Source organism: Paraburkholderia largidicola, assembly GCF_013426895.1.
Lineage (GTDB): Bacteria > Pseudomonadota > Gammaproteobacteria > Burkholderiales > Burkholderiaceae > Paraburkholderia > Paraburkholderia largidicola.
The window spans coordinates 399,806-456,473 of the sequence record NZ_AP023175.1 but is presented as its reverse complement, the minus strand read 5'-3'; the positions used below and the strand labels follow the sequence as shown (position 1 = coordinate 456,473).

Below are 56,668 nucleotides of genomic sequence, written 5' to 3'. Positions count from 1 at the left end.
GGAAGTGAATGCGCAGCATCGTCTGGATGGGAAACGGCGGGCGCCCAGTCTTGCCTTTGGGATAGTGTGGCTCGATCAGAGCAATCAGTTTCTGCCACGGCACCACGCGAGTCATCTCGTCGAGAAAATCGCGTTTGCGGGTACGCTTCGTTGACAGATCCAGACCAAGACCAAGCTGTGTCATCACGCCACTCCCTTAACTATCCTGCTTCCAGGATAGTCAACCCTCACGGCAATGCCAGGACCTTTTGCAGAGATTCCTAGGCAAAAGAAAGCGGCTCACACCGCCAGTGCTTGTGTTTGCCTGAGGGCCCCCACAGGGTCTTACGCTTCAAACGGTAGCGCGCCAGTCCGCGCTCGTTGCCAACGTCCTCTCCGTGCGCCTCACCCGCTTCATCTGCACGCGTTGCAGCACATCGTGTCACATATTCCACGGCCGCCCAGGTGGCAAACTGTGTGTAGGCCCAGGTGTTCCACACGCCTCACTTCGGACCGGTAGCGCACGCGTCCCACCCGGTAAGAGCGCTACCCTTTGTGGCGCGACAACCTGCACACAGTTTGCCACCTTGGCGGCACAACCCAGTCGCTGCCGCTGGCCGGAGTACGGGTATTCGAAGCGGGTGAGGCATTCATTCGAAGCGTTGGCAACGGGCACCAGCAGGGACGTTGCCGTGTGAAGCATAAGACCCGTTGGGGTCCCTCAGGCGAATACACGGGCTGGCGGTGTGAGCCGCTTTCTTTTGCCTACTTTTCTTTGCGGCGGCAAAGAAAAGTAGGTGCCGCCCCGCACAGGGGCAACGCATGCCAACCAATCACATCACGCGGATGCCCGCGCAAAGCATAAGCAAACCACCCAGCGTCGCAGACAACCAAGACCAAGTGCCGCCCCCCACAGGGGCAACGCTTGCGAACCAATAACATCACCCGGATGCCAACGAAAAACACAGCGGACCCCACCAGCGTCGCAGACAAAAAACACCCACTACCCGGCATACTTCCCAGCAATCAGTTAACATCAACATTGCCCGAAGAATTCCAGCCCGCGCGCGCAGCGCGCAAAAAAATCCTCAGGAACACAGCAATGGTCACATCCAGCAGCTACACCGATACCCGTCTGTTGATCAACAACGAGTGGTGCGATGCCGCCAGCGGCAAGACCCTCGACGTCGTCAATCCCGCAACGGGCAAGCCGATCGGCAAGGTCGCGCACGCGGGCAAGGCCGATCTGGACCGCGCGCTGGAAGCCGCACAGAAGGGCTTCGAAGCGTGGCGCAAGGTGCCCGCCAACGAACGCGCCACGACAATGCGCAAGGCCGCAAGCTTCGTGCGCGAGCGCGCCGACAGCATCGCGCGCCTGATGACCCAGGAGCAGGGCAAGCCGTTCGCCGAAGCGCGTGTCGAAGTGCTGTCGGCCGCCGACATCATCGAATGGTTCGCGGACGAAGGCCGTCGCGTGTACGGCCGCGTCGTGCCGTCGCGTAACCTGAACGCGCAATCGCTCGTCCTCAAGGAGCCGATCGGCCCCGTCGCCGCGTTCACGCCGTGGAACTTCCCGGTCAACCAGGTCGTCCGCAAGCTGAGCGCCGCGCTCGCAAGCGGCTGCTCGTTCCTCGTCAAGGCGCCTGAAGAGACGCCCGCATCGCCCGCACAACTGCTGCAGGCCTTCGTCGATGCTGGCGTGCCCGCCGGCACGGTGGGCCTCGTGTTCGGCGATCCCGCCGAGATTTCGAGCTACCTGATTCCGCATCCCGTCATCCGCAAGGTCACCTTCACGGGCTCGACGCCCGTCGGCAAGCAACTCGCCGCGCTCGCTGGCCAGCACATGAAGCGCGCGACGATGGAACTCGGCGGCCACGCGCCCGTGATCGTCGCGGAAGACGCGGACGTCGCGCTCGCCGTCAAGGCGGCAGGCGGCGCGAAATTCCGTAACGCGGGCCAGGTGTGCATCTCGCCGACGCGTTTCCTCGTGCACAACAGCATTCGCGAAGAGTTTGCTGCGGCGCTCGTCAAGCACGCAGAGAGCCTGAAAGTCGGCGACGGCCTCGCCGAAGGCACGCAGCTCGGGCCGCTCGCGAATGCGCGCCGTCTGACGGCGATGGCGAACATCATCGAGAACGCGCGCTCAACGGGCGCGACGATCGCGACGGGCGGCGAGCGCATCGGCTCGGAAGGCAACTTCTTCGCCCCGACCGTGCTGACGAACGTGACGCTCGAAGCCGACGTGTTCAACAACGAGCCGTTTGGCCCGATCGCCGCCATCCGCGGTTTCGACAAGCTCGAAGACGCCATCGCCGAAGCGAACCGGCTGCCGTTCGGCCTCGCGGGCTATGCGTTCACGAAGTCGTTCCGCAACGTGCATCTGCTGTCGCAGAACCTCGAAGTCGGCATGCTGTGGATCAACCAGCCCGCCACGCCGACGCCGGAAATGCCGTTCGGTGGCGTGAAGGACTCGGGCTACGGTTCGGAAGGCGGACCGGAAGCGATGGAAGCCTATCTCGTGACGAAGGCCGTCACGGTAATGGCCGTCTAAAGTCTGCTGAGAACGTAGGAATGCCGCCCGCCGCAATGGCGGGCGGTTTGTCGACGAGGCGTGTTGCGAACACCGCGTCGAACCGGTTCGTCGGACGAATCGAAAGCTGTTGGTAAAACTCCCGATTGGTGTCATCGCATTGCGCTTCTAGCATGGCGTTCGATGCCGCACGCCCACGCATCCAATTGCTCATACCGATGCTTCGTTTTCAAACGTGGCAGATCGCATCCGTTCTACTACTCACTGCATTGCCGCTGCATGCTGGACGTATGCAGCAGTTCGCTGCTTTGCCGATGCCGCGCGCGTGACAAGAAAAACGAAAACGCACGACGCGCAGGCCCCGACGTGAGGCGCCATTGCGCCTGAGCGTCGTCCGTCACGTCACGAGTCACTGGAGAGTTTCGATGATCTTTCATGCGTCTATTCCCACGCAACATCCTGAGCGCGTCGCGCGCACGCTCGCCGAAGTGTGGGGCGGTTTCGCCGCGCCGTTTTCACCATTCGAAGGCGCGTGGATGGCCGTAGCAGGCGACGACCGCGGCACGATCATCGAGACCTATCCGAGCAACCTCACGCTCACGCCCGGCGACACGCAGGAGCCGCTCGCGTCGATGACCGGCACGCGCGCGCAATACAGCGGCTTTCATATGGCCGTTGCGTCGCCGCTGTCGGCAGAGCAGGTGATCGCGATCGGCCAGCGCGAAGGATGGCGTGCCGTGCGCTGCACGCGCGGCAACAACTTCTTCGACGTGATCGAACTGTGGATCGAAAACAGCACGCTGATCGAAGTGTTGACGCCCGAGATGCAGGCGCAGTATCTCGGCTTCGCGACGCCCGAGAATTTCCGCGCGCTCGCCGAGCAAGCTTCTGCTTCTGTTGTTGCACCGCAATGACTACACTGCGGTGATGTCCCATCACCGGAGTCCACGATGACGGTTGCAGCGAAATGTCCTGCGTCGGTTGCGACGTTCAGGAGCGAGCACGGCTTTTCGATCACGGTCGCGCGGCTGCGCGGCCTGCTCGCCGATAAAGGCATGACGATCTTCGTCGATATCGATCAGGCCGACGCCGCCGCACAAGTCGGGATGACGCTGCGCCCGACGCGTCTGATCGTGTTCGGCAACCCGAAGGGCGGCACACCCGTGATGCAGGCGAATCCCGCGTCGGGACTGCTGTTGCCGCTCAAGGCGCTCGTGTGGGAAGACGAAGCGCGCGTCACCTGGCTCGCCATCGAAGACATAACCAGTGCGCTCGTGGACGGCTATGGGCTCGACGCGTCCGTCGTCGAGCCGCTTGCGAAGGCGAGGGCGCTGATCCAGATGGCGGCTGCGCGCGATCCTGCATGAACGCACACGTTGCGTCCACCGTTAATGGGTGACGCGCCGATATGCGTTCGATCAATCAGTGTCACAAAGGCTTGCATACGCGAGGCGTAGAGTCGGGTTCGCGTCTACCATGACGCGTTGCCGCGCACGGCGCGAGCGTTCATGACACGACAGTTATGCATCGAATGCGGATACCGGGGTTTGCGTTTGCCTTATCGATTCTCACGGGACTTTCAGCGTGCACGGCAGGTTCCGCCGTCGCGCCGCCACACGCCGACAGCGCCCGGACATTGCCGGCGCTGATCGCCCATCGCGGCGGAACGGCTGACTATCCCGAGAACACACTGGCCGCCATCCAAGGCGCGCTCGCGAATCATGCCGACGTCATCTGGCTCACGGTGCAGTTGAGCCGCGACGGCGTGCCTGTGCTGTATCGTCCGAAAGATCTGTCGGCGTTGACGGATGCAAGCGGCCCGGTGGCGACGCGTACGGCAGCGGAACTGGCGCGCATCAACGCGGGCTGGCAGTTCGACGCGCAGGATGCGCCAGGGACCAGGCCGTATCGGTCGAAACCCGTCGGTATCCCGACGCTCGAAGATGCGCTGCGGATCATTCCGCGCAACGTGCCTGTCGTGCTCGACATGAAGGCGTTGCCCGCCGCGCCGCAGGCGGCGGCTGTCGCGCGCGTGCTCGACGCGCTGAACGCGTGGCCGCGCGTGACGATCTATTCGACGGAAGCGGATTACCAAGGCGCGTTCGCGCAATATCCTCAGGCCCGTATGTTCGAGTCGCGCGATGCGACGCGCCAGCGGCTCTTCGGCGTCGCGCTGACGGGTCAATGCGATGCGCCGCAAGCCGGTACGCGCGCAGGCTTCGAGCTGGGCCGCAAGGTCGAACTGATCGAGCGCTTCACGCTCGGCGAAGGACGCTCGACTTTCGCTGCGCGCACATGGACACCCGCATCGGTGCAGTGCTTTCGCCGTGCCGCCGATACATGGCTGGTCGCGTTCTCCGTCAACGACGAGGCGGCGTATCGCGAAGCCGCCTGTCTGCATATGGACGCCGTGCTCGTCGATTCGCCGCGAACGCTTTCGCGCGTGCGGAGCGCACTACAGGCAGCCCACGATCCGCTCGATTGCAGCGTGGGCAACGGCAACGCGTCGCGCTAGTCCGCACGGCTTCTCAGTGATCGCCAGGCGTTGCTGCGATCGCCGCGGCCAGCAACGCTTCGAGCTTCTCGGGACTCGCGAGCCCCGTAATCGTGCCGACCTTGTGCCCGTTGCCGTCATAGACGACGGTGAACGGCACCGCGCCGCGCGTATCGCCCTCGCGCAGCATGATCGCGATACCGCCCATGCCGGCGAGATAGAGCGGGTAGTTGATCCCATAGTCGTGCGCGAATGCGCGCACGGCAGCCGCTTCGTCGAGCGCGACGCCGACGAATTGCGCCTTGCCACGATACGCGTCCTGCATCGCTACGAACTCTGGCACTTCGGTGCGGCACGGCCCGCACCACGGCGCCCAGAAGTTGACGACGAGCGCGTGTCCACGATAACGGTCGAGCGATTCGAGCTTGCCGTCGAGCGGCTGTAACTGCGTCTGATAAATGGCAGCGGGCGCGGCGGGCGCAGCCGCGAGCGCAACGCTGCAGGCAAGCGCCGCAGCGAGGGCCGCCGCGTGCCTGCCGAACGTCGATAAGACGAAATTCATGTCTGACGAAATCTCCATGGCTGAAACAGGAGCGCCGAGCATACGGATGGGCGCGCTTGCGGCACATGCTTGCGCGGCTCACATTCCTGCCCGATCGGCTCATCGAACGCGGCGAGCGTGATTCCTGAAGGGCATTGATCCGATCGAGCATGTTGTCGAGACGGCCCGGCATTCGCGCGCCCATACGCCGCCTTTACAGTGCCTTCCATCGGCGCATCGCAGTAGTTCGGTCGCGACGCGCAACGGACAGGAGAGTGACATGCAAGCGAAGACAAACGATACGGTGATGCCCGCTTCCTTCTTCGGTATTGCCGTCGGTCCACTGGCGCTCGCGAACGCCTGGCGCGTCGCGGCGCGTATCTGGCCCATGCCGGCGGGCATCGTCGATACGCTGACATTCGTGGCGCTGGCGGTGTGGGTCATCGTGCTCGCGGCGTATGCGCGAAAGTGGTTCGTGCAACGTTCGCAAGCCAGGGCGGAGTGGGAGCATCCGGTGCAATCGTCGTTCGTCGCGTTGGGGCCGACGGCGAGCCTGCTGGCGTCGATGGCGCTCGGCAACTATTCGCACACGGCCGGGCTGGCGGTGTTTGCGGTCGCCGCCGTCACGCAACTCGTGGTGGGTGTGCATCTGCAAGGCCGCATCTGGCAGGGCGGACGCAACCCGGAACTGACGACGCCGGCCATCTATCTGCCCGCCGTGGCGCCGAGCTTTGTTGCGGCGACGGCCTCGGCGACGTTCGGCTTTCAACAGATGGGGATGTTGTTCTTCGGGGCTGGGTTGTTGTCGTGGCTCGCGATCGAGTCGCTGATTTTGCATCGCGCTGCCGTGCATACGCCGCTGCCTGAAGCGCAACGTCCGTTGCTTGGGATTCAGATTGCGCCGCCTGTGGTGGGGGGTGTTGCGTATATGAGCATTACGCATGGTGCGCCGGATCTGTTTGCGTTTGCGCTGCTCGGGTATGGCCTGTACCAGGCGTTGTTGATGTTGCGGCTGCTGCCGTGGATTCGCCGTCAGCCGTTCGTGCCTTCGTACTGGGCGTTCACGTTTGGTGCTGCTGCGCTGCCGACCCTTGCTATGAGGATTGTTGAACGCGGTGCGACGGGGGAGGTTGAGTGGCTCGCTGGTGCGCTGTTTATTGCATCGAATGCGGTGATTGGGGTGATTGCGTGGAAGACGGTGGGCGCATGGGTGGCGCGTCGGCTGTTGCCGAGGGTTGAGTTGCCGCAGCGCGTGGAGGGAGTGAAGGGGCAAACGCCGCGCGGGGGGATTGCTGGTTGAATTTGGGTCGGTTTTTTGTCTGCGACGCTTGGGGTGGTTTGCTTGTTTTTGCGCTGGCACCCGCGTGATGTGATTGGTGCCTCAAGCGTTGCCCCTGTGCGGGGCGGCACCTACTTTTCTTTGCCGCCGTGTACAGACTGGAGACATCGCTGACAGGTGTACAGGGACATGACTGACACTTTCGGGTAATCAAACGCCCGGATTCCAACCATGCCCTGGGATGTAAAAGACACCATGAATCGTCGCGAAGACTTCGTCTGCGAGGCCGCCACACAGGCGCTCCCGTTCAGCGAGCTATGCCGTAAATTCAAGATCACCCGCCAGACCGGCTACAAGTGGCTCGCCCGCCACAAGTCTGAGGGTAGCAAGGGGCTGGCCGACCGCTCCCGGCGCCCGCATCACAGCCCCACACGCTCACCGGAGCACATCGAGGCACTGGTGCTGGACCTGCGCCGCGAGCATGGCTGGGGCGGACGCAAGATCGCACGGCGCCTGCGCGATCTGGGCCAGATTGAGGTTCCCGCGCCCGCCACCATCACCGAGATCCTGCGACGCCACGGGCTCATTGACGAGCAGGCGTCCCGCCAGCGCCAGCACTGGCAACGCTTCGAGCACGAGCATCCGAACTCGTTGTGGCAGATGGACTTCAAGGGCGACTTCCCGACGCTGGAGAGCGGGCGCTGCGCGCCGCTGACGGTCATCGATGACCACTCGCGCTACAACATCGTGCTGAGCGCCTGCGCGCGCACCACCACCGGGATCGTGCAGGCAGAGCTTGAGCGGGCGTTTCGCTGCTACGGGCTGCCATCGCGCATCAACACCGACAACGGCGCGCCGTGGGGCTCGCCCAGTGCGCCGGGGCAGCTCACCGAGCTCGCGGTCTGGCTGATCCGGCTGGGCATCCAGGTGAGCTATAGCCGCCCGTATCACCCGCAGACCAATGGCAAGGATGAACGGTTTCACCGCTCGCTGAAGGCTGAAGTGCTGGAGCGGCACACGTTCACCACGCACGCGCACGTGCAGCAGGCACTGGATCGCTGGCGGCAGGTGTACAACACCGAGCGTCCGCATGAGGCACTGGACATGGCGGTGCCGGTCACCCGCTACGCGTGCAGCCTGCGCAGGATGCCGGAGCGGCTGCCCGAGCCCGAATACGGTTGCGGCGATGAAGTGCTACAGGTCAATGCAAGCGGCGTGGTGCGCGTGCGAGGCGAGAAAGTGAAGCTCTCGATTGCGCTCAAGGGGCTGCAGGTGGCAGCCCGCCCGAGCGAAAACGAAGACGGAGTGATCGAGCTCTGGTTTGCCCATCAGCGAGTCGCAAAACTTGACCTGAAGACAGTAAAACCCTGACCATCATGTGTCAGCGATGTCCCTGTACATGTGTCAACCATGTCTCCAGTCTGTACACCGCCGCAAAGAAAAGTAGGCAAAAGAAAGCGGCTCACACCGCCAGCCCGTGTATTCGCCTGAGGGACCCCAACGGGTCTTATGCTTCACACGGCAACGTCCCTGCTGGTGCCCGTTGCCAACGCTTCGAATGAATGCCTCACCCGCTTCGAATACCCGTACTCCGGCCAGCGGCAGCGACTGGGTTGTGCCGCCAAGGTGGCAAACTGTGTGCAGGTTGTCGCGCCACAAAGGGTAGCGCTCTTACCGGGTGGGACGCGTGCGCTACCGGTCCGAAGTGAGGCGTGTGGAACACCTGGGCCTACACACAGTTTGCCACCTGGGCGGCCGTGGAATATGTGACACGATGTGCTGCAACGCGTGCAGATGAAGCGGGTGAGGCGCACGGAGAGGACGTTGGCAACGAGCGCGGACTGGCGCGCTACCGTTTGAAGCGTAAGACCCTGTGGGGGCCCTCAGGCAAACACAAGCACTGGCGGTGTGAGCCGCTTTCTTTTGCCTACTTTTCTTTGCGGCGGCAAAGAAAAGTAGGTGCCGCCCCGCACAGGGGCAACGCTAGCAAACCAGAAGCAAACCGCGGATGCCAGCGCAAAGGCCGCAAACCCCAAAACCCAAAACCCAAAATCCACACGGTACCTCACCGCCCGCCACTTTGCGTCTTCCGATCCCAGGTCTTCAAACACACCCCAAGAAACTGCGCAAACCCATCCGCCGACGGCGACAACGACCGATCCACCGGCCGATATACACACACTTCCCGAATCGTCTCCGGCGCGACGACGCGCCGCATCACCAGCCCAAACGTCTGCGCCAGCGGCTTCACATACAGCGGCGCAAGCGTCACCGCAAGCCCCTGCGCAACAAGACCAAACGCAGTGGTCACATTATCGACAACCTCAACAGGCGCAATCCGCGCATCCGACGGCTGATCGGCCAGCATCTGCGCGACGCTCGCTTCGTGATCGCGGCCCGTCGCGATGATCGGCGTCCCCCTCAGATCCTGCCAGCGCAGGCGCCTTTTCCTCGCCAGTGGATGCTGCTCCGCGCACCACAACACCCACGGACTCGGAAAGATCGGCTCCCGCTGCACGCGGTCGCCCGTCGCACGATCGGGACCGACGGCAAGATCGACGTCCCCGCTCGCGACGCGCTCCACCAGTTGCTCGACATCCGTGTCGACGACCCGCACCACGACCTTCGGCTTCTCCGTCGCATAGCCCGCTATGGCAAACGGAATCGCTGTGCTCGCCAGCACCAGCGGCGCGCCCACGCGCACGATGCCCGCCGCGCGGTTGCGGATGTCGCTCGCGGTCTGCTCGGCGGCACGCAAATGCCGCAGCACCGATTCCGCCGACGAGAGAAAATCGCGGCCTGCCGTCGACAGACTCACGCGCCGCGTCGTGCGGTCGAACAGACGAAAGCCGAGTTCGCGCTCCAGCTCCGCCAGCAACTGGCTCACGGCCGACGAGGTCAGCCCCAGCCGTTGCGCCGCAGCGGCAATGCCGTTCTGATCGACAATCGCGAGGAACGCCTCGAACTGGCGTATGGTGATGCGTGTGAGGGCCATCCGCCGATTCTAAAGCGTAACTTACGAATCGTGCAGAATCGATTGATTGTGACAAGCGGCGCTTTTCGACACACTGTTTCGCACGCGTCGGTGCATGCCTTCGCAACCTCTCGCAGAGTTCAGCAACGTCCAGCACACATAGACAGAGACACAACCATGTTCGAACACATTCCCGCGTATCCCGGCGATCCGATCCTGAGCCTCAACGAGGACTTCCAGCGCGACCCGCGCACCAACAAGGTCAATCTGAGCATCGGCATCTACTTCGACGAAAACGGCACGCTGCCCGTGATGTCGTCGGTGCGCGAAGCCGAGGCGGCCATCGTCGCGCAGGGCACGCCGCGCTCCTATCTGCCGATGTCGGGCCTGCCGCAATACCGCGACGCCGCGCAAACGCTCGTGTTCGGTACCGACAGCGCCGCGCGCGCCGCCGGCCGTATCGCGACGGTGCAGACGGTGGGCGGTTCGGGCGCGCTGAAGGTCGGCGCGGACTTCCTGAAGCGTCACTTCGCCGGCTCGCAGGTGTGGCTGAGCGATCCGAGCTGGGAAAACCATCGCGTCGTGTTCGAAGCGGCGGGCCACACGGTCAACACCTATCCGTACTACGACGACGCGACGGGCGGCCTGCGCTTCGACGCCATGCGCGACACGATCGACTCGCTGCCCGAACGCAGCATCGTGCTGCTGCACGCATGCTGCCACAACCCGACGGGCGTCGATCTGACGGCCGAGCAGTGGCGCGAGCTCGTGCCCGTGCTGCAGCATCGCAAGCTGATCGCCTTCGTCGACATGGCGTATCAGGGCTTCGGCGACGGCCTCGAAGAAGATGCCGCCTGCGTGCGCATGCTGGCGGACGCTGACGTGCCGATGATCGTCGCGAACTCGTTCTCGAAGAACTTCTCGTTGTACGGCGAGCGATGCGGCGCGCTGAGCGTCCTCTGTAAGGACGCGGGCGAAGCGCAGCGCGTGCTCGGCCAGCTGACCTTCACGATTCGCGCGAACTACAGCAATCCGCCGATGCACGGCGCGCGGCTCGTGGCAGGCGTGCTCGGCGACGCAAAGCTGCGCGCGTCGTGGGACGACGAGTTGCGCGTGATGCGCGAGCGCATCCATGAGATGCGCCATGCGATTCACGAAGGTCTGGCGGGCCGCGTCGATGAAGTGATGCGCGCACGTTACACCGCGCAGGTCGGCATGTTCACCTACACAGGTCTGTCCGCCGAACAGGTCGAAACGCTGCGCCTGGAACACGGCATCTATCTGCTGCGTTCGGGGCGCATGTGCGTCGCGGGCCTGAACCGCAACAACGTCGCGTACGTGGCGTCCGCGATTGCGGCCGTCGCCGCGCCCGGCGCGCGCCAGTAAGGAGCACGACATGGAGATCATGGAGCGGGACGAACATGCGTCCGCAGCAATGCATCCCGACGAATGGCAGGCGCGCGTTCAATTGGCCGCCTGTTACCGCGTCTTCGATATGCTGGGCTGGACCGAGCTGATCTACAACCACATCACGGTGCGCCTGCCCGAAAGCGTGACGGGTGGAGCGAAGCAATTCCTGATCAATCCATTCGGCCTGCATTACAGTGAAGTCACGGCGCGCAATCTGGTGAAGATCGATGCGCAAGGGCGCATTCTCGACGGCTCGACGTATCCGGTGAATCCCGCGGGTTTCACCGTGCACGCAGCGCTGCACGAAGGCATCCCCGATGCGCATTGCGTGATGCATACTCATACCACGGCGGGCGTGGCCGTCGCGTGCTCGGAAGGCGGCTTGCAGCAGACCAACTTCTACAGCGCGCAGTTGCATGAACGCATCGCGTATCACGACTTCGAAGGCATCACGATTCACGCCGAAGAAGGGCCGCGCCTCGTCGAACATATCGGTGACCGGCAGGCGGTGATTCTGCGCAATCACGGGTTGCTGTCGTGGGGCACGACCTTGCCGCAAGCGTTCGCGATTCTGTGGACGCTGAACCGCGCCTGCGAGATTCAGGTCGCGACGTTCGCGATGGGCCGCGCGCGGCCCGTGCCCGAAGCGGTCGCCGAGCAATCCTCGCGCGATGCGCTGCAATTCGACCCGCGCTACGGCGCGGGGCAGGACGTGTTCGATGCGCTGGTGCGCAAGGTCGATAGAATCGACGCCAGCTATAAGGATTGAGGAAGAACGACGATGAAGGTCTGCATTTACGGCGCCGGCGCGATCGGCGGATGGATGGGTGTGAAGCTCGCGCAGGCGGGCTGCGACGTGAGCGTGGTCGCGCGCGGCGCGACGCTCGACGCGTTGCGTGAACACGGCCTGCGTCTGAAGGAAAACGGCGAGACGCATGCGGTCCGCGTGCAGGCGAGCGACAAACCGGAAGCGCTCGGTGTGCAGGATCTCGTGATCGTCGCGGTCAAGGCGCCCGGCATGGCCGCCGTCGCGCAGCATATCGCGCCGCTGCTCGGCGCGAATACGCTCGTGCTGACGGCAATGAACGGCGTGCCGTGGTGGTTCTGCGCGGGCTTGCATGGCGAATTCGCGGGCGCGCGCCTCGCTTCCGTCGATCCCGACGGCTCGATTGCCGCTGCGATTCCCGCTGAGCGCACGCTCGGATGCGTCGTGCATGCAAGCTGCCGCGTCGATGCGCCCGGCGTCGTCGCGCACCATCAGGGGCGTGGCCTGATCGTCGGCGAAGCGACGGGGCGCGCGAGCGAGCGCGTGGTGTCGCTCGTCGAACTGCTGCGCAAGGCCGGCTTCGATGCGAGCGCGACGGATCAGATCCAGCGCGACGTCTGGTACAAGCTGTGGGGCAACATGACGATGAACCCCATCAGCGCCATCACGGGTGCGACCACCGACAAGATCCTGAGCGACCCGCTCGCGCGCGATTTCGTCACGCGCGTGATGCTCGAAGCGAAAGCCATCGGCGCGCGCTTCGGCATCCCCATCGAGCAGGCGCCCGAAGATCGCCACGCCGTTACGCTGAAACTCGGCGCGATGCGCACGTCGATGCTGCAGGACGTGGAAGCGGGCAAGGCAGTCGAACTCGATGCGCTGGTCGGCGCGGTGTGCGAACTGGGCCAGCTGACGGGCGTCGACGCGCCTTATGCGAATGCGCTGTTTGGGCTGGCTCGTCTGCACGCTCGGGTGCGTGGGCTGTATCCTCTCGACTGACGCTGCACCTTCAATAACTTGAGCCCCACGCATCAAAGCATGAAATTCACCGATCTGTCATCGCCTGCCTATTTCGACAATCCTTATCCGTTCTATGAAGGCATCCGCAGCGCGGGCGCCTTCGTGCCGCTCGCGCCCAGCATCATGCTGACGGGACGTCACGCCGTCATTGACGCGCTGCTGCCCGACCGACGCATGGGCAAGACGTACATGCCGAGCGTGGTCGCGCGCTACGGCGAGAGCGCGCGTGAGCAGCCGGTGTTTCAGGCGCTCGAACGCACGTTCCTGATGATGAACCCGCCCACGCACACGCGCCTGCGCGCGCTGCTGATGAAGGCGTTCAATGCACGGCAGATCGAAACGCTGCGCACCATCGCGGAAGAAACGACGGACAGTCTGATCGACGCGATGCAAGGCAAAAGCGAAGTGGATCTCGTCAGCGAGTTCGCGATGCCGCTGCCGTTGCAGATCATCTGCAGGCTGCTGGATGTACCTGTCGAGGATGGCGCGCGCTTCGGCGACGCGGCGAGCCTGCTGGTGTCCGCATTCGATCTCGCACCGCTGTCGGCCGAGGCGCTCGCGCACGCGAATCAGGCGGCGCTCGATCTCGAGCAGTATTTCCGCGCGGTGGTCGCGCAACGGCGCGCCGCGCCCGGCCATGACATCGTGTCGTCGCTGATTCAGGCGGAAGAGGGCGGCGAGCGGTTGTCGGAAGACGAGATCATCTCGAACGTGATCTTGCTGTTCGTCGCGGGACACGAGACCACGTCGAACATGCTCGGCAACGCGCTGATCGCGCTGCATCGGCATCCGGCGCAACTGGAAAAGCTGCATCGCGCCCCGTCGCTGGTGTCGAAGGCCGTGGCCGAATGCGCGCGCTACGACACGGCCGTGCAGATGGTGGTGCGCACCGCGTTCGACGATATCGACGTCGACGGACAGACGCTGCCGCGCGGCTCGATCGTCTTCATGCTGCTTGGTTCGGCCAATCGCGACCCGGAACGTTTCGACGCACCGGATACGCTCGATATCGGCCGCGAGCCGTCAGGCCATCTATTGACTTTCGGCGCGGGCATTCACTATTGCCTTGGCGCGCGCCTCGCGATGATGGAACTCGAAATCGCGCTGCACAAGCTGCTGACGCGGCTGCCGCAACTGCGTCTTACGAATCTCGATGCCTTGCAGTGGCGCAGGCGGAACAATCTGCGCGGAGTCGAGACGCTGATCGCCGCGCTGTAATCGGCTGCTAGTCAGAAAGGCGTGACGTCGCGACGACGCTCACGCCATCTCACGATGCCAGCGCTCCAGTTGCTCGATGGTCGTGGCCGCGCCGCCGCACACGATCACGAGCACGCTTTCAAAACGCTGTAACGCTTCCGTCTGCCGATAGACAAGCGCAAGGCTCGCGCCGCACGCGGGCTCGACGAGCACGCGGTGATCGTCGACGAACCGGCGCGACGCATCCACGGCTTCCTTGTCCGACACCACCACGCATTCGACGGGATGCGTCTGCGTGAGCGTGAAGGCCTGCTCGCAGACCTGCTTCGCGCCCAGCGACGTCGCGACGCTGGTGATGCCCGGCAATTCGATCCGCTGACCCGCGCGCACCGATTGCGCAAGCGACGATGCACCTTCCGTTTCGACTGCGATCAGCGGCACATGGCCGAGACCGTTACGCCGCAAGCCCTCGATTGCACCCGCCATCAACCCGCCACCGCCCACCGACAGCACGACGGCGTCGAACTTCGCGCCCGCGCGCACGACCTCGTCGATCATCGACGCATGGCCGTGCCACAAGAGCGGATCGTCGAACGGATGGATGAAGGCATCGTCGGGACCGACCTGTTCGAGCGCGAACGCGTTGGCTTCCTGCCAGGTCGCGCCGTGCACGATCACGTCCGCGCCTTGCAGACGGATCAGATCCTTGGCGCGCTCGCCCGTGCTTTGCGGCACGACGACCGTGACGGGAATCGACAGCACGCGGCCCGCGTATGCGACCGCGATGCCCGCGTTGCCGCCCGACGACGACACGAAGCGGCGCTTGCCGCGCTTTGCATGCTCTTCACACGCGTAGCCGATGCCGCGGATCTTGAACGAGCCGGGCGGCTGCAGCGCGTCCATCTTGAGCAGCACGCGGCGTCCCAGATGTTGGCTGAGCGGTTGGGATTCGAGAAGCGGGGTGTCGATGTGCAGTGTCATGGCGGTCTTGCCCGAAGCGGCTTCGCTGAAGCGTTGAATCGCAAATGATAGCAAGCCGCAGCGTTCAGGGCTTGCCGCATCGGCGCATAGAAAAAAGGGCGGTTCGAAAAATCGAACCGCCCTTGGCCTCGCCGATCGGGCGATGGATTACTTGCCCGCGATCAGGCTCGCGTCGCTGGCAATCCGCGCGCTGCCTTGCGCGGGTCCATCGTCGAGCAGACCCTTGGTCAACTCCAGCGCCTGGCGCTCAAACAGCCGACGATACACGCCGCCGTCGATCCGGATCAGTTGCTCGTGGCTGCCTTCCTCGACTACACGGCCCTTGTCGAGCACCAGCAGCCGGTCGAGCGCGCGGACCGTCGAGAGCCGGTGCGCGACGACGAGCGTCGTGCGTCCGACCATCAGCCGTTCCATCGCCTGCTGGATCAGCACCTCGCTTTCGCTGTCGAGGCTCGACGTGGCTTCGTCGAAGATCAGGATCGGCGCGTCGGCGAGGAACGCCCGCGCGATCGCGACCCGCTGACGCTCGCCGCCCGACAGCTTGACGCCGCGCTCGCCGACCAGCGTGTCGTAGCCATGCGGCAACGCGTCGATGAACTCGTGCGCGCTGGCCAGCTTCGCTGCCTGCACGATGTCATCGAACGATGCGCCGGGCCGCGCGTACGCGATGTTCTCCGCCAGCGAGCGGTGGAACAACACGGGTTCCTGCTGCACGATCGCGATGTGCTGCCGCAGCGAGGCCTGCCGCACGTCGGCGATGTTCTGCCCGTCGATCGTAATGCGGCCTTCGTCGATATCGTACAGGCGCTGGATCAGCTTGATGAACGTCGTCTTGCCCGAGCCCGAATGTCCAACGAGGCCGATCCGCTCGCCCGGCGCGATGCGCAGCGAGAAGTCGTTGTAGAGCGCCGTGCGTTGCGCGCCATAGCGGAACGTGACGTGCTCGAAGCGGATCTCGCCTTGCCGGATATCGATGGCGGGCGCGCCCGCCTTGTCTTCGATGCCAAGCGGCTCGCGTTCGAGCGCAACGAGTTCCTCCATGTCGTTGACCGAGCGTTGCAGATTGCGCACGTGCATTCCGACATCGCGCAGATAGCCTTGCAGCACGAAGAACGTGGTCAGCGCATACGTGATGTCGCCGACGCTCGCTTCGTCGTGCAGCCACAGCAGCAGCGCCGCGCCGAGAATGGCCGCCTGCATCAGCGCCAGCATGCCGCCCTGCACGCCGCCATTGGTGGTGCCGCGCTGCCACGTGCGGCGCGTGCGCTGCCGCCACTTGGCGATCACGCGGTCGAGCCGGCTTTCCTCGCGTTCTTCCGCGCCGAATGCCTTGACCACGGCGTTGCAGCTGACGGCGTCGGCGAGCGCGCCGCCCATGCGCGTGTCCCACAGATTGCCGAGACGCGCGGCGGGCGCGACATAGCCGAGCGACAGCGCGACCGTCACCACGACATACGTGAGCGAGCCGACGCCCACCACGATGCCCATCACGGGCCAGTGAAAGCCGAGCAGCACCGTCGATCCGGCGAGCATCAGCAGCGAAGGCAGCAGCGCGATCAGCAGCGTGTCGTTGAGCAGGTCGAGCGCCCAGATGCCGCGCGTGATCTTGCGCACCGTCGAGCCGGCGAAGCTGTTCGCATGCCAGTCGGTCGAAAAGCGCTGTACGCGGTGAAACGCGTTCGCGCAGATTGCGCTCATCATCGTCAGCGTCATCACGATGATGCTGCGATAGACCAGTTGCCGCAGCAACGTGCCGCCGATGCCGAGCGCGATCAGCACGCCGAACGCGACCAGCGCCGGATGCGACGCGACGTCCTTGCCGAGCGAGCTGCCCGATGCGAGCGCATCGACCAGACGGCCCGCGAAGAGCGGCGTCAGCACGTCCGCCAACGCGGCCGACAGCGCGAACAGCGCAATGCCGACGACGCGCACGGGCTGCTTGCGCCAGTGATGGAAAGTGAAGCCGAGAACGCTTCTGAACGCTTGCGCGCCAAAGTCGAGTTTTTTGCTAGCCATGTATGTCAGCGTGCGGCGCGGGGCGGCGCAGCGCTATCCAGTCGGGAGATTCAGAAGTCGACGACCGATGCCCGCCAACGTGCGGCGGCGACAAAGAAAACCGGTAGTCTGGTAAAGGCGCGGGCGCTTGCGAGCCAGCGCAGACGGCAACCTAGCTTGGAGCGCAGAGGAAGCGTCGCGACATCCCGCGAGAGACTGCGATGTACATTGCGTGCATGAATGCCTCCCTTGGGTGATTGAGTGGATGAAGAACGACTGCGTTGAGGCTTGAATTCTAGCAGGAAAGCTTGCGCAAGGTGATCGCAATCTGCCTGGATGCGACGTGCGGTGTTGGTTTTATGCGTGCTTCACTGGATGACGGCGCGCGGTATCGGCAGGCTGCTTTGCAACCCGTCCCACCCGTGCCGGATACAATGCGGCAGCGCCGAATCACACCAACACCGCGTCCGTGCCCGAATGAAGCACGGACTCAACCTGATCGACCTCAACTCATGTCCAGTTCCACTCGGGCCTTTTTGCTGGGTCCGTTGCTCAAAGGGGTTTCCCGTTCCTTCTATCTGACGCTGCGCATTCTGCCTGCCGGCATGCGCGATCCCATCGGGCTCGCGTATCTGCTCGCGCGCGCCGCGGACACGATCGCCGATACCGCGCTGATTCCGCCCGAGCAGCGGCTCGCGCTGCTGCTTGCGTTGCGTGATCAGGTCAACGGCGCGACCGACGACGGCGAGCTTGCCCGGCGTCTCGCGAACGAAGTGGCGGGGCAGCAGACGCAATCGGATGAAAAGGTGCTGCTCGAATCGATTGCACCCGCGCTCGACGTGCTCCAGCAACTCGACGCGGCCGACCGCGCCGCTGTGCGCGAGATCGTCACGACATTGACGACGGGCATGGAATTCGACCTGCGCACCTTCCCCGACGAACGCTCGGGCCGTATCGTCGCGCTGCGCGAATGGGACGAACTGGATCGCTACACGTATCTGGTCGCGGGTTGCGTCGGCGAGTTCTGGACGAAGATGACCTACATGCATCTGCCCGGCACGCTGAAGACCGGCGAGGCCACGATGCTGGAGCGCGGCGTACGCTTCGGCAAGGCGCTGCAGATGACCAACGTGCTGCGCGATTGCGGCAAGGATTTGCGCATCGGCCGCTGCTACCTGCCGTCCACGATGCTCGATCGCTTCGGCCTGACGCCGCAGATGCTGCTTGAGCCGCAAGCCTCGCAGCGCGCGCAACCGTTGATGCACGAACTGGTGCGCCAGTCGCTCGATCACTTCCGCGCGGCGCTCGACTACACGCTCGCCATTCCGCGCTTCTCGCTGCGTTTGCGCCTCGCGTGCGTGTGGCCGATCGTGATCGGACTCGAAACGATGTTGCTGCTGGTCGATAACGCGCATTGGCTGGAGCCTGCAAAGGTGTCGAAGATCCAGCGCAAGCAGGTGTACGGCATTCTCGCGCGCTCGCTGCCCGTGTCGGTGTCGGATGCGGGGCTGCGCAGCTGGATCGAAGGGCTGATCGGCGCGATCGAATCGCGCATCGGCGTTCGATAGACGTGACCGGCCGCACACCCGCTTTATTCCCGGTTTGTTCATACGGCGATCGAGCGCCTATGATGAACCTCGCACACCCCCAAACGAAGGACGGCCCCGGCCGCAACGGATCATGACGGCAATCGCCAGCTGGCACGCGCATGTGTACTTCGATCAGGCGACGCGCGACGCCGCATGGACGCTGCGCGAGACCATCGAAGCGCAGTTTCACGGCAGATTCGAAATGGGGCGTTTTCACGAGCGTCCCGTCGGCCCGCATCCGATGTGGTCGTATCAGCTTGCGTTCGGCCCCGAGCTTCTCGCGGAGCTGTTCGGATGGCTCGCGCTCAATCACGGCGCGCTCGACGTCTTCATCCACCCGAACACGGGCAACGCGCTGCGCGATCACCGCGATTGCGCGGCGTGGATTGGGCGCTCCTATCCGTTGAATCTCGCCGCGCTCGGCGGTTAGCGCGTCGTCGGCGCGGCGCATCGTTGCGCGCGCAGCGCGCATGGAGGTCGGGTCATGACGGTCACCAATGCGGTGTCGGGCACCAACGTCCATGAAGTCGCGGACGGCATTTACCGGATCAACACGCCTGTGTTCTTCGAGGGCGGGCCGGGCGGGTTCTCTTTCAACCAGTATCTGATCGTCGACGGCGCGCCGCTGCTGTTCCATACCGGCCCGCGCAAGATGTTCGCGCTCGTGCGCGAAGCCGTGGCGTCCGTGTTGCCGCCCGAACGGCTGCGGCACATCGCGTTCTCGCATGTCGAAGCGGACGAGTGCGGCTCGCTCAACGAATGGCTTGCCGCCGCGCCCGAGGCGCAGCCGCTGTGCAGCGGCATCGCCAAGCTGGTGTCCATCGACGATCTCGCCGACCGGCCCGCGCGCGGTCTCGAAGACAGCGAGACCGTCGATCTCGGCCGCCACCGGCTGCGCTGGCTCGCGACGCCGCATCTGCCGCACGCATGGGAATGCGGGATGCTGTTCGACGAGACGACCCAGACGCTGCTGTGCGGCGATCTGTTCACGCAGGGCGGTGCGCAATCGCCCGCCGTGACGGGTGCCGACATTCTCGGTCCAAGCGAGGCGTTCCGGCGCAGCATGGACTACTACTCCCATACGAAACACGGCGACGCGATGCTGGAGCGGCTCGCGGCACTCGAACCGCATACGCTTGCGTGCATGCACGGCAGCGCGTGGCAAGGCGACGGCGCAGCGCTGCTGCGCGCGCTGGCGGTGTCTCTGCACGAGTGAGCGGGGGCGTTGACGCAGGCGGCTCCAGGCGACGCGTGAGGCAACTCACGCCGCAGCGCAGCAAAAGTTTTTTCGCGCGTATTGTCGATTCCCATTGTCGCCGCTCGTCGTTCAGATAAGCGGACATCTCGTCCGCTATCAGACTGCAAGGACGACGACGATGACCTTGACGCTCTACGCCCATCCGTTTTCTTCGTACTGCCAGAAGGCGCTGACCGCGCTCTACGAGAACGGCACGCCGTTCGATTACCGCCGGCTCGACGAACCCGGCGCGATGGATGAACTCGCCGCGCGCTGGCCGATCCGGCGTTTTCCACTGCTCGTCGACGAAGGCCGCACGATTCCCGAGGCGACCGTCATCATCGAGCACCTCGGTCTGCATCATCCCGGCCCCGTCCAACTGCTTCCCGACGATCCGCGCGCGGCGCTCGAAGTACGTTTCATGGATCGTTTCTTCGACAACTACATCGCCACGCCGCAGCAGAAGATCGTCTTCGACAGCCTGCCCGACGAGAGCGAGCGCGACGCACGCGGTGTCGCCGATGCGCGCGCACTGCTCGACGTCGCGTATGCGTGGCTCGACAACACGATGAAAGACCGCGAATGGGCGGCCGGCGAGCGCTTTAGTCTCGCGGATTGCGGCGCCGCGCCGTTTCTTTTCTATGCCGACTGGACGCACCGGATCGATCCGCAGTTCGAATTCGTGATCGGGTATCGCAAGCGGCTGTTGAAACGGCCTTCGTTTGCGCGCGCCGTCGAAGAAGCGCGGCCGTATCGCCATCTGTTTCCGCTCGGCATGCCGGAGCGCGACTGATTGTCTGATTCGTCAATTGAATGGGAGGCCTCGATGTCGTCTGCATCTTCTCTCGTGCCCGCCACTGAGCTGGCGAAGCGCAACGGCCGGCACTATCCGAACGAGAGCGTCGAATACCGGCGCGCCCGCGACGCGCTGCTCGCGGAGGAAATCGAACTGCGCCGTCATATCGAACGCGTCGCCGAGCAGCGCCGCGCGCTGCCGCCGGGCGGCGAGGTGACGGGCGATTACCGCTTTACCGGCGAAACGGGGCCCGTCGATCTCGCCGGGCTGTTCGGCGACAAGGACACGCTCGTGATCTACAGCTATATGTTCGGGCCGCAGCGCGAGCGGCCGTGTCCGATGTGCACGTCGCTGCTGAGCGCGTGGGATGGCGAGGCGCGCGACATGGCGCAGCGCATCGCGCTGGCTGTGGTCGCGCGTTCGCCGATCGAGCGGCTCGTGGCATTCAAAAAGGAGCGCGGCTGGCGCGATCTGAAGCTCTATTCGGACGTGAACGGTGAGTACAGCCGCGACTTCGGCGCGATCTCCGACGACGGTGGCGACGACGCGGCGTTTCAGGTTTTCACGCGCCGCGACGGTACGATCCGGCATTTTTACGCGGCTGAAATGGGCTTCCCGACTGTCGATCCCGGTCAGGACCCGCGCGGCGCGCCGGATCTGATGCCGATGTGGACGATCTTCGACATGACGCCCGAAGGGCGCGATCCGCATTGGTATCCGAAGCTCGATTACGCGCGGTGACGCGAACGCGCGGCGCGTGGTTGGCTGCGAAGCCGCCCGTGCATGAAGACAGGGATGAAGGCGAACATGATCGCGCCGCGAGCACGCGGCGCGCTACCGTTCGCGGGTAAGCGCAGGTATCAGTCGGCGAGGCGCTTGTCGGCGAGCGCGCGTTCGCAGTCGCCAAGCACCGCGACGACGAGGCGCGCCTGGGCGTCGAGTTCGTCGGTGTCGAGAATTTCTTCGACGGCATCGCGCGCCCAGTCGGCTTCGACAAACGATGCATGCCGTTGCGCGATGTCGAGGGCGATGGCCGACAGCCTCGCGATGCACAGCCAGTCGGCTGTGCGCCCGTGCCGGTCGAGCCACTTGTGCGCGGCCTCTACGTGAAAGGACGGTGAGGGCCAGGTCTCGTTCAGATACCAGGCACCCAGGCTTCCGCACGTGAGCCAGCACAGCAGCTCCACGCGGTCGCGTTGGCTTAGAAGATGGCGTACATCACTCATGGCGACGCTCGCGAAGGTAACGGATATGACGTGAGTTCCGCGTAGCAAAGCTCGAACCCGTGTGTGTACGACAATAACACGACGTTGTGCCTTGCACGACAGGGTTTAACCGGATTTGGGTCTCTCGCGTGATGCCGAATGTGGGGTGACCGACAATCAGGAGCGCTTGCTGCGCTGCATTGCACGGGCGTAGTGCAAAGCGGCTCGCGTTTTAGCGCGAGCACGTCGAGTGTGAATCGACCGATGCGTCGAGGCGGATCATCTGGCCGTGATGCAGAACCGTGAATGCGTCGTCGGGCAGGCCGGCTTCATGGGTCGCTTCGGCGAGTTTTTTCGGTGGCTCGTCGAGCGCCTCGTCGGTCAGTTCGAACGTGCCCCAGTGAATTCCGATCGCTTTTTTGGCGTGCACGTCCTGGAAAATCTGCACGGCCTGCTGCGGGTCCACGTGCTGAGGTCCCATGAACCAGTGCGGCTCGTATGCGCCGACGGGAATCAACGCGAGATCGACGCAGCCGAATGCGTCGCCGATCCGCTTGAAGTCGTTCGAGTAGCCGGTGTCGCCCGCGAAGTACACGGAGAACGGATGAGCGGCGCCCGCTGGCGTCTTCACGACCCAGCCGCCCCACAGCGTCTCGTTGCGATCGGTGAGGCTGCGCGCGGACCAGTGCGTCGCCGGGACGAACCAGAAGTCGAGACCGGCAACGCTGGTTTCGTCGCCCCAGTCCAGTTCCTGCGCATTCGTGATGCCTTTTTTCGCGAGCCAGTCCTTGATGCCGAGCGGCACGAGAAAGAGCGGCGGCCCGCCAGGCTGCGCGTTCAAAGCCTCGACGCTCGCGGTATCGAGGTGGTCGTAATGGCTGTGCGAAATCAGCACGACGTCGATATGCGGCAGCTCGTCGAGCGCGAGACCGGGCGGCACGCGCCGCTTCGGCCCGGCGAACGTGAAAGGCGATGCGCGTTCCGAAAACATCGGATCGGTGATCACGTTAACGCCGTTGATCTGCAGCAAGGCCGTCGCGTGGCCGATCCACGTCATCGTGTCGTCGCTGCGGTTCGCCTTGATCCACGCGACATCGGGGTGATCGACGGGAAACGCGTAGCCGTTCGCGGGCGCTGGCGGCAAGCCGTGCGTCCAGCGGTTCCAGCGCCATTTCCACACCGAGCCGCGCGCGAGCGGGCCGTCGTTGTTCTCGTAGCCGTTGTCGGTCCGCGGCGCGTGATGGATGCCGCTCGCGGCGAGCCTGTCGGGCGTTGGGTCGGGCTGTTGCGCGCCGACGGCCCAATTCGCCGACGCGGCGCTCAGAACGATGGCGGCGCAGGCGAGGCGCGAGCGGAACGGAAGTGGCATCGTGTATCGAATGGGCGGCGGCCGTAAAATCGATGGTGCAACAGTGTAGAGCGGACGCCGCGTCCCACGCTTGCGCGGTGGCGGAACGACCGTCGCCTTCGACTGCGTCCTGGCTGCGGAATCGTTCATCCTCACGCCATCTGCCGCGCGCAATCTCGATCAGCGCCCGATTGCCGTCAGTGCCGCGAAGCGGAACAATTGTGCCTGTGCCTAAATTGCAAAATGCAATGAAGTGCCGTTCGTAGCGATGAAAAAGCAGCGAAGCCGCGCAAATCGTGCATTTTTTTGCCTTAAAGCCGATTCGACCGGCACGATTCAAACCGTCAAAATCCAAAATAAGGCAAAATTCGGGGCATTCGCGTCGGCCGTGACGTCGCCGGCGGCATTTCCCAACCTTTCTCGACCAAGAGCAAAGCGATGAGTAACAAGCAACCTACGATCATCTACACCCTGACCGACGAAGCCCCGCTGCTCGCGACGAGTGCGTTTCTGCCGATCATCCGTACGTTTACCGCTCCGGCTGGCATCAATGTCGAGACCAGCGACATTTCCGTGGCCGGCCGTATCCTCGGCGAGTTCGCGGAATTCCTGACGGAAGAACAGCGCGTGCCGGACAATCTGGCCGAGCTGGGCCGCCTCACGCAAGACCCGGACACGAACATCATCAAGCTGCCGAACATCTCGGCGTCGGTGTTCCAGCTGGTCAGCGCGATCAAGGAACTGCAGTCGAAGGGCTTCAAGGTTCCCGATTATCCGGAAGACCCGAAGAACGACGAAGAAAAAGAGATCCAGAAGCGTTACTCGAAGTGCCTCGGCAGCGCGGTGAACCCGGTTCTGCGCGAAGGCAATTCGGACCGACGCGCGCCTGCCGCCGTCAAGAACTACGCAAAGAAGCACCCGCACAGCATGGGCGAGTGGAGCATGGCGTCGCGCACGCACGTCGCGCACATGAAGCATGGCGACTTCTACCACGGCGAAAAGTCGATCACGAACGACAAGGCGCGTGAAGTCCGCATGGAACTCGTCACGAAGCGCGGCGAGACCATCGTGCTGAAGCCGAAGGTCAAGCTGCAGGACGGCGAGATCGTCGACAGCATGTTCATGAGCAAGAAGGCGCTGGTCGAGTTCTACGAAGACCAGATGGAAGATGCGCGCAAGACGGGCGTGATGCTGTCGCTGCACGTCAAGGCGACGATGATGAAGGTTTCGCACCCGATCGTCTTCGGCCACGCCGTCAAGGTGTTCTACAAGGACGCATTCGCGAAGCACGCCAAGCTGTTCGACGAACTGGGCGTGAACGTCAACAACGGCCTCGTCGATCTGTACACGAAGATCGAGTCGCTGCCGGAATCGCAGCGCGATGAAGTGATCCGCGACATGCACGCGTGCCACGAGCACCGCCCGGCACTGGCGATGGTCGATTCGGCCAAGGGCATTTCGAACCTGCACGCGCCGAACGACGTGATCGTCGACGCCTCGATGCCCGCGATGATCCGCGCAGGCGGCAAGATGTGGGGCGCCGATGGCCGTCCCGCCGACACGAAGTGCCTGATCCCGGAAAGCACGTTCGCGCGCATCTACCAGGAAATCATCAACTTCTGCAAGACCAACGGCGCATTCGATCCGAAGACGATGGGCACGGTGCCGAACGTCGGCCTGATGGCGCAGAAGGCGGAAGAATACGGCTCGCACGACAAGACCTTCGAGATCGCCGAAGACGGCGAAGCGCGCATCGTCGACAACGCGACGGGCGAAGTGCTGAGCGGCCTCACGCAGCAGGTCGAGCAGGGCGACATCTGGCGCATGTGCCTCGTGAAGGACGCGCCGATCCGCGACTGGGTCAAGCTCGCCGTCACGCGCGCGCGCAACTCGGGCATGCCGGTGGTGTTCTGGCTCGACCCGTACCGTCCGCACGAAAACGAGCTGATCCACAAGGTGCAGGCATACCTGAAGGATCACGATACGAACGGTCTCGAGATCCACATCATGTCGCAGGTTCGCGCGATGCGTTACTCGCTGGAGCGCGTGATTCGCGGTCTGGACACGATCTCGGCAACGGGCAACATTCTGCGCGACTACCTGACCGACCTGTTCCCGATCATGGAACTGGGCACGTCCGCGAAGATGCTGTCGATCGTTCCGCTGATGGCGGGCGGCGGCATGTACGAAACGGGCGCGGGCGGTTCGGCGCCGAAGCACGTCAAGCAGCTGGTCGAAGAGAACCACCTGCGGTGGGATTCGCTGGGTGAGTTTTTGGCGCTGGCTGTGTCGCTGGAAGAGCTGGGAATCAAGTCGGGGAATGCTCGCGCCAAGGTGCTGGCGAAGACGCTGGATGCTGCTACTGGCAAGCTGCTCGACAACAACAAGAGTCCTTCGCCGAAGACAGGCGAGCTCGATAACCGTGGCAGCCAGTTCTACCTCGCGATGTACTGGGCGCAGGAGCTGGCCGCGCAGAAGGATGACGCGGAACTTGCGGCCAAGTTTGGCCCGCTGGCCAAGGTGCTCACCGATAATGAGAAGACTATCGTCGGTGAATTGACGGACGTGCAGGGTAAGGGCGTTGATATTGGCGGCTATTACCAGCCGGATTTTGCGAAGCTGGAAGCGGTTATGCGGCCGAGCAAGACTCTGAATAACGCGCTCGCGGTTGTTACGGGTTGAGGTTTGGTTTTTTGACTGTAGTGGTTTAGGCGAAGCCCGCGCATGATGTTTGATGTGCGGGCTTTTTGCTGCGCAAGCGGGTTGGTTTGGTTTTTGGTTTTTGGTTTGGTTTTTGGTTTGGTTTGCTGGTGTTTTCGCTGGCATCCGCGATTTGTTCGCTTGCTTCAGGCGTTGCCCCTGTGCGGGGCGGCACCTACTTTTCTTTGCCGCCGCAAAGAAAAGTAGGCAAAAGAAAGCGGCTCACACCGCCAGTTCTTGTGTTTGCCTGAGGGCCCCCGAAGGGTCTTACACTTCACACGGCAACGCCCTGGTTCGCGTTCGTTGCCAACGTTCTCCCTGTACGCTTCACCCGCTTCACGCAGCCGCGTCACGGCACACGGCGCCAGACAGTCCACGGCCGCCCAGGTGGCAAACGGTGTGTAGGCTTTCGCGCCCTACGCGGACCACTCCGGACTGGGTAGCACGATCGGTGTTTCTGGTAAGAGCGCGAACTTGTACCGTACGACAACCTGCACACCGTTTGCCACCTGGGCGGCCGTAACCATTCGCTGCTGCTGGCCGTTGTACGGGTGTTGGAAGTGGGGGAGGCGCTTGTTAGAGCGTTGGCAACGGGCGGGGAACAGCGCGTTATCATCTGGAGTGCGGGACCGGTTGGGGGCCCTCAGGCAAGTACAAGGACTGGCGGTGTGAGCCGCTTTCTTTTGCCTACTTTTCTTTGCGGCGGCAAAGAAAAGTAGGTGCCGCCCCGCACAGGGGCAACGCGTGAGGCAAGCTAACAAAATGCGGATGCCAGCGAAAACACAAGCAAACCAAACCAAAAACCAAACCAAAAACCAAACCAAAAACCAAACCAGACAAAACCCGAACACCGCCCGCGTCGGCACGACGCAAAACCTCAAACCTGCCCCGCGTTCAACGCGAACACCTCAATGCGCCCTCAACATCAGGCGTTCTTCGCTTCACTATTCTTTTCGCGTCTCGCGGACCAGATACTCCTTTTCCTCGTGCCGCTCGTGGTCTTCCAGACGACACAAAAGGCGACATGGTCCGGCATAGCATTCTTCATCGAGGCGTTCCCACGCTATATCGTGTTTCCCGTCTGCGGCGCGCTGTGCGATCGCATGTCGCCCGTGACCGTGCTGCGCGCGAGCCAGCGATTCCGCGCGATGGCGTGCGCGCTGGGCATCGCCGGCTTCGCGGTCGCGGGCGGTATCGGCTGGCTCATTGCGCTGTCCGCCGTATGCGGCACCCTGACCAGCCAGGGCCTCGTCGCTCGCGAAGTGCTGCTACCGCAAGTGTTCACGTCGGAACGCTTCGAGAAGGTGCTGTCGTATGCGCAGATCGCCGACCAGGTCGGCGTCGTGCTCGGCCCGATGCTGGCAGGGTTGCTGCTCGGCTGGTGGCGCTGGGAATACGTGGTCGGCGTCGCAGCCGCACTGTTTTTCGCCGCCGATGGCGCGACGCTCATCTGGCAGCGCGCGAGCGCTTTCGAATGGAAGCCGCACGGACATGCTGGCGGCAACTGGCTCGCGCCCGTGAAGACGGCGCTTGCGCATGTCGTGCAGTTGCCGGGCCTCGCCCGGCTGGTCGCGCTGGCCGCTGCCGAGAATCTCGTGATCGGCGTGACGCTCGCGACTTCCGCTGCGATGGTGACGGGGCTGCATCGCAGGCCGGATGCGTTCTACGCGTTCGTGCAGACGGCCGGCGCGATCGCGACGATCGTGATTTTGCTGCTGATCGCGCGCGTTCGGATACCGCGCAAAGCACTCGGGCTCGTGTCGTTTCTCGCGATCTTCGCAGGCGGCCTGCTGGCAGGTGTGAGTCCTTCCGTGTGGGGATACGTCGCGGGCTTTCTGCTGATCGTCGGCTTCGACAAGATGTTCAGCATCTATATCCGCAGCGTGCGTCAGGCGATCATTCCGGCCAAGGACTACGGCAAGACGCTCGGCGTCGTCATCATGCTCAACAACCTCACGCAGCCGCTGGCGGGTTTGCTGGTCGGCGTGTTTTCGGGGAATGGGCGCATGAGCGCGGTGGTGATCGCGATCTCGCTCGGCATGGGCGCGCTGGGGCTGATCGTCGTGCTGATGGGCCTGAACGCAGGGCGGCGTCGAGCCGGAACACGCGTGCCGCCACTGGCCGAGCGGTCGGCTGATCGTGCCGATTGAATGCTCGCTGTCACAATGAAACCTTAGCCTTTCATCCACGGAGTGCCATCGATATGCAATCGGACGACGAGCTGAAACACTTCGAAGCACACGGCGCCGCGCCGTTGCCCGACGTACAGGAAGAAGGTTTCGTGGACAACGCGGGCGCGCGCATCGCCTGGTCCACGTACGGCGCGGGCAACCCCGTGGTGCTGTTGCACGGCGGCCTCGGGCATCGCGGCAACTGGGGCTATCAGGTGCCCGCGCTGGTTGCGGCGGGCTACCGCGCGATCCTGATCGACAGCCGCGGGCATGGCCGCAGCACGCGCGACGCGCAACCGTACAGCTACGAGCTGATGGCTTCCGATGTCCTCGCGGTACTCGACGCGCTGCAAGTACAGAAAGCGGCATTCATCGGCTGGAGCGACGGCGCGTGCACCGCGCTGATTCTCGGCCGGCGCGCGCCCCAGCGTGTCGCGGGCGTGTTCTTCTTCGCATGCAATATGGACCCCGGCGGTGCGAAGCCGTTCGTGCCGACGCCCGTGATCGACCGCTGCTTCAGCCGGCATCGCGCGGACTACGCGGCGCTGTCGGCAACGCCCGGCGAGTTCGACGCGTTCGTCGCCGCCGTCAGCGAGATGCAGCGCACACAGCCCAACTATTCCGCGGATGACCTCGCGCAGATCCGCGTGCGCGTGTCCGTCGCGATCGGCGAGCACGATGAGTTCATCACGCAGGAACACGCCGTGTATCTGGCGCAAACCATTCCGGGCGCCGAGCTGATCGTGCTACCCAACGTCAGCCATTTCGCGCCGCTGCAACGGCCCGCGCTGTTCAATGGGGTGATCGAGCGGTTTGTCGGAACCGCCTTCGATAGCGACAACTAATCCGCGCTTATTCGCTTTTCGCGCCGCCTTTCTCGGCCGCGCTGCTGTCCTTCTTTTCGTCTTCTTCCCAGCCGCCGCCGAGCGCAAGGAACAGATTCACCTGATCGACCGCGACCTGACCTTCAGCCGCCGACACCTGCGCGGCGACGGTCGTCAGCGTGCGCGTCGCGTCGAGGTCGTCGATGAACGTGTCGCGGCCTGCGGCATACAGCCGATGCGTTTCATCCGCCGACTGCACGGCCGACTTGTACGCGGTCCGCAATGCGTCGGCGCGCGTCGTATCGGATGCATACGTCGACAGGCTCGTCTGCGTTTCACGCAGCGCATTCAGCACGACGCCGTCGAAGTGCGCGAGCGCGCCGCCCGTCGCGGCTTCCGCTTCGTGGACGCGCGCGCGCTGGCCGTTGATCGGGAAGGTCCAGCTGATCAGCGGGCCAAACGCCCAGCGGTTCGTGGTCGGGCCGAACAGATCCTCGACGACGCCGACCGAGCCCGCCGATGCGCCAATGCTCACGGTCGGATAGAGCGCCGCCGTGGCAACGCCGATGCGCGCCGTGGACGCCGCCAGCAGCCGTTCGGCCTGGCGCACGTCCGGGCGCCGCTTGAGCAGCGCTGCGCCATCGCCGACGGGAATCGGCTGCTTCAGATGCGGCAGCCGGCTGCAGGCGAGGGCGGCGGGCGGCAGATCGGACGGCGCGCGTGCGAGCAGCATCGCGAGCCGGTATTGCGCGGCACGGCGGCGCGCGACGAAGCGCGGAATGTCGGCGGCGAGCGTGTCGGCCTGCGTCTGCCCACGTGTCACATCGGGCTGGTTGCCCCGGCCCGCGTCGCGCAGCCGCTGCGTGAGCTTGACCCGTTGCTTCTGCAAGGCCAGCGACTTTTGCGCGATCTCCAGTTCCTCGGCCGCCGAGCACGATTCGACATAGGCGCGCACGACATCGGCAACGACGGTGATGCGCGCGAGATCGCTTGCGGCCTCGACGGCTTCGTCGTCGGCCTTCGCGGCCTCGACGCCGCGCCGCAGCTTGCCGAACAGATCGATCTCATACGACACGCTCAGATCCAGCGCGCCTTCGTTGACGACGGGAATCTTTTCCGTCAGCAGATATTGTTCGGCGGATTCCTGCGCGCGCTGGAAGGCCGCCGACGTCTTGCCGGAGAAGCCGCCCTGTTCGTTCGCGAAGTCCAGCTGGGCGCGCGAGCGCGCGAGATTGGCCGCGGCGACGCGCAGATCGGTGTTCGACGACAGCGCCTCGGTGACCAGCTGATCGAGCACGGGATCGTCGTACAGACGCCACCACTTCGACGGCACGGCTTGCTGCGTGACGGGCGCCTTGTCCGCGCCGTCGATGGTCGCGTTCGCATACGGCGCATTGACGGCCGCATTGTCGGGCAGCTTGTAGTTCGGGCCGACCGTCGTGCAGCCGTTCAGCGCAAGCGCGATGGGCAACAAGGCGGGCAGCCATGCCAGGCCGACGCGCGTTGCAGTGAGGGACGGGAAGCGTTTCATTGCGATGCGCCCGAAGCGGGATGCGTGGCGCTGGACGGCGCTACGCCCACGATCGCCGCACCCGTGGTCGAAGCCGCGGGCGCCGAAGCGGCGGCTGCCTCCGACGCAGGCTTGCGTCCCATCGGCGGCCCGATACCGCGCACCGACACCGTCGCCGTGCGGCCCGCGATCATGCGGAAGTCGGCGGGAATCTCGTCGAGCGCGACGCGCACGGGAATGCGTTGCGCGAGGCGCACCCAGCTGAACGCCGGGTTCACGTTCGGCAGCAGGTTCTGGCTTTGCTGGCGGTCGCGGTCCTCGATTGCGGCGACGATGCTCAGCACGTGGCCGCGCAGCACGCCCGGCTCGCCCATCACCTTGATGTCGACAGGCTGCCCGATGTCGATGCCGTGCAGCTTGGTTTCCTCGAAATAGCCATCGACGCGGAACGAATGCATGTCGACCACCGACAGCACCGCGCGTCCCGCCGAAATGTACTCGCCCACGCGCGGCGCTCGATCGTTCAGGTAGCCGTCCACCGGACTCACGATCACCGTGCGCTGCAGGTTCAGGCGCGCCGTATCGATCGCGACTTCGGCGTCGGCGAGCGCGGCCGTCGCCGTTTCGACACGCGAATGCGTCTCTTCGACGACTTCACGCGCGACGAGATTGCCGAGCGCGCGGTTGCGGGCATCTTCGCGGCGCGCCTGATCGAGCGTCGCGCGGCGCTGCTGCGCGGTGGCCTGCGCGTTGCGCAGCGCAAGCGCATAGCGCGCCTGGTCGATCACGAACAGCACTTCGCCTCGCTTGACCTGCTGGTTGTCGACGACCTTCACCTCGGTGATGAGGCCGGATACGTCGGGCGCGACCTGGATCACGTCGGCGCGCACGTGGCCGTCGCGCGTCCACGGCGCGAACATGTAGTAGTCGACCAGCTTCCACAGCACGGCGGCTGCGATCACGACGACGATGAGAGTGAGCAGGATCTGCCCGACGGAGAACCAGGTTTTTTTCACGTTATGAACCGGTGCGAAACGATGACCACAAGCCCCAGCACCAGAACATAGATGCCGAGATCGAAAATGGAGCGGTGCCAGATGAAGCGGTAAACGCCGATGCGCGCGAACACGTTGCGCACGACCAGGTTCACCAGATAGGCGATGAACATCAGCACCAGCACGGCCGGCACGAAGACGCCGAGAATGTCGATTTCGCCGATCATATGCGTCGACCGAAAGTAAGAGAGGGATTTCGCATCACGCTGCGGTCTCCGGTTGGGGCGGCGGATTGCTGCCGGGCGCGGGATGCGGCGGAAACAGCGACAGGCGCATGCCGACCAGCGCGTGCAGCGTGTCGCGCAGCCAGCGCTCGCCGGAAGCCGCAGCGGGGGCGGGCGCGGCGCCTTGTTCTGTCGGTCCCTGTTGCGTGCCGCCTTGCGTCTGCGCGATGTTGCGCGTGGTCACTTGCGCGACGGCGGCATCGATCGTTTCGATCAGCGCGGCGGGAACCGGCTGCCGTTCGCGGCGCGCGATGCATTGCTCGAAATACTGCCGCACGCCGGCGAGCACGTCATCGATGGAGCCTTGCAGGTCGGCTGTCAGCTTGCGGCGCGTGCGTCGCAAGTCGAGCGCGTTGAGCGCGACGCGGAAGTCGCGGAAGCTCTCGATCGACGGATGGCGGTGCGAATCCGAGGCCGCGTGGCGCGGCAGCAGCTGCATCAGCCGGTCGAGCATGCGCGAGTACAGATTGCGCTGGTCTTCGATTGCGGCCGTCGAGGCGCTCACCACGACGTCGGCCCATGCGGAACGCGTGAGCCGCCCGGCGGCAAGTTCGGCGCCGAACGGCCTCGTGATGCGCGTCCAGATGAAAGCGAACAGCAAGCCCGCGACGCCCGCCAGATTGCTGTTGATGAACACGAAGAAGTCGGCCTCGTAGGCGCTCTGAATGCTGATGAAGGTCGCCGTGTTGACGGCCGTCAGCAACGTCACGAGCGAAAACTGCGGGCGCGGAATCAGCGTGCCGATGATCAGGAAGGGCCCGGAGAAGATCAGCACCAGCATCGCGAAATCGTGGACGTGCGGCAGCACCACGAACACATACAGCCCGGCCAGCACGACGCTCGCGCAGGTCGCAAGGAAGAACTTGAAGACGGAGGGCGCGGGATCGTCGAGCGCCGCGAAGAAACAGCAGGAGACGGCGGCGAGCGTGACGGCGGCTGCGCCGTCGTTCCAGCCCGACGCGATCCACAGACCGCACGCAACGATGACGGCACCGACGGCCGAGGCCGTCGAGAACAACATCAGCCCATAGTCGAAAAAGCGCTCGGTGCCGCCCAGCCGCCAGTGGCGAAAGTGCGGCCGCCACAGGACTGTTTCGTGAACGATGGTCGTGCGCAGGCAGCGGATGTCCCGCCAGACGTCGATCACCTGACCCAGACGCCACAGCGCATTCGACAGCAGCGCGCCGTCCCAGCTTGCGAGCGCCTGCGCAGAAGGCCTCAGCGCATCGACGCGGGTGCGCAGCGCGTCGGCTTCGTGATCGGGCTCGTCCGCGTATTTTGCGTCGAGCGCGGGCGCCTTGATCCACTTTGCGACATCCGCCAGCAGCGTCTCAACGTCAGGCGCGTGTGCGCCGCGCTGCCGTATCAGTTCGATCAGCGGATCGGCCATCGACGAAATCAGCGGCAGGAAAATCTGCATGCGCCCTTGCAAAGCGCGCGCGCGGCGCACGATGTCGGGCCGCGTGTGATCGTAGGTCAGTTGGCTCAGCAGGAATTCGAGCCCGTTGACGGTCGCGGCGAGGCGCTGGCGCGAAGCCGAGATCGTCGCGCCAGCAATATGGCCGGACAGCGTCTCGCTGGCGTAGAAGGCGGCGTCGCGAAACCAGGCGTCGGTGCGTTCGATCAGCGTCGGCGCCAGACGGCTCGGAAACACCACGCTGCCGACGATGCTCGCGACCACGATGCCGAGCAGGATCTCTTCCGTCCGCGTGATGGCCAGATCGAAGACGGTGGTCGGATTGGTGACGGCGGGCAGCGCGATCAGCGGCAGCGTGTAGCCAGCGAGCAGACACACATAGCTGCGCGCGGTGCGGTCGTTCAGCGACACATAGAGCATCGTGCCCGTCCACAGCCCGACGATCGTGCTGAACAGGAACGGCGACTCGACGAAGGGCGGCACGATCAGCACGGCGCCCGCCGCGCCGAGGGCGGTGCCGAGCGCGCGGTACAGCGCCTTCGAGCGGGTTGCGCCGACGAACGGGTTCGAGACGATATAGACGGTCGCCATCGCCCAGTACGGGCGGGGCAGTTCCAGCGCAAGGCCGATGTACAGCGCGATCATCGCGGCCGCGAACGTCTTGGCGGAAAACAGCCAGTCGCGGACTGAGGGATAGACCATTGCGGTTATGCGTTGCGTTTGCTGCTGGATCGTGCGGCAGCGGCTGGCTCGTCGGATACGCCCTTGTCGGAAGTGACTGTAGCATCCAGCGACGCGTTGAACGCATTCAGCACCCGCAACGTCGTCTCCAGGTCTTCGCGGCTCACGCCTTTGAGCACGCGCGCGCGCAGGTCCATCAGCCGCTCTTCCATGCGCGCGGTGACGGCGCGGCCTTCATCGGTGAGGGTGATGGTCTTGGCGCGCTTGTCGTCGGGATCTTCGTCGCGGCGCACGAGGCCGGCCGCGCACAGCTGATCGAGTAGCCGCACCAGCGACGGGCCTTCGATCCCCACATGCTCCGCGAGCGTCACCTGACGCACGGCCTCGCCGAGGCGGTTGGCCGTGAGCAGCGGTCCCGCACACGCCTCCGAGACGTTGTAAGCGGACAACACGCTATGGCTCGTGCGGCGCCAGCGGCGCGCGGCGACGACCAGCGTGCTGCTGACGGAGCGGCGGAGAAGGTGGAGATTGACCATGGGCCGGGATTGTATGTCGATTTTTATTCGTTAGCATCCTATCGACCTACATTTTTTAAGGGAATGCTACAAAGTTCGCTTACGGTGTGTTTCCTGGGCGAGCGGCGGCGGGGCGGTCGCCCGTCGCCAGCCGCTTTGGGAACGTTCGGGCGGACTCAGTCGTCGTTCAGACCTTTGCCTTCGAGAATCAGCGGCATGCATTTGTCGATCCGCGATTCGCGCGTTTTCGATTGCTTCGCCGAGGAGAAATGGAGCAGGTACGCGCGTTGCCGTCCGGGCGTCAAGGCTTCGAAAGCTTTTTTCAGCGCGGGCGTTTTGTTCAGCTTGTTCTGGAATTCCTCGGCAACCTCGAACTCTTCGGTCGATTTGCGAGCCACTTTCAGGCCGGCCTTTTCCACTTCGATGGCCGCGCGGATGTAGGTCTTCAGAACGGCTTGCAGCTTGACGATGTCCTGCAGACTCGTGAACCGCACCTGCCGGGCCGACTGCACGTTCTCCGTCTGCTGGATCAGGATGCCTTTCGGATCGTCCAGCAAGGCGCCCTTGACGAACAGGATCGCGCAGTATTCCTTGAAGCCGTGAATGAGCACGACGTTCCTGTCGTCGAACGTGTAGCAGGGGACGCCCCATTTCAATTCTTCCGTGACGGGACAGGCCAGCACGATCGCTCTGAGTTTCTCGGTTTCTTCACGCCACTGCTTGAGTCTGCTGATATAGGCGTCGACCTTGGGGTTCATTGTTGTCCCTCAGAAATATGGCGAGCCTATGGTACCGCCCGCCGTCACGTGCGGCAAACCGGGCTAGAAGCGATCGACGCGGAACGGATGCGGGTCGGCGACCGGCGCGGCGCCCGTCATCATTTCGGCGAGCAGGCGCCCTGTGACAGGCCCGAGCGTCAGGCCGTGGTGCGCATGGCCGAACGCGAACCACAAGTCCTTGTGGCGTGTCGCGGGGCCGATGATCGGCATCATGTCCGGCGTGCACGGTCGGCGGCCGAGCCACGGACGCTCGTCGAGCCGCGCGCCGAGCGGGAAGGTCTCGCGCGCGATGGGTTCGATTGCATCCAGTTGCACGGGGGTTGCCGGTGCGTCGCACGCGGCCAGTTCCGCGCCCGTCGTCAGGCGGATACCGCGCGCCATCGGCGTGATCATGTAGCCGATCTCGGTGTCGAGCACGGGTTGATTCAGCCGCGCGCCGTCCTGCGCCGCGTAGTGCATGTGATAGCCGCGCTTGACCGCAAGCGGCAGCCGGTAGCCGAAGCGCGCGCTGACGGTATCCGACCAGGGCCCGAGCGAGATCACGGCCGACTGTGCGTCGATGCGGCCCGCCTCTGTTTCGACGCTCCAGTGCGGCTCGAGTGTCGACGCATCGCCGATGAAGATGCGCCCGCCAAGCTGCTCGAAGTAACGCGCATACGCCATGACGAGCGCGTTGGGGTCGCTGACGGACTCGGCGTCGGTATAGCGCAAAGCGCCCAGCAGCGCGTGGCTCAGCGACGGCTCCGCTTGCCTCAATTGCGTTGCATCGAGTGCGTCGAAGGTGACGCCGTACTCGGATTGCCAGCGCTCGACGTCGCGCAGCGCGGCATCCTGCTTGCGCGCGCTGCGAAACACTTTCAGCCAGCCGCCCGTGCGCACGAGCGCCTGCGCGCCCGATGCGTCGATCAACGCGCGATGCTCGCTGACGCAGTGCTCGATCAGCGTCGCATACGCGCGCGCGATAGCCGTATGACGATCCGCGCGCGAGTAATGCCAGTAGCGGTACAGAAACGGCAGCAGCTTCGGCATCGCGCTGAAGTGGTAGCGGACATCGAGCGAGCGGTTGCGCGCGTAGCGCAGCAGCGTGCTGGCGTCGCGCGGAAACGCATACGGGTAGACGCCTTCGCGCTGGATCAGCCCCGCGTTGCCGAACGACGTCTCGTTGCCCGGCGCCTTGCGATCGACGAGCGCCACGGCCAGCCCGCGCTTTTGCAGATGCACGGCGATCGACACGCCGACCATGCCGCCACCGAGTACGACGGTATCGAACTTCATTGCTGCATATCCTCGCGCGATGACGTCATGCGAGCGCCGTCACGGCGATTTCGACATCGAGGCCCGGCTTCATCAACAGGGCCTGCACGCAGGCGCGCGTCGGCGCGTGGCCCGTCGGCACCCACGCGTCCCACACGGCGTTGAATTCGTCGAAGTGCTTCGGGTCGCTGAGCCACACGTTCGCGGTGAGCACGCGCGTCTTGTCGACATTCGCCGAGGCGAGCAGCGTGTCGATGCGCGTGAGGATTTGCGTCGCCTGCACGGTGATCGACGCGCCCGCCGTGTCCGGCACCTGGCCGGACAGATAGACGATGCCGTTGGCAATCACCACCTGGCTCATACGTGCGTTGGTTTGCAGTCTTTGGATTTCGTTGGACATGGTGAATTTCGCCGGGTTAGACGGATGACATGCCGGCCTGGGCTTTGCCGGTGGAATCGAAAATGGGCGGCGCGGTGACGATCGATTTCAGCGCCGGGTTCGGTTGTGTGAGCCGCGACAGATCGGGACGCGGGCGGCGCAGTGCGGGGTTCGCGTCGAAAGCCTGCTCCATGGCGCGCGCCACGGCCAGTGTCTTGAGGTCGCCATGAAACGGCCCGACGATCTGCAAGCCGAACGGCATGCCTGCCTCATCGACCCCGCAGGGCAGCGACAACGCGGGATGCGTCGTCAGCGTCACCACGTAGGTCAGCGCGAGCCAGCGGTAGTAGTTCTCCTGCGCGCGTCCGTTGATCTGCGCCGCGTAAAGCTCACGCCACGGGAACGGTGAAACGGGCGTGGTCGGCGAGAGGATCACGTCATAACGCTCGAACCCGGACTGGAAGCGCCGGAAAATACGCGTCTGTTCCGCCTGTGCCCATGCGCTGTCGGCGAGCGTCATCGCGGCGCCCATCTCGTAGTTCGCGCGTGTGTTCGGACCGAGCGCGCCCGGGTCGCGCGCATAAGCGTCGCGCAGACCCGCGACGAAGCTCTCCGCGCGAATCACATCGAACGCACGATGCGCGTCGCCGAGATCGAACGGGACGGGCTCGCAGGTTTTCACCATCGGCGCGAGCGCGGCCATGCGTGAACGGAAGAGGGCGCGGATGCCGTCGTCGACGTCGCAGCAGCCGAAGTCTTCCGTATAGCCGACGCGCAACGTGGCGAGATCGAGCGCGGGCAGCGTGGCGAAGCCGAGTGGATCGACTTCGTAGCTCAGTGGATCGCCCGTGGAAAGGCCTGCTGTCGCTGCGAGTTGCAGTGCCGTCTCCGCGACGTCGCGGCCCATCGGTCCGACCACGGAAATCGGCGTCCAGCCGAGCAGCCGGCGCGAGTTCGGCACGAGCCCGGCGGACGGCCGGAAGCCGACCACGCCGCATTTCGACGCGGGAATGCGCAACGAGCCGCCCGTATCGGAGCCGGTGCAGACGGGCAGCATGTCGCAAGCGAGCGCCGCCGCCGAGCCGCCTGACGAGCCACCCGCGTTCAGCTCCGGATCGAAAGGATTGCTCGTCGCGCCCCACACGGGGTTGCGCGTGTTCGCGCCTGCGCCGAGTTCGGGCACGTTGGTCTTCGCGACGAGAATCGCGCCCGCCGCGCGCAGCCGCTCGACCAGCACGACATCGTGCGACGGCACATGGCCGCGCGACATCGGCGAGCCGTAGGTGGTCAGCAGGCCCGCCGTGTCTTCCAGATCCTTTACGCCGAGCGGCAACCCGTGCAGCAGCCCGAGCGATTCTCCATCGAGCACCTTGCGCTCGGCCGCCTTTGCGGCCTTGCGCGCGTCGTCGTAACAGGTGGCCGTGATCGCATTGACGGCTGGGTTGATGGCTTCGATCCGCTCGATGCAGGCGTCGAGCAGTTCGACGGGGGAAATCTCTTTCGCGCCGATCATCCGGCGCAGTTCGACAGCGTTGCGGGCGACGAGGTCGTCGTTATCAGACATGGTTCAGGGTCCGGGTTGTTGCTGCTTGTTCCTGATTGTTCGAAATGTCGGATGCGCTCACTCGAGCGCTTCGCCCGTGCGGTCGCGCAGCCAGATCACGGGCACGAGCGAGACCGCGCAGGCCGCCGCGACATACCACGCGGGCGCAAGCGGGTTGCCCGTCAGCGCAACGAGCCAGCTCGCGACGAACGGCGAAAATCCGCCGAAGAACGACGCGCTCGCCACGTAGGTTAGCGCGATGCCCGTTGCCCGCACATGTTTCGGGAACAGTTCGGGGATCATCACGAGCACGGGCACGATCTGCCCGGCGACGAACAGCGCGAGAAACGCGGACACGGCGCACAGCATCCACGGTGAAGGTTGAGCCGACAACCACGCAAAGGCGGGATACACGGTGAGCAGCAGCGTCACGCGCGATATGACGAGCACGCGCTTGCGGCTGAAGCGGTCGGCGAGCTTGCCCGCGATAGGCGCCGCGACGAACAGCACGAGCGAGCTGATCACGCCCGATGCAACGGATGCCGTCGACGACAGATGCAGCGTGCGAACCGCGTGGCTCGGCAGAAAGAACGCCGTGATGTAGACGGAAACCGAGCCGCCGAGTTCGGCGAAGGTGCCGAGTATCGTCAGCTTAAGATGGGTGGTGAGCGCCGCCTTCAATGCGCCGCGCCGATGCGTGCTGCCGGACGACGCATCGCTGAGCGTTTCTTCCAGGCGCCTGCGAATCAGCATCCCCACAGGCGCCGCGACGATGCCGAGCACGAACGGAATGCGCCAGCCCCAGGCGAGGATCGCGTCCTTCGGCAGCGAGACGTTGACGAGCGTCGCGACAGCCGCGCCGAGCGCGAGACCCAACGCCGTCGCAGCGAAGTTCCAGCTGGCGAAGAACGCGCGCGTCGAGTCCGATGCGTATTCGACGAGCAGCGTCGTGCCGGGGCCGAACTCGCCGCCCGCGGCGAAGCCCTGAATCAGACGCGCGGCGAGCACGATGAAGGGCGCGGCCATCCCGGCCACCGCGTAAGGCGGCGCGCACGCGATCAGCGCGCAGCTCAGCGCCATCAGCATGATGGTCAGCACCATCGCCTTCTTGCGGCCCGCGCGGTCGGCGTACGCGCCGATCACGATGCCGCCCAGCGGCCGCACGACGAAGCCGACACCGAACACGCCGATCGACAGCAGAAACTGGTTCACGGGCGACGCGGACGGGAAGAACAGCTGCCCGATCTGGATCGCGAAGAAGCTGTAGATGGTGAAGTCGTAAAACTCCAGCGCCGTGCCGAGCGTCGTCGCGGCGATGACCTGGGTTTTCGACAGACCGGCTTTTTCCAATGCAAGCGTTGACACGTCGACCGCTCCTGAGTGGAACTGCATGGGACTGGAATCGATGCGAGTTATCATATACGAGAAAAAATTAATTCTCGTATACGACAAAACCCTTTGTCATCTCTTGAGTCATGCCATGGCCAGATCCGTCGCGCGCAAACAACCTGAATCTGTCGAGCCCACGTCGCAGATCGATCACCAGGCGGTCGGCGCGCGGCTGCGCGACGCGCGCAAGACGCGCGGGCTGACGCTGATGCAGTTGTCGGAACAGTCGGGTATCGCCGTGTCGACGATCTCGAAGGCCGAGCGCGGCGATATCGCGCTGACCTACGACAAGTTCGCGGCGCTCGCGCACGCGCTGCAGCTCGAGTTCGACGCGATCTTCGGCCGCGCGAAGCATACGAAGCGTGCGGGCGCGAGCGCTATCGTGCCGACGTTCACGGCGTCGGGCCAGCAGATGATCTACGACACGCCCAACTACGAATACGGGATGCTCGCCAACGACCTCACGGGCAAGCGCATGGTGCCGATGCGCGCGCACGTGCGGGCGCGCAAGCTCACCGATTTTCCCGACTACATTCGCCATAGCGGCGAGGAGTTCGTGTTCCTGCTGGACGGCACGCTCGAACTGCGCTTCGAAACGGGCGCGGTGTTTCAGTTGAAGCCGGGAGACAGCCTGTACTTCGACAGTTCGGTTGGACACGTGTATCTCAGCACGGGGAAAAAGCCGGCGGAAGTGCTGGTGTGCTGCGTGGACACGGACGCGCACCGGCCCGCCGACGCGATCTGAGCGCAACGCCCGACGCGGGTAACATGGCGGCTTGAGCGATTCTCGGCGAGGGCGATTCGTGATGAACGCGAGCGATCTTTCTGACGTGTATCGGGGTTATATCGACTGTCTGAACCGGCAGGACTGGGCGGCGCTGGGGCAGTTCGTCGATGACGATGCGACGTATAACGGCGAGCGCATCGGCTTGTCGGGCTATCGGGCGATGCTCGAACGCGACTTCCGCGAGATTCCCGATCTTCGTTTTGACATCGCGTTGCTGGTTGCCGAGCCGCCTGTGATCGCGAGCCGCTTGCAGTTCGACTGTTCGCCCAAAGGGACGTTTCTTGGACTTGCCGTCAATGGAAAGAAAGTCGCTTTCACCGAGAACGTTTTTTACGAGTTTCGCGGCGACAAGATCGTGCAGGTGTGGTCGGTGATCGACAAGACGGCCATCGAGACTCAACTCACGCAGCGCTGACGCTGAAGTCATTCAAGGAGATTTCATGTTCCGGGTATCGACAGCTACGTCTGGCCGTCTTGTTCGCTGTCTCTTTCAGGTCGCGATTGTCGGCCTGATCGCGCAGACGTATGGTTGCGCGTCGAGCAGCCCGGCAACGGATGCGACGCCCGTCGCGCTGGAAGGCGTACGGCCCAACGGCGTCGCAGTCGACACGAGCAACGGCGCCGTCTATCTGACCGACGACGCGAAAAGCAGCGTGCTCAGATCATCCGATGGCCGTACGTTTGCCCCTTATGCGTCGATTCCTCAATCGCCCGGACAGGGGATCAGTCTGAGTCAGATAACCTTCGACGATGCGCGCAATCTGCTGGCCGTGCGCTTTGGGTTCGGCAGCGCGAGTGCGGTGTTCGACGTCAAAGGCGCGGATGGCGCAATCATGCTGTCGGGGCCGAATCCCGCTCGCCGCAGGCTCGGCATTGCGGCCATTGGCTCGCACCAGGCGCTGTCGACGTGGTTCGTCAAGGAAGGCAGCGCACCCGCGACAGGCGGCGTGAGCCTGTTGACCTACGACACGGCCACGGGCCGCGCTACCGAGCGCGACCTCATCACGGGAATGGGCAAGCCGGTGGGTGTCGTCGTATCGGGCGATACGGTCTTCGTTTCGGATCAGGCGCGCAATGTGATCGTGCGCGCGTCGCTGGCGAACTTGCTGCAATCAGCGCAGACGGTTGCCGTTGCCGATACGTTCGCGAAGATCGAGAATCCGGATCTGATGGCGGGGGATGGTCGCGGCGCGCTCTACACGCATTGCAAGACGTCATCGATCTGCAAGGTCGCGCCGGACGGCAGCGTGAATGAAATCGCCACTGACTTTCACGACGCGCGCGGCGTTGCGGCCGATCCGGCGCGACACAGGCTTTATGTCGTCGATCGCGCAGCGGCAGGCGGGACCAGTTACCTGCGGATTCTGCCGCTGCGTTGAACCTGCGTCGAAACGTTGATCAGTCGACGCCGATAATCACGCTCGATGCCTTGAAGATCGCCGACGCCGCCGCGCCGCTCGAAAGGCCGAGCCGGTCGACGCTTTCATTGGTGATGATCGCGGCGATCTCCGCACCGCTTGCGGACGCAACGATCACTTCGCTGTTCACGGCGCCCTTCGTGACGGCCGTGACCGTGCCCGCAACGCGGTTGCGCGCCGACACCTGGCCGTTGCCCGCATCGACCATCACCAGCACCGACGACGCCTTCACCAGCGCAAAAGCCGGCTTGCCAGCTGCAAGGCCGAGCGACGACGCGCTGCCGTGCGTGATGACCGCGACGATGTCGAGTCCGTCCTGGGTGCGCAGCGTGACTTCGTCATTGACGGCGCCGGGTTTGACCTCGGTGATCTGTCCGGTGAAATGATTGCGCGCGCTGGTTCGCATGATGATGTTCTCCTCGAATGAGTCCCGCGTTCGTGCCACGGCAACCCGAAGTGTTAAGCCAACCCGAAGTCTATCGTTTATACCTATATCGCTGCCGCCCGTGTTTACGCGGTATGCAAAGCGCTATATCGCGCGACACAAGCGGCTTCAACCTGAGCATGATAGGTACGACGCGTCAAACGCGATATATTTACGTGTATATATCGACAGTACATTTGACATTTCCAACTCACGAGCGCGCGGAGCAGTACGTTGAATTCGACACATAAGGAAGCCGTCGGCGAGCAGTTCTCGCTGGACGCCATGCAGCACGCCAGAGTCATGACCTGGAACGCCGTCAACGCCATCGCCGCCGACGTGCGGCCGGGCATGCGGGAATCGGAGGCGAACGCGCTGGCGCTACGCATCCTGAAGGATCTCGGGATGGACAGGATCTGGCATCCCGTGCTCGTGCGTTTCGGCGAAAACACACTGAGAACCTTCAAGCAGCGATCGAACGGCGATCCGGTGCTGGCGGACAACGACATTTTCTTCATCGACCTCGGCGCCGTGTGGGCGAAGCACGAGGGCGACGCGGGCGCTACTTTCGTGTGCGGCGACGACCCGGACATGCAGGCGTGCGCGCAGGCGGCGCGCACGATCTACGACGAAGTCGAACAGCACTGGCGCGCGACGGGCTGCGCGGGCGTCGACCTGTACGTCTATGCGGCGCAGCGGGCCAATGCGCATGGGTTTCGCCTGAACGTCGACATCAAGGGGCATCGCGTGAGCGACTTTCCGCATGCCATCTACAAGGCGGGCGATCTCGGCGACTTCGCCGCGACACCGGCGGCGGGCGTGTGGATTCTGGAGATCCAGATCGCGCATCCGACGCGGCCGTTCGGCGCGTTCCATGAAGATCTGCTCGTCTGACTGGCCATGTTCATCCGCCAGCTGGACTACCTCGTCACGTTGGCGCGCGAAAAGCACTTCGCCCGTGCCGCCGACGCATGCCATGTCTCGCAGCCGGCCTTGTCGTCGGCGATCCGCGCGCTCGAGTCGGAACTCGGGCTGACGATCGTCAATCGCGGGCGACGCTTCGTCGGCTTCACGGAAGATGGCGAACGCGTGCTGGGATGGGCGCGGCAAACACTGGCGACGCTGCAGAACATGCGGCAAGACGCAATCTCCGCGCAGGACCGTCTGGTCGGCAAGCTACGCGTCGGCGCGATACCGACCGTGATTCCCGTCGCGTCGCGTGTGCTCGCGCCTTGCCTGCTCGAACATCCGCATATCCGCTACGACGTGCATTCGCTCAGCTCGGAAGCGATTCATCGGCAGCTCGACGAACTCGAACTGGATATCGGTCTCACGTATCTGGACTCAGGTGTACAGGCGGGCTTTGCAGTGCTGCCGCTGTATCGCGAACGCTGCATTCTGCTTTCGCCACCGGGCGATCATGCGGATCTCGTGGAAGGCGCATGCAGCTGGCGCGAGCTATCGGGCCTGCCACTCGGCCTGCTGCCGCAGACGATGCAGAACAGGCAGGTGATCAACGCCGCGTTCCGTCGCGAGCAGGTTCAACCGGAAGTGCTGATCGAATGCGATTCGTTGCTTGCGTTATACGGACATGTATTGCACGCGGGTATGTCCAGCATCTTTCCACACAGCCTGCTGAGCGTGCTGCCTGCCGGCGATCACGTGCGCCGCGCGTTGCTGATGCCCGAACTGACGCGTGAAATCGGCCTGGTGGCGCGCAATCGCGAGGCGATGCAGCCGCTCGTCGCCGCCTTCTGGCGCTGCGCCGAAGGACTTCGGCTGCAGGACGAATTCGACGCGCTGCTTCCCGTTTGCTGAATTGCCGCAACACGGTCGCGCCATTCGAACGCACTCGTTGATAAGCGACGCTTATCAGACCATTCGTCCAAACGATTGGACGCACATAGACGCGCCATAGACACTGCTTCACATCGTATGTGATGTATCACGTCGATATGTCGATAGAGCGCCGGCATGAAAATGCGCTCGACCAGACTGGAGCGAGACGAATGGCCAAGGTTCTTTGTGTGCTGTATGACGACCCCGTCAAAGGAATGCCGAAACAGTACGCCCGCGACGGCGTGCCTGAAATTACGCACTATCACGACGGTCAAACGGCCCCGACGCCGAAGGCCATCGACTTCACGCCGGGCGAATTGCTCGGCAGCGTCTCAGGCGAACTGGGACTGCGTCAATACCTCGAATCGCTTGGGCATACCCTCGTCGTGACATCGGACAAGGATGGTCCGAACTCGACGTTCGAACGTGAACTCGCCGACGCCGAAGTCGTGATCTCTCAACCGTTCTGGCCTGCGTACCTGACGGCCGAGCGCATCGCAAAGGCGCCGAAGCTCAAGCTCGCGCTGACGGCGGGCATCGGCTCGGATCACGTCGATTTGCAGGCGGCCATCGAGCGCGGCGTCACGGTAGCGGAAGTGACGTACTGCAACAGCATCAGCGTCGCCGAACACGTGGTGATGATGATTCTCGGGCTGGTGCGTAATTACCTGCCGTCGCATGAATGGGTGAAGAAGGGCGGCTGGAATATCGCCGACTGCGTCGAGCGTGCTTACGATCTCGAAGCGATGCACGTGGGTACGGTGGCGGCTGGCCGGATCGGTGCGGCCGTGCTGCGCCGGCTCAAGCCGTTCGACGTGAAGCTGCATTACACGGATCGTCATCGCTTGCCGCTCGACGTCGAGAAAGAACTCGGCGCGACGTGGCACCCGGATGTCGAATCGATGGTGAAGGCATGCGACGTGGTGACGATCAACTGTCCGCTGCACCCCGAAACGGAAAACCTCTTCAACGAAAAGCTGATCGCGAAGATGAAGCGCGGCGCGTATATCGTGAACACGGCGCGCGGCAAGATCGTCGATCGCGACGCAATCGTGCGGGCGCTCGAATCGGGGCAACTGGCGGGCTATGCGGGCGACGTGTGGTTCCCGCAACCGGCGCCGCGCGATCATCCGTGGCGCACGATGCCGCACAACGGCATGACGCCGCATATTTCGGGCACGACGTTGTCGGCGCAGGCGCGTTACGCGGCTGGCACGCGTGAGATCCTCGAGTGCTGGTTCGAGAAGCGGCCCATCCGCGACGAGTATCTGATCGTCGATGGCGGCAAGCTGGCGGGCGTCGGCGCGCATTCGTACAGCGCGGGCAATGCGACGTCGGGATCGGAAGAGGCGGCGCGATTCAAGACGGCGTAAGGCAGTCACGTTGAAGGCCACCCGCGGGTGGCCTTCAATTGTCGTTACCGAGCGAATCGACGAGAGCGTCAGACGCTTTGACGAAGTGTCTGTGCAGCCGCCACCATGTTCTTCAGCGCGGGAATCACTTCTTCCCATGCACGCGTCTTCAGGCCGCAATCGGGATTGACCCACAACCGTTCGGGCGGAATGCGCCCGGCCGCCTTCTTCATCAGATTCACGATGTGGTCTTGGCTCGGAATATTAGGCGAGTGTATGTCGTACACGCCCGGCCCGATCTGGTTCGGATAGTCGAAGTCGTCGAACGCATCGAGCAGTTCCATATCCGAGCGCGACGTTTCGATCGTGATTACGTCGGCGTCCATGTCGGCGATCGACGCGATGATGTCGTTGAACTCCGAATAGCACATGTGGGTGTGAATCTGCGTTTCGTCCTGCACGCCGTTCGCGGTGATGCGGAACGACTCCACTGCCCATTGCAGATACTCGCTCCACTGCGAGCGGCGCAACGGAAGGCCTTCGCGCAGGGCCGCTTCGTCGATCTGGATCACGCGCACGCCGGCCTTTTCGAGGTCCAGCACTTCTTCGCGGATCGCGAGCGCCAGTTGATGGCACGACACCGAGCGCGGCTGGTCGTCGCGAACGAACGACCAGTTCAGAATCGTGACAGGCCCGGTCAGCATGCCTTTCATCGGCTTCGTGGTTTGCGATTGCGCGTAACGGATCCATTCGACGGTCATCGCCTTTGGACGGCTGATGTCGCCGAACAGAATGGGCGGCTTCACGCAGCGCGAGCCATATGACTGCACCCAGCCGAACTGGCTGAACGCGTAGCCATCCAGTTGCTCGCCGAAGTATTCGACCATGTCGTTGCGTTCGGCTTCGCCATGCACGAGCACGTCGAGGCCAAGGGCTTCCTGTTCTTTCACGGCGCGCGTGATCTCGCGCTCCATCGCAGCCTTGTAGCCGGCCTGATCGAGTCCGCCGGCCTTGTACTGGCTGCGCGCGTGACGGATGTCGCCCGTCTGTGGGAAGGAGCCGATCGTGGTGGTCGGGAACGCGGGCAGGTTGAGAATCGCGGACTGCTTTTCTGCACGCTGCGGATAAGCGCTCACGCGCTTGCCGAGCGCCGCGTCGATACGCGCAATGGCGGCCTTGACGGCCGGGTTGTGCACGCGCGGCGACACGCGTCGGCTTTCGATAGCAGCGGCGTTCGCGTCGAGTGCATCGGCCACTGACTCGCGCCCATTGTTCAGCGCGCCCGCCAGCACCGTCAGTTCGTCGAGCTTTTGCAGCGCGAAGGCGAGCCACGATTTGATCTCGGCGTCGAGTTTCTGTTCACTGTTCAGATCGACGGGTGTATGCAGCAGCGAGCACGAAGGCGCGATCCACAAGCGGTCGCCAAGCGAGCCGTGCAGCGGTTCGAGCCATTCGAGCACTGCGTTCAGATCGGTCTTCCAGATGTTGCGGCCGTTGATCACGCCAACCGACAGCACTACTGCATCGGGGAGCTTTGCCGCGACCTGCGCGACTTCATCGCGCGCATTGATTGCATCGATATGCAGCCCGTCGACGGGCAGCTTGCACGCGAGTTCGAGGTTGTCCTGCAACGGCCCAAAGTAGGTCGCGAGCAGCAGCTTGATGCGGCGTGCGGACAGCGCATCGTAGGCCGTGACGAACGCGTCGCGCCACTTCGCATCGAGTTCCGTCACCAGCACCGGCTCGTCGAACTGCACCCAGTCGATGCCCTGCGCCGTGAAGTAGTCGAGCAGCGCTGCATAGACGGGCAGCAGGCGCGGCAGCAGCGCGAGCTTGTCGGAGTCGTCCTTTGCCTTGCCGAGCCACAGATACGTGACGGGTCCGATGATGACGGGCTTCACGTTGACGCCGAGCGCGCGGGCCTCGTTGATCTGTTCGAGCAGACGCGACGGGTCGAGCGAGAACTGCGTGTTCGCATCGAACTCGGGGACGATGTAGTGATAGTTCGTGTCGAACCACTTGGTCATTTCACCCGCCGTCACGCCGCCGCAGCACGCGCCGTGCGCGTCGTCGTTCTGCGCCGAGCGTCCGCGCGCGACGCGGAACGCGTTGTCGAGCGCATCGCCGTGAAAGCCGCGCACGCGCTCGGGCAGATTGCCGAGCGTGAAGCTCATGTCAAGCACCTGGTCGTAGAACGCGAAATCACCGACGGGCACGAAGTCCAGATGCGCCTGATCTTTCCAGTGCCGCTCGCGAAGCTGCGCGCCGGCCGCCTTTAGCTCGTCGCGCGTCGATTCGTTCTTCCAGTAATTTTCGAGTGCGAATTTTAGTTCGCGTTTCGCGCCGATGCGCGGAAAGCCCAGATTGTGTGTCGTGACCATCGCTATTCCCCGTTCGATAAATGTATCTGGAAGCGATGATAGAATTTTCGATGTATGAATAAAAATGGATTTATTTCATACAACGATTAATTCTGTTCATGGAGTGGAGATGCTGGAGCGCAGTCATCTGATGGTCGTGAGAGAAGTGGAGCGGCAAGGTTCGCTGACAGGGGCCGCCGACGTGCTGAATCTCACGCAGTCGGCGTTGAGCCACACGGTGAAGAAGCTCGAACAGCAACTGGGCACGCCCGTGTGGACCCGCGAGGGCCGCTCGATGCGTCTCACGCAGGCGGGCCAGTACCTGCTCGGTCTCGCCAACCGGCTGCTGCCGCAATTCGAGCTTGCGGAAGAACGCATGAAGCAATACGCGCAGGGCGAGCGCGGCACGTTGCGTATCGGCATGGAATGTCATCCGTGCTACCAGTGGCTGCTGAAGGTCGTGTCGCCGTATCTCGCGCGCTGGCCGGATGTCGATGTCGATGTGAAGCAGCGCTTTCAGTTCGGCGGCATTGGCGCGCTGTTCGGCTATGACATCGATGTGCTCGTCACGCCCGATCCGCTGAAAAAGCCCGGCCTGCGTTTCGAGCCCGTGTTCGACTACGAGCAGGTGCTGGTCGTCGCGGACGAGCATGCTTTAGCGAGCGAGCCTTATGTCACGCCGGAGCAGCTTTCGGCGGAAGTGTTGATTACCTATCCCGTCGAAACCGACCGGCTCGACATCTACACGCAATTCCTGACGCCCGCGAACGTCGTGCCGAAACGGCACAAGGTGATCGAGACGACCGACATCATGCTGCAGATGGTCGCAAGCGGGCGCGGCGTCGCGGCGCTGCCGCGCTGGCTTGCGGAAGAGTACGCGGGATGGATGCCGCTCACGCCGCTGCGGCTGGGCAAGAAGGGCATCGCGAAACAGATCTTTCTCGGCACGCGCGAGGCGGACGATGCGATCGATTATCTGAGCGCGTTCGTCGCGATGGCGCGCAAGGCGGATTGGACGGGGGCGAGGTTTCGGGACTAGGGCTACGGCTGCGTTCGCCGCTTGACGAAGCCAGATGCGATCGATCCCATGCACCATCGCCGTTCATGACGGACGGGCGACTTGTGCTGAAGCGCCGGCTTGGCAAGTGAAGCTCAGCGCACGAGGCGCTGAGCCTGCCGCTTACTCCGCCGGCACCACCGACACCGACGCCTCGCTCGTCAGCATCAGGAAGGTCAGCGTTTCGCGCAGATAGAGGCGCACGGCCGAATCCGTATGGCTTTGATAGCCAATCGACACGTCCTGCCCGAGATGCAGCTCGTAGTCGCCGCCGCGCATCGACAGCACACTACCGCCTTCGATCGCCGGCGCCCAGATGATGTCGCCATTGACGAGCCGCTTGATGTGTTCGAGCACCGGATAGCCCTGATCGCGCGCTTCGCCGAGCGCCGTGTACGCGTCGGCGCCGAGCAGCACGGAGTAGGGGCCATCGACGCCTGCCAGCCGCAACTGCTGCAGCGCGCCGCCGATTGCATCGGGGTAGTCCGCGACATCGGCGGGCAGCGTGAGCGACGCATTCGACGAACCCTCGCGAATCCCGACGATGCCCGCCGCCTTGTAGCCGTCGAAGATCGCACGGTCTTCGGCATAGGCGAGTTCCTTCGCGGCATCCTTGGCGGGCTGCCAGTCCGAGTCGTTCGCACCGCGCTCGACCGCATCGATCGCATCGCGCGACAGTTCGAACGGCACGTTCAGTTGCACGAGCGCCTTGACCTCGGCCAGCTTCGCGATCACACCATGATGCGGGGCCGCGATCGTCGTCTGATGCCCGGTGCCGACGCTGGACAGAGCGACGCCGCCCGGGCCCTTCACGTCCACCACGCGGCGGCCGGCGACCGAGCGCTTGAACGTGCGCGCCACTTCTTCTTCGATTTGCGACCAGGCTTCGCTGGAGATCGGGGCAAGCTCGCGATGCAGGTTATTCATATTGGGAAGTTCCTTTCAAAGAGCCAATATTCAGCGAGCCTTCGTGAGCGGGCTCGGCGGATGTGGGGAGGTCGGCGGGCACGTTCGGGCTCGCGTCGTCAGCGGTGTTCGCGGCTTGCGGATCGCGGTCTGCGAGCGCTTCGAGCAGCGGCGCCGAGGGCACGAAAAACAGTCCGCCTGTGGCCGCGTGGCTGAAGTCGAGCAGCCGGTCGTAGTTGCCGGGCGGGCGTCCGACGAACATGTTCTCGAGCATCTTTTCGATCGGATCGGGCGAGCGCGCGTAGCCGATGAAGTACGTGCCGAACTCGCCCGAGCCGGGGCGCCCGAACGGCATGTTGTCGCGCAGAATTTTCACTTCCTGTCCGTTCTCGACGAGCGTCGTCAGCGAACTGTGCGACGAGGTCGGCTTGACGGCATCGTCGAGTTCGATATCGGAGAGCTTCGTGCGGCCGATGATACGTTCCTGCGTCTCGACGGACAGCGCGTTCCAGCCCGTCATGTCGTGCAGATACTTCTGCGCCAGCACGTAGCTGCCCGATACGAATTCGGGATCTTCGTCGCCGATCATCGTGAAGTCGATGGCTTCGCGGCCGGTCGGGTTCTCGGTGCCGTCGACAAAGCCGACCATGCTCCGCAGATCGAAATAGCGGAAACCGTGCACTTCGTCGACGACCTGGACCGACTCGCCGAGCCGGGTGATCAACTGCGTGGCAAGCTCGAAGCACAGGTCCATCTGGTCGGCACGGATATGCAGCAGGATGTCGCCCGGTGTGGCGATCGCGCGGCGCTCGCTCGGTCCGAACTCGCGAAACGGATGCAGTTGCGCAGGGCGGGGCGCGCCGAACAGCGTGTCCCATGCGCCGGAACTGAAGCCGACCACGCATGACAGGTTGCCGGACGGGACGCGCTTGCCGACCGAGCGTACGAGCGCGGCGACGTCCGCACACCATGCGCGGGCGGTGGCGGCGTGCTCTTCGCCGTCGGCAAGCGTCGCGACGATGAAAATCGCGCTGCGGTTGATGGGGGTGGTGACGGCTTGGGGTTCTGGAATGTCGTTGGGCATCGGACCATGTCCTGTTGAAACCAATGCGGATTGCGTCGTGGCAGAAAAGGTGCCGGATTAGGAGAGTACCGCGAACAGGGGGTGTTTGTCGTACGAGAGGACGGGGCGGCCGCGTCGAAAACGCGGCGCAGCGTTCACGTCGGACTGACGTGACGTTATGGTGCTGTAAGTCGGCGTGTCATGCTTTGGCGAAATTCACGCGATTGCGGAATCGCACGGCGGGCCGGGGCGCCGGATGCTTAACTCCAGTCGTCCATGTCGTGTTTGATCGTATGACGGTTGGCGATCAGTGTGTCCACGCTCGGCTCGTTGCTCATCGCGCGCTGGATGGCCAGCTTGGTCGCTTCGTAGTTCGTGCGGTACATGTCCTTCTTGTCGAGATTCGCATCCGTGACGCAGCGCGGATCGATCCATACCAGACTGACGATGCATAGCTCGTTCGCCTGGTCTTTCGGCAAGATCCCTTCGATCAGGCAATCGACGATTGCATCGGCCGTGGCCGATTGCACGACGCCGCCGAACAGTTCGATGGTCGCCATATCCCGCAGCGTCACTTTCGGGACGATCATCGTCGCGGGCCGCACCATCTGGTTGCAGGCGCGAATCGCGAACATCGCCGTGTGACCTTTGCTTTGCGCCATCATGTTCGCGAATGCGTGCCCAACCGGCCCGTCGACGCGGCCGATCAGGATTTCGGGCATGGCGTCCGTCACCTGGCCGGGCGCCGCGAAGACGGTGGCTTCACCGGCGCGGAATGTCAGATCGATGCTCATCGTGAACCTCCTCTTTGATTGGACGACATGGGAGGTGCGATGAATGCAAGGGCAGTGCCATCGATTTCGACGCGCGGGAGCAGGGCGGCCGTCGAGCGGTTACGCAATATGTCCCGGGTTCGTGACAGAGTGAGTGACGAATAGCAGCGAGCGCGTGACTACCCGGCGGCAAAGACAGTCGCGCCTCGATCCTCGAAGTGGGCGGCGCTGCGAATGAAGCGGTATTTCTGGCCGCCAATTTCGAGGTGGTTACGTCCGCAGCGGGTCAGCCTGAGAATGTCGTCGACAATCGAGGCGCTGATCGCGCCGTGATACCGCCAATGGTCCTGGGCCTTCGTCGCGTCGCCGACGTATATCGCACAGAGGCCGTCGCACATCTGCATGACGAGCACGCTGCCGCCGTTATCGAGCGAGATTTCCAGATATTCGGCCAGTGTCAGCAGTGACTCCGTCGTCGCCATCATGACTTCCCCAAGAAGCGCAGCTTTGCGGGTGTCGTTCGTATTCACCCATCAACCGATCTGCCTGTTGGAGTCGACCCGGAATTTATCAGGGTCCTCCGAGCAACACCTTGATATGCTCGAGAAGCGTATCGAGTAAAACCGGCTTGACCAGGAAGCGATCGAAAACCGGTTCGCCGATGCTGATCGTTGCCGCCGTCCAGAGAATGATCGGTACGAGTGCAAACCTGCTATCTGCCTTCAGCGCGCGGCACAACGCGAGTCCATTCATGCCGGGCATCATCAGATCGGTAATGACGAGGGCGGGCGGCGACTGCTGGGCTTTGCGCCACCCATCCACGCCGCCCGTCGCCGTCACGACCTCGAAGCCTTCCATGCGCAGAAGCAGCGCCCATGCCTCCAGCGCATCGACAGCGTCGTCAACAAGCAGGATGGCGGGTCGCTCATCTGTGGTGCGGGAAGAAGCGTTCACATTGGCTTTCGGTAGACCTGCCGGCTGAATTGCCTGCAGCCCGGAGAAGCGCTGCTACACGGTCTTCTTGCACACGGCATACCCGCGTTTCAAAGATAGGCGATCATGCGCGAATCCACCAAAAAACAGTGAAGATTGCGCGATGAACCCTCAGTCTGTCACAAACGGAAACGCACGTCGATCTTGCTGTACGGCACCGAGCGGTCCACGCCCAGCGCGTCACGGCCGAAACCCGAATAGGTTTGCACGAGCCGCAAGCCCAGCCCCGTTCCCTCGGGCGACGGGAACGTATCGGGTAGTCCGTGTCCTTCGTCCGCGACGCTCAACAGTGCCGAGTTTGCGCCGTTGGCATGTAGCGACACGGTGATCTTTCCACGCCCATATTTGACCGAGTTCGTGACCAGTTCCGCCGTAATCAGACCCAGTGGGCTCAGGCGCACGGCGGCCACGGTGATGGGATCGGCGACAAGTTCGATTGGCCGTTCACCGATGACGGCCTGCAGATCGGTAATCAGCCCCTGCAGATAGCGCGCGGCGTCGGTGGCCGCAGAGCCGTTGTCCTGATAGAGGCGTTGATGGACCGAACCGACCGTCATCACGCGCACGGCCGCGGCCTTGAGCTGTGCCTTGACGGCCGGCTCGGGCGCCAGATTGCCCTGCAGGCCAAGCAAGGTCTGGACGAGTTGCAGGCTGTTGCGGACGCGATGATGGACTTCTTTCATCATGGCCTCGCTCGCGCCGAGCTGCTGCTCCTGATCGCTGATCAGTGCCGCGAGCCTGGCTTCCTGCTCATGGCGTTCCGTGACGTCGCGCGAGACGGCAACCAGACGTCCCGGCACGCCATGCTGCGGCTCGATCCTCGACACGGAGACATCCCACCAGGTTTGCGCTCCGTCAGTGGCGATGATGGGCGCCTCGAAGCGGGCGGGCGAGTTCGTCTGGGCGCGGGCGAGGGCGGCTTCGACAGCAGCGTGAAACTGGGCCGGCCATAGGGTCGCCCATTTCACGCCCTGCACGGCGGCGATATCGGCGACACCGACGTGCGACATCGCGCGCGCGTTCATCGACTGCACGACGCCTTCTTCCGTCATCACGGTGATGGGGTCCGGGCTCGCATAGAGGATGTCGGTGGACAGTTCTTCCGGGCGTCGGTCTCCGGCTTCGGCGGCGAGACGCTCAGCCGACATGGCGATGATATTCGCGACACCTTCGACGAAGGCGATGTCGCTTGCAATGAAGGCGTCTTCGTCGGGACTGTCGGCTTCCAGCACGCCGAACGGAGAAGGCACGCCGCGGATCGGCACGTTGATCGCCCGTTTGATGCCGTAGCGCTCGAGCAATATGGGTGTGCGAAAGCGCAACTCCGACGCGAGGTGATTCGACAACACGGCCTTGCCATTGGCGATCGCATAGCCGGCAGGGCTGCCGTTGTCCGCCGACAGCCGGGCGAAGCCGATTTCAGCGGGTGACCAGCCCACGCCTGCGACGAGCAGAAGATGATCGTGCTCGGGCACGTAGCGGAGCACCTTGACGAAATGCGAACCGAGGCCGTCGGCCACTGTGCGGCACGCCTCGTTCAGCACGGAAGTGAGGTTACGTGCGGCGAGGGCGGCCTCGCCAAAACGCACGACGAATTCGTGCTGACGTGCAGCCCGCGACGCGGAGCTTCCCATGGACGTCAGAAGGATTTCACTGCTCGGCAATTTTTCCATCTACCGTCTCACGGACCAGAACGTTCTATGTCGAATTCCCCCGCCAAATTACCACGTGGAAAAGAAAATATCTGCATTCCGCATAAGCGATTCTGGATCGGTAAAAAGTCCCGTACAGGTTTTGATTGAGTCGCGATCGTACGCAGGTCCTTGAAGTGGGAAGCGCGTTCTCGACGTCGTCACGCGATCACGCGTGACGCCTTCAGGCGCTTTTGCGGCTGCGCGCCCTGACGCCCGGGCCGGTCGCCTGTGCGATGCGCAGCGCGACGATGAATGCATCGGCAAGCGACGCGCGAGTGGTGATACTGGACAGGTCGACGCCCAGATGCACGACAGTCTGCGCAATCTGCGGGCGAATACCGCTGATGATGCAGTCCGTTCCCATCAAGCGCGCTGCCGCCACCGTTTTCATCAGGTGTTGTGCGACGAGCGTGTCCACGGTCGGCACACCCGTGATGTCGATGATCGCGACAGCGGCGCCTGTTTCGACGATTCTCTGCAGCAGGTTTTCCATCACGACCTGGGTGCGCGCCGAATCGAGCGTGCCCACCAGCGGCAGCGCGAGGATACCTTCCCACAGTTCGACGACGGGTGTCGACAGTTCGAGCAGTTCTTCCCGTTGCCGCGCAATGGTCGCTTCACGGCTGCGCTGGAAGACTTCGGTCGTATAGAGACCCAGTGCGTCCAACAGCAGCGTGATGGACCAGTTGGCATCCGCCATCGCAGCCATGTCATTACCGAACCCGACGCGCAACTGCGAATAGAGCGGCTGCTTCAGCGAAAACACAAACGCCGCGGTTTCGACGGGCGTGAAGCCCTGTCTGGTGCGCTGATTCGATACCTCGCTCAAAAGCACACGCACGGGCTCCCACTCGGGACGGTTTGCGTCGAGCGTGTCGCTCGATCTGAGCGTGCGGAGAAATACTTCCATGAATCCGACGAACTGGCTGCGCATCTCGGCTTCTGTTGCGAGGCCCCGTCTCAACGAAACGGAAAGATGCTGATCCAACCAGTTATCGAGTAGTTCCCGTTCGTTCAGGAAGCCCGCCAGCGCTTGGCCGGTGAAATGGTTCATCTGAGCCTGATGAGTGAAAGACCCGCGTAGATGGCGTCCGATGAGCTGACGGATTGATGAGTTGCCGCGCCATGGTACTCCATGCATGATCGTCGCGCTGCGCATTCTGGCGGGCATCGGCCGGTATCGAACGTGCCTGCTTCAAGCGGTTCGGAAAGCAAAGTTTCACTGTACAAACACATGAATGCGCGTACGATGGACTGAGTCTCTGCGCCTCGCGCTCTTTTCGGTTACAACGCCCGCCTGAATGCACCAACGCTGTCGCCCGACAGCCGCGTGTGCGCCCATCGTGACGCGGCCGTCTGGTTCGCGCTCGTCCCACCTGCATAATCTTCGCCGCATACCGCGGCCACAGAGGTGTCTCATGGAAGCCGCTGCATATCTATACAGGGGGCTTGAAGTTCGTCTGCTCGTTTATCCGCGTCAACGCACGATGGCGGGAACGGGGCACAGCTACGATCAGGGCTTCGATGCCGCTGTCCGGATCAACGAACCAGGGCAAAAGGAAGTGGAAGGGCGCAGCCGCGTGTTTCAACTCAAGGTTGAACGCGGCTTTGAAAATATCGGCGATGCGAGAAGGGCATCGACTGCTTATGCCGAACATCTCATTGATGCGTGTCCCTCGGGTCGAACCATCTGGGATGCTGAAGCGTAATACGACGATAGTCCGTCGTGTGGTTCGCTTCCATTGACGGTTGATGCGTAGCGTTGTGTGTTTAATTGCATCCATGACACGACGCGCACGGTGCGATTTCAATGAAAGCGAATTTTTTGGCGCGCAACGCGCGATGGGAGCGTCACATGCATTTCGATCCCGCAATGTTCCGAATAGACCCGACGCCGCGTCGCGCCGATGGCGAGTACATGGCGCACGCCATGATCAGTGGGCCGTTGCCGGACGGTGAATCGTTCATCCATGTGAGCGGCGATCTGGCGGGTTTCGATCTTCGTCAGGACGCTATCCAGTATGCGACCGACTGGGCGAACGACTGGCTGCAGAAAAGCTTCGACGGTTCGTGCAATGCGCCGCGAGCCTTGGTCGCGGCTGCAGGACGCGTTAGCTGAAAGCGGGGAATCGGAGGTCGTCTGGCCGGTTTTGTGATTTTACATAAGATAAATTATCAACAAAAAATTGAATTTTAAAAAATAGGGCCCGATACCCCGAT

At 63.7% G+C, this 56,668-nt stretch carries 55 protein-coding genes (1 of these 55 only partly in view); 28 read left to right on the top strand and 27 right to left on the bottom strand.

The window, feature by feature from the left end:
* Positions 1–184 carry the 5' end (the start) of an IS5 family transposase gene (locus PPGU16_RS18780; protein WP_180724236.1) on the bottom strand. Its footprint begins 758 nt before the window's first position, so only the first 184 of its 942 coding nucleotides appear in the window; it begins with the start codon at positions 182–184; its stop codon lies beyond the left edge, outside the window.
* Positions 185–1,081: 897 nt separating this feature from the next.
* On the opposite strand from PPGU16_RS18780, the gene PPGU16_RS18775 reads away from it, so the two are divergent.
* Complete coding sequence (locus PPGU16_RS18775) at positions 1,082–2,530, top strand: NAD-dependent succinate-semialdehyde dehydrogenase (RefSeq protein ID WP_180724235.1); 1,449 nt, start codon at positions 1,082–1,084, stop codon at positions 2,528–2,530.
* Here the strand turns inward: PPGU16_RS18775 and PPGU16_RS18770 are convergent.
* A complete protein-coding gene (locus PPGU16_RS18770; RefSeq protein ID WP_180724234.1) occupies positions 2,511–2,723 on the bottom strand; it encodes a hypothetical protein in 213 nt (70 codons plus the stop codon). The genes PPGU16_RS18775 and PPGU16_RS18770 overlap by 20 nt on opposite strands.
* 211 nt (positions 2,724–2,934) lie before the next feature.
* Between PPGU16_RS18770 and PPGU16_RS18765 the strand changes: the two genes are divergently transcribed.
* The 3 genes from PPGU16_RS18765 (at position 2,935) to PPGU16_RS18755 (ending at position 5,024) form a co-directional block, all read left to right on the top strand.
* Complete coding sequence (locus PPGU16_RS18765; protein WP_180724233.1) at positions 2,935–3,423, top strand: hypothetical protein; 489 nt, start codon at positions 2,935–2,937, stop codon at positions 3,421–3,423.
* A gap of 36 nt (positions 3,424–3,459) precedes the next feature.
* On the top strand, positions 3,460–3,876 hold the full coding sequence (locus PPGU16_RS18760; protein WP_180724232.1) for a DUF302 domain-containing protein: 417 nt from the start codon (positions 3,460–3,462) through the stop codon (positions 3,874–3,876).
* A 164-nt stretch (positions 3,877–4,040) separates the two neighbouring features.
* Positions 4,041–5,024 carry a glycerophosphodiester phosphodiesterase family protein gene (locus PPGU16_RS18755; protein WP_180725128.1) on the top strand — a complete coding sequence of 328 codons (984 nt, stop codon included), beginning with the start codon at positions 4,041–4,043 and terminating at the stop codon, positions 5,022–5,024.
* Between the two features lie 13 nt (positions 5,025–5,037).
* On the opposite strand, the gene PPGU16_RS18750 is transcribed toward PPGU16_RS18755, so the two are convergent.
* Positions 5,038–5,565 carry a TlpA family protein disulfide reductase gene (locus PPGU16_RS18750; protein WP_180724231.1) on the bottom strand — a complete coding sequence of 176 codons (528 nt, stop codon included), beginning with the start codon at positions 5,563–5,565 and terminating at the stop codon, positions 5,038–5,040.
* A 259-nt stretch (positions 5,566–5,824) separates the two neighbouring features.
* Here PPGU16_RS18750 and tehA point away from each other — a divergent pair, with 259 nt between their 5' ends.
* Together tehA and PPGU16_RS18740 are read left to right on the top strand one after the other, a co-directional pair.
* The gene (gene tehA / locus PPGU16_RS18745; protein ID WP_180724230.1) at positions 5,825–6,844 is read left to right on the top strand and encodes a dicarboxylate transporter/tellurite-resistance protein TehA; all 1,020 of its coding nucleotides are present in this window, start codon (positions 5,825–5,827) and stop codon (positions 6,842–6,844) included.
* 210 nt (positions 6,845–7,054) lie between these two features.
* On the top strand, positions 7,055–8,194 hold the full coding sequence (locus tag PPGU16_RS18740; RefSeq protein ID WP_180724229.1) for an IS481 family transposase: 1,140 nt from the start codon (positions 7,055–7,057) through the stop codon (positions 8,192–8,194).
* 694 nt (positions 8,195–8,888) lie between these two features.
* On the opposite strand, the gene PPGU16_RS18735 is transcribed toward PPGU16_RS18740, so the two are convergent.
* Positions 8,889–9,818 carry a LysR family transcriptional regulator gene (locus PPGU16_RS18735; protein WP_180724227.1) on the bottom strand — a complete coding sequence of 310 codons (930 nt, stop codon included), beginning with the start codon at positions 9,816–9,818 and terminating at the stop codon, positions 8,889–8,891.
* Between the two features lie 156 nt (positions 9,819–9,974).
* On the opposite strand from PPGU16_RS18735, the gene PPGU16_RS18730 reads away from it, so the two are divergent.
* The 4 genes from PPGU16_RS18730 to PPGU16_RS18715 are packed head-to-tail and all read left to right on the top strand — an operon-like array spanning position 9,975 to position 14,211.
* On the top strand, positions 9,975–11,183 hold the full coding sequence (locus PPGU16_RS18730; RefSeq protein ID WP_180724225.1) for an amino acid aminotransferase: 1,209 nt from the start codon (positions 9,975–9,977) through the stop codon (positions 11,181–11,183).
* Positions 11,184–11,193: 10 nt separating this feature from the next.
* Entirely contained in the window at positions 11,194–11,976 is a 783-nt protein-coding gene (locus PPGU16_RS18725; RefSeq protein WP_180724223.1) for a class II aldolase/adducin family protein, read from the top strand.
* Positions 11,977–11,988: 12 nt separating this feature from the next.
* The gene (locus tag PPGU16_RS18720; RefSeq protein ID WP_180724221.1) at positions 11,989–12,972 is read left to right on the top strand and encodes a 2-dehydropantoate 2-reductase; all 984 of its coding nucleotides are present in this window, start codon (positions 11,989–11,991) and stop codon (positions 12,970–12,972) included.
* 39 nt (positions 12,973–13,011) lie between these two features.
* A complete protein-coding gene (locus PPGU16_RS18715) occupies positions 13,012–14,211 on the top strand; it encodes a cytochrome P450 (protein ID WP_180724219.1) in 1,200 nt (399 codons plus the stop codon).
* Between the two features lie 39 nt (positions 14,212–14,250).
* Here the strand turns inward: PPGU16_RS18715 and PPGU16_RS18710 are convergent, their stop codons facing one another.
* Together PPGU16_RS18710 and PPGU16_RS18705 are read right to left on the bottom strand one after the other, a co-directional pair.
* Complete coding sequence (locus PPGU16_RS18710) at positions 14,251–15,171, bottom strand: pyridoxal-phosphate dependent enzyme (protein ID WP_180724217.1); 921 nt, start codon at positions 15,169–15,171, stop codon at positions 14,251–14,253.
* Positions 15,172–15,318: 147 nt separating this feature from the next.
* Complete coding sequence (locus PPGU16_RS18705; RefSeq protein ID WP_180724216.1) at positions 15,319–17,187, bottom strand: ABC transporter ATP-binding protein; 1,869 nt, start codon at positions 17,185–17,187, stop codon at positions 15,319–15,321.
* Positions 17,188–17,678: 491 nt separating this feature from the next.
* Between PPGU16_RS18705 and PPGU16_RS18700 the strand changes: the two genes are divergently transcribed.
* From PPGU16_RS18700 to PPGU16_RS18680, 5 genes are all read left to right on the top strand, one after another.
* Positions 17,679–18,734: a phytoene/squalene synthase family protein gene (locus PPGU16_RS18700; protein ID WP_180724214.1), complete on the top strand. Its 1,056-nt coding sequence runs from the start codon at positions 17,679–17,681 to the stop codon at positions 18,732–18,734.
* Positions 18,735–18,846: 112 nt separating this feature from the next.
* Positions 18,847–19,185 carry a DOPA 4,5-dioxygenase family protein gene (locus PPGU16_RS18695; protein ID WP_180724212.1) on the top strand — a complete coding sequence of 113 codons (339 nt, stop codon included), beginning with the start codon at positions 18,847–18,849 and terminating at the stop codon, positions 19,183–19,185.
* Between the two features lie 54 nt (positions 19,186–19,239).
* Complete coding sequence (locus PPGU16_RS18690; RefSeq protein ID WP_180724210.1) at positions 19,240–19,971, top strand: FprA family A-type flavoprotein; 732 nt, start codon at positions 19,240–19,242, stop codon at positions 19,969–19,971.
* Between the two features lie 160 nt (positions 19,972–20,131).
* Complete coding sequence (locus PPGU16_RS18685; protein WP_180724208.1) at positions 20,132–20,785, top strand: glutathione S-transferase family protein; 654 nt, start codon at positions 20,132–20,134, stop codon at positions 20,783–20,785.
* A 33-nt stretch (positions 20,786–20,818) separates the two neighbouring features.
* A complete protein-coding gene (locus PPGU16_RS18680; protein WP_180724206.1) occupies positions 20,819–21,529 on the top strand; it encodes a DUF899 family protein in 711 nt (236 codons plus the stop codon).
* A 119-nt stretch (positions 21,530–21,648) separates the two neighbouring features.
* On the opposite strand, the gene PPGU16_RS18675 is transcribed toward PPGU16_RS18680, so the two are convergent.
* Positions 21,649–22,014 carry a hypothetical protein gene (locus tag PPGU16_RS18675; RefSeq protein WP_180724204.1) on the bottom strand — a complete coding sequence of 122 codons (366 nt, stop codon included), beginning with the start codon at positions 22,012–22,014 and terminating at the stop codon, positions 21,649–21,651.
* Between the two features lie 211 nt (positions 22,015–22,225).
* Positions 22,226–23,362 carry an MBL fold metallo-hydrolase gene (locus tag PPGU16_RS18670; protein ID WP_180724202.1) on the bottom strand — a complete coding sequence of 379 codons (1,137 nt, stop codon included), beginning with the start codon at positions 23,360–23,362 and terminating at the stop codon, positions 22,226–22,228.
* A gap of 417 nt (positions 23,363–23,779) precedes the next feature.
* Between PPGU16_RS18670 and PPGU16_RS18665 the strand changes: the two genes are divergently transcribed.
* From PPGU16_RS18665 to PPGU16_RS18650, 4 genes are all read left to right on the top strand, one after another.
* On the top strand, positions 23,780–26,023 hold the full coding sequence (locus tag PPGU16_RS18665; protein WP_180724200.1) for an NADP-dependent isocitrate dehydrogenase: 2,244 nt from the start codon (positions 23,780–23,782) through the stop codon (positions 26,021–26,023).
* A 65-nt stretch (positions 26,024–26,088) separates the two neighbouring features.
* Positions 26,089–26,292 carry a hypothetical protein gene (locus PPGU16_RS18660; protein WP_180724198.1) on the top strand — a complete coding sequence of 68 codons (204 nt, stop codon included), beginning with the start codon at positions 26,089–26,091 and terminating at the stop codon, positions 26,290–26,292.
* 660 nt (positions 26,293–26,952) lie between these two features.
* Positions 26,953–28,191 (top strand): MFS transporter, encoded by a 1,239-nt coding sequence (locus tag PPGU16_RS18655; RefSeq protein ID WP_180724196.1) that lies wholly within the window; start codon positions 26,953–26,955, stop codon positions 28,189–28,191.
* Positions 28,192–28,244: 53 nt separating this feature from the next.
* Entirely contained in the window at positions 28,245–29,057 is an 813-nt protein-coding gene (locus PPGU16_RS18650) for an alpha/beta fold hydrolase (RefSeq protein ID WP_180724195.1), read from the top strand.
* A 7-nt stretch (positions 29,058–29,064) separates the two neighbouring features.
* Here the strand turns inward: PPGU16_RS18650 and PPGU16_RS18645 are convergent, their stop codons facing one another.
* From PPGU16_RS18645 to PPGU16_RS18600, 10 genes are all read right to left on the bottom strand, one after another.
* Positions 29,065–30,567, bottom strand: coding sequence for an efflux transporter outer membrane subunit (locus PPGU16_RS18645; protein WP_180724193.1), 1,503 nt, complete (start codon positions 30,565–30,567; stop codon positions 29,065–29,067).
* On the bottom strand, positions 30,564–31,562 hold the full coding sequence (locus PPGU16_RS18640; protein WP_180724191.1) for an efflux RND transporter periplasmic adaptor subunit: 999 nt from the start codon (positions 31,560–31,562) through the stop codon (positions 30,564–30,566). The genes PPGU16_RS18645 and PPGU16_RS18640 overlap by 4 nt, the downstream gene beginning before the upstream one ends.
* On the bottom strand, positions 31,559–31,768 hold the full coding sequence (locus PPGU16_RS18635; RefSeq protein WP_180724190.1) for a DUF1656 domain-containing protein: 210 nt from the start codon (positions 31,766–31,768) through the stop codon (positions 31,559–31,561). The genes PPGU16_RS18640 and PPGU16_RS18635 overlap by 4 nt, the downstream gene beginning before the upstream one ends.
* Before the next feature lie 34 nt (positions 31,769–31,802).
* Positions 31,803–33,944, bottom strand: a complete 2,142-nt coding sequence (locus tag PPGU16_RS18630; protein ID WP_180724188.1) for an FUSC family protein — start codon at positions 33,942–33,944, stop codon at positions 31,803–31,805.
* 5 nt (positions 33,945–33,949) lie between these two features.
* Positions 33,950–34,459 carry a MarR family winged helix-turn-helix transcriptional regulator gene (locus PPGU16_RS18625; protein ID WP_180724186.1) on the bottom strand — a complete coding sequence of 170 codons (510 nt, stop codon included), beginning with the start codon at positions 34,457–34,459 and terminating at the stop codon, positions 33,950–33,952.
* Between the two features lie 155 nt (positions 34,460–34,614).
* Positions 34,615–35,196, bottom strand: coding sequence for a YdeI/OmpD-associated family protein (locus PPGU16_RS18620; protein ID WP_180724185.1), 582 nt, complete (start codon positions 35,194–35,196; stop codon positions 34,615–34,617).
* A 63-nt stretch (positions 35,197–35,259) separates the two neighbouring features.
* The gene (locus tag PPGU16_RS18615; protein WP_180724183.1) at positions 35,260–36,492 is read right to left on the bottom strand and encodes an NAD(P)/FAD-dependent oxidoreductase; all 1,233 of its coding nucleotides are present in this window, start codon (positions 36,490–36,492) and stop codon (positions 35,260–35,262) included.
* A gap of 25 nt (positions 36,493–36,517) precedes the next feature.
* Positions 36,518–36,871, bottom strand: a complete 354-nt coding sequence (locus PPGU16_RS18610; RefSeq protein ID WP_180724181.1) for a RidA family protein — start codon at positions 36,869–36,871, stop codon at positions 36,518–36,520.
* A gap of 16 nt (positions 36,872–36,887) precedes the next feature.
* Entirely contained in the window at positions 36,888–38,414 is a 1,527-nt protein-coding gene (locus tag PPGU16_RS18605) for an amidase (RefSeq protein WP_180724180.1), read from the bottom strand.
* A gap of 57 nt (positions 38,415–38,471) precedes the next feature.
* Positions 38,472–39,758, bottom strand: coding sequence for an MFS transporter (locus tag PPGU16_RS18600; RefSeq protein ID WP_180724178.1), 1,287 nt, complete (start codon positions 39,756–39,758; stop codon positions 38,472–38,474).
* A 115-nt stretch (positions 39,759–39,873) separates the two neighbouring features.
* Between PPGU16_RS18600 and PPGU16_RS18595 the strand changes: the two genes are divergently transcribed.
* The 3 genes from PPGU16_RS18595 (at position 39,874) to PPGU16_RS18585 (ending at position 41,948) form a co-directional block, all read left to right on the top strand.
* Complete coding sequence (locus PPGU16_RS18595; RefSeq protein WP_180724177.1) at positions 39,874–40,527, top strand: helix-turn-helix domain-containing protein; 654 nt, start codon at positions 39,874–39,876, stop codon at positions 40,525–40,527.
* 61 nt (positions 40,528–40,588) lie between these two features.
* Positions 40,589–40,984 (top strand): ester cyclase, encoded by a 396-nt coding sequence (locus PPGU16_RS18590; protein ID WP_180724175.1) that lies wholly within the window; start codon positions 40,589–40,591, stop codon positions 40,982–40,984.
* A 25-nt stretch (positions 40,985–41,009) separates the two neighbouring features.
* Positions 41,010–41,948, top strand: a complete 939-nt coding sequence (locus PPGU16_RS18585) for an NHL repeat-containing protein (protein WP_180724173.1) — start codon at positions 41,010–41,012, stop codon at positions 41,946–41,948.
* Positions 41,949–41,967: 19 nt separating this feature from the next.
* On the opposite strand, the gene PPGU16_RS18580 is transcribed toward PPGU16_RS18585, so the two are convergent.
* Entirely contained in the window at positions 41,968–42,393 is a 426-nt protein-coding gene (locus PPGU16_RS18580) for a TOBE domain-containing protein (RefSeq protein ID WP_180724171.1), read from the bottom strand.
* A gap of 252 nt (positions 42,394–42,645) precedes the next feature.
* Between PPGU16_RS18580 and PPGU16_RS18575 the strand changes: the two genes are divergently transcribed.
* The 3 genes from PPGU16_RS18575 to PPGU16_RS18565 all read left to right on the top strand — a co-directional run bounded on the left by PPGU16_RS18575 (position 42,646) and on the right by PPGU16_RS18565 (position 45,623).
* Entirely contained in the window at positions 42,646–43,305 is a 660-nt protein-coding gene (locus PPGU16_RS18575; protein ID WP_180724169.1) for a M24 family metallopeptidase, read from the top strand.
* A 6-nt stretch (positions 43,306–43,311) separates the two neighbouring features.
* Positions 43,312–44,229: a LysR family transcriptional regulator gene (locus tag PPGU16_RS18570; RefSeq protein ID WP_180724167.1), complete on the top strand. Its 918-nt coding sequence runs from the start codon at positions 43,312–43,314 to the stop codon at positions 44,227–44,229.
* 191 nt (positions 44,230–44,420) lie between these two features.
* Positions 44,421–45,623, top strand: coding sequence for an NAD-dependent formate dehydrogenase (locus PPGU16_RS18565; RefSeq protein WP_180724165.1), 1,203 nt, complete (start codon positions 44,421–44,423; stop codon positions 45,621–45,623).
* Between the two features lie 68 nt (positions 45,624–45,691).
* Here the strand turns inward: PPGU16_RS18565 and metE are convergent, their stop codons facing one another.
* Positions 45,692–47,983, bottom strand: a complete 2,292-nt coding sequence (metE, locus tag PPGU16_RS18560; protein ID WP_180724163.1) for a 5-methyltetrahydropteroyltriglutamate--homocysteine S-methyltransferase — start codon at positions 47,981–47,983, stop codon at positions 45,692–45,694.
* Positions 47,984–48,047: 64 nt separating this feature from the next.
* Between metE and PPGU16_RS18555 the strand changes: the two genes are divergently transcribed.
* Positions 48,048–49,001: a LysR family transcriptional regulator gene (locus PPGU16_RS18555; RefSeq protein WP_180724161.1), complete on the top strand. Its 954-nt coding sequence runs from the start codon at positions 48,048–48,050 to the stop codon at positions 48,999–49,001.
* A gap of 141 nt (positions 49,002–49,142) precedes the next feature.
* Here PPGU16_RS18555 and PPGU16_RS18550 read toward each other — a convergent pair whose 3' ends face one another.
* From PPGU16_RS18550 to PPGU16_RS18520, 7 genes are all read right to left on the bottom strand, one after another.
* Positions 49,143–49,946: a family 1 encapsulin nanocompartment shell protein gene (locus PPGU16_RS18550; protein WP_180724160.1), complete on the bottom strand. Its 804-nt coding sequence runs from the start codon at positions 49,944–49,946 to the stop codon at positions 49,143–49,145.
* Entirely contained in the window at positions 49,939–51,009 is a 1,071-nt protein-coding gene (locus tag PPGU16_RS18545) for a Dyp-type peroxidase (protein WP_180724158.1), read from the bottom strand. The genes PPGU16_RS18550 and PPGU16_RS18545 overlap by 8 nt, the downstream gene beginning before the upstream one ends.
* Positions 51,010–51,248: 239 nt before the next feature.
* A complete protein-coding gene (gene fae / locus PPGU16_RS18540; protein ID WP_007746889.1) occupies positions 51,249–51,782 on the bottom strand; it encodes a formaldehyde-activating enzyme in 534 nt (177 codons plus the stop codon).
* Positions 51,783–51,940: 158 nt separating this feature from the next.
* Complete coding sequence (locus PPGU16_RS18535) at positions 51,941–52,291, bottom strand: hypothetical protein (protein WP_224030857.1); 351 nt, start codon at positions 52,289–52,291, stop codon at positions 51,941–51,943.
* A gap of 40 nt (positions 52,292–52,331) precedes the next feature.
* On the bottom strand, positions 52,332–52,715 hold the full coding sequence (locus tag PPGU16_RS18530; protein ID WP_180724157.1) for a response regulator: 384 nt from the start codon (positions 52,713–52,715) through the stop codon (positions 52,332–52,334).
* A gap of 158 nt (positions 52,716–52,873) precedes the next feature.
* Positions 52,874–54,427: a sensor histidine kinase gene (locus PPGU16_RS18525; protein WP_180724155.1), complete on the bottom strand. Its 1,554-nt coding sequence runs from the start codon at positions 54,425–54,427 to the stop codon at positions 52,874–52,876.
* A gap of 202 nt (positions 54,428–54,629) precedes the next feature.
* A complete protein-coding gene (locus tag PPGU16_RS18520; protein ID WP_180724153.1) occupies positions 54,630–55,502 on the bottom strand; it encodes an STAS domain-containing protein in 873 nt (290 codons plus the stop codon).
* Positions 55,503–55,866: 364 nt separating this feature from the next.
* Here PPGU16_RS18520 and PPGU16_RS18515 point away from each other — a divergent pair, with 364 nt between their 5' ends.
* Both PPGU16_RS18515 and PPGU16_RS18510 read left to right on the top strand, forming a co-directional pair.
* Positions 55,867–56,157, top strand: a complete 291-nt coding sequence (locus PPGU16_RS18515) for a hypothetical protein (RefSeq protein WP_180724151.1) — start codon at positions 55,867–55,869, stop codon at positions 56,155–56,157.
* A 146-nt stretch (positions 56,158–56,303) separates the two neighbouring features.
* Positions 56,304–56,567: a hypothetical protein gene (locus PPGU16_RS18510; protein ID WP_180724149.1), complete on the top strand. Its 264-nt coding sequence runs from the start codon at positions 56,304–56,306 to the stop codon at positions 56,565–56,567.
* The last annotated feature ends 101 nt before the right edge of the window (positions 56,568–56,668 follow it).

Coding starts and splice junctions, on each gene's coding strand:
- PPGU16_RS18610 (WP_180724181.1), bottom strand. CDS start 36,871: ATGTCCAACGAAATCCAAAGACTGCAAACCAACGCACGTATGAGCCAG.
- PPGU16_RS18655 (WP_180724196.1), top strand. CDS start 26,953: ATGCGCCCTCAACATCAGGCGTTCTTCGCTTCACTATTCTTTTCGCGT.
- PPGU16_RS18685 (WP_180724208.1), top strand. CDS start 20,132: ATGACCTTGACGCTCTACGCCCATCCGTTTTCTTCGTACTGCCAGAAG.
- fae (WP_007746889.1), bottom strand. CDS start 51,782: ATGAGCATCGATCTGACATTCCGCGCCGGTGAAGCCACCGTCTTCGCG.
- PPGU16_RS18700 (WP_180724214.1), top strand. CDS start 17,679: ATGTCCAGTTCCACTCGGGCCTTTTTGCTGGGTCCGTTGCTCAAAGGG.
- PPGU16_RS18630 (WP_180724188.1), bottom strand. CDS start 33,944: ATGGTCTATCCCTCAGTCCGCGACTGGCTGTTTTCCGCCAAGACGTTC.
- PPGU16_RS18720 (WP_180724221.1), top strand. CDS start 11,989: ATGAAGGTCTGCATTTACGGCGCCGGCGCGATCGGCGGATGGATGGGT.
- PPGU16_RS18775 (WP_180724235.1), top strand. CDS start 1,082: ATGGTCACATCCAGCAGCTACACCGATACCCGTCTGTTGATCAACAAC.
- PPGU16_RS18770 (WP_180724234.1), bottom strand. CDS start 2,723: ATGAGCAATTGGATGCGTGGGCGTGCGGCATCGAACGCCATGCTAGAA.
- PPGU16_RS18705 (WP_180724216.1), bottom strand. CDS start 17,187: ATGGCTAGCAAAAAACTCGACTTTGGCGCGCAAGCGTTCAGAAGCGTT.
- PPGU16_RS18715 (WP_180724219.1), top strand. CDS start 13,012: ATGAAATTCACCGATCTGTCATCGCCTGCCTATTTCGACAATCCTTAT.
- PPGU16_RS18725 (WP_180724223.1), top strand. CDS start 11,194: ATGGAGATCATGGAGCGGGACGAACATGCGTCCGCAGCAATGCATCCC.
- PPGU16_RS18550 (WP_180724160.1), bottom strand. CDS start 49,946: ATGAATAACCTGCATCGCGAGCTTGCCCCGATCTCCAGCGAAGCCTGG.
- metE (WP_180724163.1), bottom strand. CDS start 47,983: ATGGTCACGACACACAATCTGGGCTTTCCGCGCATCGGCGCGAAACGC.
- PPGU16_RS18765 (WP_180724233.1), top strand. CDS start 2,935: ATGATCTTTCATGCGTCTATTCCCACGCAACATCCTGAGCGCGTCGCG.
- PPGU16_RS18740 (WP_180724229.1), top strand. CDS start 7,055: ATGCCCTGGGATGTAAAAGACACCATGAATCGTCGCGAAGACTTCGTC.
- tehA (WP_180724230.1), top strand. CDS start 5,825: ATGCAAGCGAAGACAAACGATACGGTGATGCCCGCTTCCTTCTTCGGT.
- PPGU16_RS18645 (WP_180724193.1), bottom strand. CDS start 30,567: ATGAAACGCTTCCCGTCCCTCACTGCAACGCGCGTCGGCCTGGCATGG.
- PPGU16_RS18520 (WP_180724153.1), bottom strand. CDS start 55,502: ATGAACCATTTCACCGGCCAAGCGCTGGCGGGCTTCCTGAACGAACGG.
- PPGU16_RS18565 (WP_180724165.1), top strand. CDS start 44,421: ATGGCCAAGGTTCTTTGTGTGCTGTATGACGACCCCGTCAAAGGAATG.
- PPGU16_RS18650 (WP_180724195.1), top strand. CDS start 28,245: ATGCAATCGGACGACGAGCTGAAACACTTCGAAGCACACGGCGCCGCG.
- PPGU16_RS18735 (WP_180724227.1), bottom strand. CDS start 9,818: ATGGCCCTCACACGCATCACCATACGCCAGTTCGAGGCGTTCCTCGCG.
- PPGU16_RS18590 (WP_180724175.1), top strand. CDS start 40,589: ATGAACGCGAGCGATCTTTCTGACGTGTATCGGGGTTATATCGACTGT.
- PPGU16_RS18515 (WP_180724151.1), top strand. CDS start 55,867: ATGGAAGCCGCTGCATATCTATACAGGGGGCTTGAAGTTCGTCTGCTC.
- PPGU16_RS18545 (WP_180724158.1), bottom strand. CDS start 51,009: ATGCCCAACGACATTCCAGAACCCCAAGCCGTCACCACCCCCATCAAC.
- PPGU16_RS18595 (WP_180724177.1), top strand. CDS start 39,874: ATGGCCAGATCCGTCGCGCGCAAACAACCTGAATCTGTCGAGCCCACG.
- PPGU16_RS18710 (WP_180724217.1), bottom strand. CDS start 15,171: ATGACACTGCACATCGACACCCCGCTTCTCGAATCCCAACCGCTCAGC.
- PPGU16_RS18670 (WP_180724202.1), bottom strand. CDS start 23,362: ATGCCACTTCCGTTCCGCTCGCGCCTCGCCTGCGCCGCCATCGTTCTG.
- PPGU16_RS18665 (WP_180724200.1), top strand. CDS start 23,780: ATGAGTAACAAGCAACCTACGATCATCTACACCCTGACCGACGAAGCC.
- PPGU16_RS18555 (WP_180724161.1), top strand. CDS start 48,048: ATGGATTTATTTCATACAACGATTAATTCTGTTCATGGAGTGGAGATG.
- PPGU16_RS18635 (WP_180724190.1), bottom strand. CDS start 31,768: ATGATCGGCGAAATCGACATTCTCGGCGTCTTCGTGCCGGCCGTGCTG.
- PPGU16_RS18615 (WP_180724183.1), bottom strand. CDS start 36,492: ATGAAGTTCGATACCGTCGTACTCGGTGGCGGCATGGTCGGCGTGTCG.
- PPGU16_RS18690 (WP_180724210.1), top strand. CDS start 19,240: ATGACGGTCACCAATGCGGTGTCGGGCACCAACGTCCATGAAGTCGCG.
- PPGU16_RS18570 (WP_180724167.1), top strand. CDS start 43,312: ATGTTCATCCGCCAGCTGGACTACCTCGTCACGTTGGCGCGCGAAAAG.
- PPGU16_RS18695 (WP_180724212.1), top strand. CDS start 18,847: ATGACGGCAATCGCCAGCTGGCACGCGCATGTGTACTTCGATCAGGCG.
- PPGU16_RS18510 (WP_180724149.1), top strand. CDS start 56,304: ATGCATTTCGATCCCGCAATGTTCCGAATAGACCCGACGCCGCGTCGC.
- PPGU16_RS18525 (WP_180724155.1), bottom strand. CDS start 54,427: ATGGAAAAATTGCCGAGCAGTGAAATCCTTCTGACGTCCATGGGAAGC.
- PPGU16_RS18730 (WP_180724225.1), top strand. CDS start 9,975: ATGTTCGAACACATTCCCGCGTATCCCGGCGATCCGATCCTGAGCCTC.
- PPGU16_RS18755 (WP_180725128.1), top strand. CDS start 4,041: ATGCGGATACCGGGGTTTGCGTTTGCCTTATCGATTCTCACGGGACTT.
- PPGU16_RS18680 (WP_180724206.1), top strand. CDS start 20,819: ATGTCGTCTGCATCTTCTCTCGTGCCCGCCACTGAGCTGGCGAAGCGC.
- PPGU16_RS18760 (WP_180724232.1), top strand. CDS start 3,460: ATGACGGTTGCAGCGAAATGTCCTGCGTCGGTTGCGACGTTCAGGAGC.
- PPGU16_RS18620 (WP_180724185.1), bottom strand. CDS start 35,196: ATGAACCCCAAGGTCGACGCCTATATCAGCAGACTCAAGCAGTGGCGT.
- PPGU16_RS18585 (WP_180724173.1), top strand. CDS start 41,010: ATGTTCCGGGTATCGACAGCTACGTCTGGCCGTCTTGTTCGCTGTCTC.
- PPGU16_RS18580 (WP_180724171.1), bottom strand. CDS start 42,393: ATGCGAACCAGCGCGCGCAATCATTTCACCGGACAGATCACCGAGGTC.
- PPGU16_RS18625 (WP_180724186.1), bottom strand. CDS start 34,459: ATGGTCAATCTCCACCTTCTCCGCCGCTCCGTCAGCAGCACGCTGGTC.
- PPGU16_RS18750 (WP_180724231.1), bottom strand. CDS start 5,565: ATGAATTTCGTCTTATCGACGTTCGGCAGGCACGCGGCGGCCCTCGCT.
- PPGU16_RS18605 (WP_180724180.1), bottom strand. CDS start 38,414: ATGTCTGATAACGACGACCTCGTCGCCCGCAACGCTGTCGAACTGCGC.
- PPGU16_RS18675 (WP_180724204.1), bottom strand. CDS start 22,014: ATGAGTGATGTACGCCATCTTCTAAGCCAACGCGACCGCGTGGAGCTG.